The 51,191-nt window shown below is 35.1% G+C and carries 44 protein-coding genes, 6 tRNA genes, 1 rRNA gene and 1 other annotated feature (1 of these 52 only partly in view); of the genes, 14 read left to right on the top strand and 37 right to left on the bottom strand.

Going from position 1 to position 51,191, the window contains the following annotated elements:
- Both ABNX05_RS09365 and ABNX05_RS09370 read left to right on the top strand, forming a co-directional pair.
- Positions 1–327, top strand: partial view of an ABC transporter ATP-binding protein gene (locus tag ABNX05_RS09365; RefSeq protein WP_349659469.1) — the end only. The gene continues 450 nt to the left of window position 1, outside the view; the window shows 327 of its 777 coding nt (coding positions 451–777); its start codon lies beyond the left edge, outside the window; it ends in the stop codon at positions 325–327.
- Between the two features lie 2 nt (positions 328–329).
- A complete protein-coding gene (locus tag ABNX05_RS09370; RefSeq protein ID WP_349659470.1) occupies positions 330–1,958 on the top strand; it encodes a hypothetical protein in 1,629 nt (542 codons plus the stop codon).
- Between the two features lie 120 nt (positions 1,959–2,078).
- Here ABNX05_RS09370 and ABNX05_RS09375 read toward each other — a convergent pair whose 3' ends face one another.
- The 5 genes from ABNX05_RS09375 to ABNX05_RS09395 all read right to left on the bottom strand — a co-directional run bounded on the left by ABNX05_RS09375 (position 2,079) and on the right by ABNX05_RS09395 (position 5,512).
- Positions 2,079–2,348: a hypothetical protein gene (locus ABNX05_RS09375; protein WP_349659471.1), complete on the bottom strand. Its 270-nt coding sequence runs from the start codon at positions 2,346–2,348 to the stop codon at positions 2,079–2,081.
- A gap of 120 nt (positions 2,349–2,468) precedes the next feature.
- Positions 2,469–3,083 carry an ABC-2 transporter permease gene (locus ABNX05_RS09380; RefSeq protein ID WP_349659472.1) on the bottom strand — a complete coding sequence of 205 codons (615 nt, stop codon included), beginning with the start codon at positions 3,081–3,083 and terminating at the stop codon, positions 2,469–2,471.
- Positions 3,084–3,087: 4 nt separating this feature from the next.
- Entirely contained in the window at positions 3,088–3,945 is an 858-nt protein-coding gene (locus tag ABNX05_RS09385) for an ABC transporter ATP-binding protein (protein ID WP_349659517.1), read from the bottom strand.
- Between the two features lie 281 nt (positions 3,946–4,226).
- Entirely contained in the window at positions 4,227–4,532 is a 306-nt protein-coding gene (locus tag ABNX05_RS09390; protein ID WP_349659473.1) for a monooxygenase, read from the bottom strand.
- A 59-nt stretch (positions 4,533–4,591) separates the two neighbouring features.
- Entirely contained in the window at positions 4,592–5,512 is a 921-nt protein-coding gene (locus ABNX05_RS09395; protein WP_349659518.1) for a DsbA family protein, read from the bottom strand.
- 141 nt (positions 5,513–5,653) lie between these two features.
- Here ABNX05_RS09395 and ABNX05_RS09400 point away from each other — a divergent pair, with 141 nt between their 5' ends.
- Positions 5,654–6,223, top strand: coding sequence for a TetR/AcrR family transcriptional regulator (locus tag ABNX05_RS09400; protein ID WP_349659474.1), 570 nt, complete (start codon positions 5,654–5,656; stop codon positions 6,221–6,223).
- Between the two features lie 66 nt (positions 6,224–6,289).
- Here the strand turns inward: ABNX05_RS09400 and ABNX05_RS09405 are convergent, their stop codons facing one another.
- The 3 genes from ABNX05_RS09405 to ABNX05_RS09415 form a co-directional block, all read right to left on the bottom strand.
- Positions 6,290–7,240 (bottom strand): alpha/beta hydrolase, encoded by a 951-nt coding sequence (locus ABNX05_RS09405; protein ID WP_349659475.1) that lies wholly within the window; start codon positions 7,238–7,240, stop codon positions 6,290–6,292.
- Positions 7,241–7,323: 83 nt separating this feature from the next.
- Positions 7,324–7,827 carry a GNAT family N-acetyltransferase gene (locus ABNX05_RS09410; protein ID WP_349659476.1) on the bottom strand — a complete coding sequence of 168 codons (504 nt, stop codon included), beginning with the start codon at positions 7,825–7,827 and terminating at the stop codon, positions 7,324–7,326.
- 40 nt (positions 7,828–7,867) lie between these two features.
- Complete coding sequence (locus tag ABNX05_RS09415) at positions 7,868–8,443, bottom strand: GNAT family N-acetyltransferase (RefSeq protein WP_349659477.1); 576 nt, start codon at positions 8,441–8,443, stop codon at positions 7,868–7,870.
- 526 nt (positions 8,444–8,969) lie between these two features.
- On the opposite strand from ABNX05_RS09415, the gene ABNX05_RS09420 reads away from it, so the two are divergent.
- Positions 8,970–10,634, top strand: coding sequence for a methyl-accepting chemotaxis protein (locus ABNX05_RS09420; RefSeq protein WP_349659478.1), 1,665 nt, complete (start codon positions 8,970–8,972; stop codon positions 10,632–10,634).
- 49 nt (positions 10,635–10,683) lie between these two features.
- On the opposite strand, the gene ABNX05_RS09425 is transcribed toward ABNX05_RS09420, so the two are convergent.
- Complete coding sequence (locus tag ABNX05_RS09425) at positions 10,684–12,456, bottom strand: oleate hydratase (RefSeq protein WP_349659479.1); 1,773 nt, start codon at positions 12,454–12,456, stop codon at positions 10,684–10,686.
- 722 nt (positions 12,457–13,178) lie between these two features.
- Here ABNX05_RS09425 and ABNX05_RS09430 point away from each other — a divergent pair.
- From ABNX05_RS09430 to ABNX05_RS09445, 4 genes are all read left to right on the top strand, one after another.
- A complete protein-coding gene (locus ABNX05_RS09430; protein WP_349659480.1) occupies positions 13,179–14,234 on the top strand; it encodes a FecCD family ABC transporter permease in 1,056 nt (351 codons plus the stop codon).
- Positions 14,231–15,247: a FecCD family ABC transporter permease gene (locus ABNX05_RS09435; RefSeq protein WP_349659481.1), complete on the top strand. Its 1,017-nt coding sequence runs from the start codon at positions 14,231–14,233 to the stop codon at positions 15,245–15,247. The genes ABNX05_RS09430 and ABNX05_RS09435 overlap by 4 nt, the downstream gene beginning before the upstream one ends.
- Positions 15,248–15,262: 15 nt before the next feature.
- A complete protein-coding gene (locus ABNX05_RS09440; RefSeq protein ID WP_349659482.1) occupies positions 15,263–16,075 on the top strand; it encodes an ABC transporter ATP-binding protein in 813 nt (270 codons plus the stop codon).
- Between the two features lie 139 nt (positions 16,076–16,214).
- Positions 16,215–17,156, top strand: coding sequence for an ABC transporter substrate-binding protein (locus ABNX05_RS09445; RefSeq protein ID WP_349659483.1), 942 nt, complete (start codon positions 16,215–16,217; stop codon positions 17,154–17,156).
- Between the two features lie 115 nt (positions 17,157–17,271).
- Here ABNX05_RS09445 and ABNX05_RS09450 read toward each other — a convergent pair whose 3' ends face one another.
- Entirely contained in the window at positions 17,272–17,586 is a 315-nt protein-coding gene (locus ABNX05_RS09450) for a tyrosine--tRNA ligase (RefSeq protein WP_349659484.1), read from the bottom strand.
- A 231-nt stretch (positions 17,587–17,817) separates the two neighbouring features.
- Positions 17,818–18,059: a binding site (T-box leader), on the bottom strand.
- Positions 18,060–18,210: 151 nt separating this feature from the next.
- Entirely contained in the window at positions 18,211–18,837 is a 627-nt protein-coding gene (locus tag ABNX05_RS09455; RefSeq protein ID WP_349659485.1) for a nitroreductase family protein, read from the bottom strand.
- A gap of 123 nt (positions 18,838–18,960) precedes the next feature.
- Between ABNX05_RS09455 and ABNX05_RS09460 the strand changes: the two genes are divergently transcribed.
- Positions 18,961–19,338 carry a winged helix-turn-helix transcriptional regulator gene (locus tag ABNX05_RS09460; RefSeq protein WP_349659486.1) on the top strand — a complete coding sequence of 126 codons (378 nt, stop codon included), beginning with the start codon at positions 18,961–18,963 and terminating at the stop codon, positions 19,336–19,338.
- Between the two features lie 74 nt (positions 19,339–19,412).
- On the opposite strand, the gene ABNX05_RS09465 is transcribed toward ABNX05_RS09460, so the two are convergent.
- The 7 genes from ABNX05_RS09465 to ABNX05_RS09495 form a co-directional block, all read right to left on the bottom strand.
- Positions 19,413–20,852 carry an MDR family MFS transporter gene (locus ABNX05_RS09465; protein WP_349659487.1) on the bottom strand — a complete coding sequence of 480 codons (1,440 nt, stop codon included), beginning with the start codon at positions 20,850–20,852 and terminating at the stop codon, positions 19,413–19,415.
- Positions 20,853–21,477: 625 nt separating this feature from the next.
- Positions 21,478–23,091 (bottom strand): DUF4179 domain-containing protein, encoded by a 1,614-nt coding sequence (locus ABNX05_RS09470; RefSeq protein WP_349659488.1) that lies wholly within the window; start codon positions 23,089–23,091, stop codon positions 21,478–21,480.
- Positions 23,078–23,611 carry an RNA polymerase sigma factor gene (locus ABNX05_RS09475; RefSeq protein ID WP_349659489.1) on the bottom strand — a complete coding sequence of 178 codons (534 nt, stop codon included), beginning with the start codon at positions 23,609–23,611 and terminating at the stop codon, positions 23,078–23,080. The genes ABNX05_RS09470 and ABNX05_RS09475 overlap by 14 nt, the downstream gene beginning before the upstream one ends.
- An 802-nt stretch (positions 23,612–24,413) precedes the next feature.
- Complete coding sequence (locus ABNX05_RS09480; protein WP_349659490.1) at positions 24,414–24,650, bottom strand: small acid-soluble spore protein Tlp; 237 nt, start codon at positions 24,648–24,650, stop codon at positions 24,414–24,416.
- Between the two features lie 407 nt (positions 24,651–25,057).
- The gene (locus tag ABNX05_RS09485; RefSeq protein WP_349659491.1) at positions 25,058–26,419 is read right to left on the bottom strand and encodes a TraB/GumN family protein; all 1,362 of its coding nucleotides are present in this window, start codon (positions 26,417–26,419) and stop codon (positions 25,058–25,060) included.
- Positions 26,420–26,671: 252 nt separating this feature from the next.
- Entirely contained in the window at positions 26,672–26,920 is a 249-nt protein-coding gene (locus ABNX05_RS09490) for a LapA family protein (RefSeq protein ID WP_349659492.1), read from the bottom strand.
- Between the two features lie 1,124 nt (positions 26,921–28,044).
- Complete coding sequence (locus ABNX05_RS09495; RefSeq protein WP_349659493.1) at positions 28,045–29,037, bottom strand: S66 family peptidase; 993 nt, start codon at positions 29,035–29,037, stop codon at positions 28,045–28,047.
- A 207-nt stretch (positions 29,038–29,244) separates the two neighbouring features.
- Between ABNX05_RS09495 and ABNX05_RS09500 the strand changes: the two genes are divergently transcribed.
- Positions 29,245–30,096, top strand: coding sequence for a helix-turn-helix domain-containing protein (locus ABNX05_RS09500; protein WP_349659494.1), 852 nt, complete (start codon positions 29,245–29,247; stop codon positions 30,094–30,096).
- A gap of 23 nt (positions 30,097–30,119) precedes the next feature.
- On the opposite strand, the gene ABNX05_RS09505 is transcribed toward ABNX05_RS09500, so the two are convergent.
- The 4 genes from ABNX05_RS09505 to ABNX05_RS09520 all read right to left on the bottom strand — a co-directional run bounded on the left by ABNX05_RS09505 (position 30,120) and on the right by ABNX05_RS09520 (position 35,854).
- A complete protein-coding gene (locus ABNX05_RS09505; RefSeq protein WP_349659495.1) occupies positions 30,120–31,826 on the bottom strand; it encodes a carbamoyltransferase family protein in 1,707 nt (568 codons plus the stop codon).
- A 23-nt stretch (positions 31,827–31,849) separates the two neighbouring features.
- Positions 31,850–33,079, bottom strand: a complete 1,230-nt coding sequence (locus tag ABNX05_RS09510; protein WP_349659496.1) for an MFS transporter — start codon at positions 33,077–33,079, stop codon at positions 31,850–31,852.
- A gap of 217 nt (positions 33,080–33,296) precedes the next feature.
- Positions 33,297–34,028 (bottom strand): carboxy-S-adenosyl-L-methionine synthase CmoA, encoded by a 732-nt coding sequence (gene cmoA / locus ABNX05_RS09515; protein WP_349659497.1) that lies wholly within the window; start codon positions 34,026–34,028, stop codon positions 33,297–33,299.
- Between the two features lie 5 nt (positions 34,029–34,033).
- Positions 34,034–35,854: a ThiF family adenylyltransferase gene (locus ABNX05_RS09520; RefSeq protein WP_349659498.1), complete on the bottom strand. Its 1,821-nt coding sequence runs from the start codon at positions 35,852–35,854 to the stop codon at positions 34,034–34,036.
- 1,030 nt (positions 35,855–36,884) lie between these two features.
- Here ABNX05_RS09520 and ABNX05_RS09525 point away from each other — a divergent pair.
- Positions 36,885–37,280, top strand: coding sequence for an HAD hydrolase family protein (locus ABNX05_RS09525; protein ID WP_349659499.1), 396 nt, complete (start codon positions 36,885–36,887; stop codon positions 37,278–37,280).
- Between the two features lie 626 nt (positions 37,281–37,906).
- Here the strand turns inward: ABNX05_RS09525 and glmS are convergent.
- The gene (gene glmS / locus ABNX05_RS09530) at positions 37,907–39,709 is read right to left on the bottom strand and encodes a glutamine--fructose-6-phosphate transaminase (isomerizing) (RefSeq protein ID WP_349659500.1); all 1,803 of its coding nucleotides are present in this window, start codon (positions 39,707–39,709) and stop codon (positions 37,907–37,909) included.
- Positions 39,710–40,450: 741 nt separating this feature from the next.
- On the opposite strand from glmS, the gene ABNX05_RS09535 reads away from it, so the two are divergent.
- Positions 40,451–40,792, top strand: a complete 342-nt coding sequence (locus ABNX05_RS09535; protein ID WP_197143166.1) for a PadR family transcriptional regulator — start codon at positions 40,451–40,453, stop codon at positions 40,790–40,792.
- Positions 40,782–41,354 (top strand): hypothetical protein, encoded by a 573-nt coding sequence (locus ABNX05_RS09540; protein ID WP_349659501.1) that lies wholly within the window; start codon positions 40,782–40,784, stop codon positions 41,352–41,354. Before ABNX05_RS09535 ends, ABNX05_RS09540 begins: the two co-directional genes overlap by 11 nt.
- Positions 41,355–41,412: 58 nt before the next feature.
- Here the strand turns inward: ABNX05_RS09540 and ABNX05_RS09545 are convergent, their stop codons facing one another.
- The 13 genes from ABNX05_RS09545 to ABNX05_RS09605 all read right to left on the bottom strand — a co-directional run bounded on the left by ABNX05_RS09545 (position 41,413) and on the right by ABNX05_RS09605 (position 49,141).
- Positions 41,413–41,934: a type 1 glutamine amidotransferase domain-containing protein gene (locus tag ABNX05_RS09545; protein WP_349659502.1), complete on the bottom strand. Its 522-nt coding sequence runs from the start codon at positions 41,932–41,934 to the stop codon at positions 41,413–41,415.
- Between the two features lie 304 nt (positions 41,935–42,238).
- Complete coding sequence (glmM, locus tag ABNX05_RS09550) at positions 42,239–43,591, bottom strand: phosphoglucosamine mutase (protein WP_349659503.1); 1,353 nt, start codon at positions 43,589–43,591, stop codon at positions 42,239–42,241.
- A gap of 299 nt (positions 43,592–43,890) precedes the next feature.
- Positions 43,891–45,000, bottom strand: coding sequence for a CdaR family protein (locus ABNX05_RS09555; protein ID WP_349659504.1), 1,110 nt, complete (start codon positions 44,998–45,000; stop codon positions 43,891–43,893).
- Positions 44,993–45,829 (bottom strand): diadenylate cyclase CdaA, encoded by an 837-nt coding sequence (gene cdaA / locus ABNX05_RS09560; RefSeq protein ID WP_197143161.1) that lies wholly within the window; start codon positions 45,827–45,829, stop codon positions 44,993–44,995. The genes ABNX05_RS09555 and cdaA overlap by 8 nt, the downstream gene beginning before the upstream one ends.
- Before the next feature lie 149 nt (positions 45,830–45,978).
- Complete coding sequence (locus tag ABNX05_RS09565; protein WP_349659505.1) at positions 45,979–46,605, bottom strand: zf-HC2 domain-containing protein; 627 nt, start codon at positions 46,603–46,605, stop codon at positions 45,979–45,981.
- A gap of 13 nt (positions 46,606–46,618) precedes the next feature.
- The gene (gene sigW / locus ABNX05_RS09570; protein ID WP_197143159.1) at positions 46,619–47,182 is read right to left on the bottom strand and encodes an RNA polymerase sigma factor SigW; all 564 of its coding nucleotides are present in this window, start codon (positions 47,180–47,182) and stop codon (positions 46,619–46,621) included.
- Between the two features lie 133 nt (positions 47,183–47,315).
- Complete coding sequence (gene rocF / locus ABNX05_RS09575) at positions 47,316–48,221, bottom strand: arginase (protein ID WP_349659506.1); 906 nt, start codon at positions 48,219–48,221, stop codon at positions 47,316–47,318.
- A gap of 218 nt (positions 48,222–48,439) precedes the next feature.
- Positions 48,440–48,512: transfer RNA gene (locus tag ABNX05_RS09580), tRNA-Lys, on the bottom strand.
- A 12-nt stretch (positions 48,513–48,524) separates the two neighbouring features.
- Positions 48,525–48,599: transfer RNA gene (locus tag ABNX05_RS09585), tRNA-Gln, on the bottom strand.
- Positions 48,600–48,617: 18 nt separating this feature from the next.
- Positions 48,618–48,701, bottom strand: a tRNA-Tyr gene (locus tag ABNX05_RS09590).
- Between the two features lie 14 nt (positions 48,702–48,715).
- Positions 48,716–48,791 (bottom strand) — tRNA-Val (locus tag ABNX05_RS09595).
- 73 nt (positions 48,792–48,864) lie between these two features.
- Positions 48,865–48,939 (bottom strand) — tRNA-Glu (locus tag ABNX05_RS09600).
- Positions 48,940–49,064: 125 nt separating this feature from the next.
- Positions 49,065–49,141, bottom strand: a tRNA-Asn gene (locus ABNX05_RS09605).
- Positions 49,142–49,410: 269 nt separating this feature from the next.
- Between ABNX05_RS09605 and mbcS the strand changes: the two genes are divergently transcribed.
- The gene (gene mbcS / locus ABNX05_RS09610; RefSeq protein ID WP_349659507.1) at positions 49,411–50,988 is read left to right on the top strand and encodes an acyl-CoA synthetase MbcS; all 1,578 of its coding nucleotides are present in this window, start codon (positions 49,411–49,413) and stop codon (positions 50,986–50,988) included.
- Positions 50,989–51,114: 126 nt separating this feature from the next.
- On the opposite strand, the gene rrf is transcribed toward mbcS, so the two are convergent.
- A 5S ribosomal RNA gene (rrf, locus tag ABNX05_RS26370) occupies positions 51,115–51,191 on the bottom strand; the annotation flags it as partial.

Genomic DNA, 51,191 nt, shown 5'->3' on the forward strand with positions numbered 1-51,191 from the left:
ATACATAACCCCGACTTGTTATTTTTAGATGAGCCAATCAATGGATTAGATGCGAATAGTGTGATGATTTTCAAAGAAATTTTGACTCAATTAGCTGCCCAAGGAAAAACAATATTTTATTCCTCTCATATCATGGATGTTGTCGAAAAAATCAGTAGTCGTATCATCCTGTTGAATGATGGGAAAATTGCTGCCGACGGGACATTTGCCCAACTACAGGCAGACAATACTGAAGGAACTCTGGAAAGAATTTTCAACCAATTGACAGGCTTCCATGATCATCAGGAAATTGGCGAGAAATTCGTTTCTATTGTACAAGAGGTATGATCATGAAAGATTTCAAAATCCTACAATTGCTTGATAAAATTCAATTTATCTTTGTGAAAATGGGCGTCGATTACGACATCATGCGCAAGATCCTCCATATTAAACTAACAATGGATGAGCGCAAAGTACCGACAATATTTAACCAAGCATCAAATAAAAACAAAGAAGATCAAAAATACGGCTACATCAAATCTTTATGGATTTATGTTTTATTTGGGCTTATGTTAATTCCTTTTATGGGATTTGGTCAAAACTATCTTTTCCAGATGAGTATTACTTATGCCATGATTATTTTTATCATCATGACAACATTGATTTCTGATTTTTCTTCCGTACTTTTGGATGTACGGGACAGAAGCATTCTCTCGACCAAGCCTATCTCTGCTAGAACGATCAATGCAGCCAAGTTTATGCATATTTTCATCTACTTGACGTATTTAACGATTGCTTTTACTGCCATCTCCCTAGTCGTTGGCCTATTCAGCCAAGGAATTGTATTCTTTATTTTAACGTTGCTCTTACTAGTTTTAATTAATATTTTTATTGTCGTATTAACTGCTGTTTTATATATTGCTATTTTAAGATTCTTTGATGGTGAAAAGCTGAAAGATATCATCAATTATGTACAAATCGGCTTATCCTTAATGCTGATGATTGGCTATCAAGTTCTTATTAGATCCTTTGAATTCGTCAATTTTGATATGGTCGTAACATTTCATTGGTGGAGTGTTTTTCTCATTCCTATGTGGTTTGCCGCTCCTTATGAGTTACTGCTAAACGATGACATCTCTTTATTTACGGTGATATTTAGTATTTTAGCTGTCGTCATGCCAATCATCTCGATATGGCTTTACCTAAAGCTAATTCCAACCTTTGAACGTAATCTACAAAAACTATTAAACACAAGCAAATCGAAAAAAGAAAAGAACAATCGACTTAAGTCGCTTTTGTTAACAATCATTTGTAGAACGCATGAAGAAAGAGCTTTTTACCGCTTCGCCTCCCTTATGATGAAGCAGGAGCGAGAGTTTAAGCTGAAAGTATATCCATCTTTAGGATTTTCGTTTGTCATTCCATTTATTTTCATGTTTTCTTTTTCAAGGAACGAAGCTATTGATTATTCCGTTAGCATGGGCTATTTAAATATTTATTTCAGCATGCTAATTATTCCGACAGCTGTGCTTTTGCTTAGGCATTCAGGCAAATATAAAGCAGCTTGGATCTATAAAGTCTTTCCAATGAAAGATTATACAAACTTAAAAAAAGGTAGCTTAAAAGCTTTTTTGATAAAGTTGTATATTCCATTGTATATTGTTCTGAGCATCATTTTCTGCTTCATTTATGGTACGAGAATTATCCCTGATTTACTGACGGTTTTAGTAGCAAGCTGCATGTACACAGTCATTTGTTACCTCGGAATGGGAAGCAAGATTCCTTTCACAAAGCCTTATAATGAAGTTGGCGATGCCCAGAGTTGGAAAACTCTTTTGTTGTTAATTCCATTAGGTATGCTGGCGGGGCTACACTATTTAATAGCTAGTCAGATTTCCTTTGGGTCAATTATTTATCTAATTGTGCTTGTTATTTTGAATTTTATTATATGGAAACTAGTTTTTAAACGAACACCGTAATATTTAGTGACCTTAAAAATCCAGCAAGCTATACTAACCATCCCTTTGCTTAGTGGATGCCCCTCCTAGCTAAATTTAATTAACTATCATGTATAAATAACTTGGTCTAATCGGATCAAGTTATTTTTCATTAGCTTTTTTAACTTTCTCACTAGCTACAACAACAATTAAATGTAATACAGAGATAATTACAGCAATACTCGCACCGATATTATAAGCTTCTAAATTGTATAAATTTATAAATGTAATGCCTACATTATCTAAAGTGCTAAATAGATTGTCAGTTCCCCTTAAACCAGCCTCAATTTTATCCAATAACCCAAAAACAATAAAAATTCCAAGTAAAGTCACTAATGTAGAAATAAGAGCTTTTACAATCGATTTGCCCATAATTACCCTCCTCCTATAAAAACATTTCATTAGATGTGTTTGCAGAGCTACACTTATTTAATAGCTAACCAATTAGGGTGAAGCTGTTTTTTTGTTGGAGCTTATAAGTAAAAAATCGCTTTAAAAAGCTTTTCTCTCATATATACGGATAGATAGTAGCCATGACCCAATATACAATATAGCAATTGTAAGGATAGCTACGAGATACATTTGCGTTTCTTGTAAAGCTAGGAACTTTCGTGTCAATTCCCTTAATGTTTCATTTAAATTAGGGACTAAAAACTTAATCGTTGCTAGATAGATGCCAAATAAAGCACCTGCAGCAAACACTAAATATTGCCTTTTAAATTTATAAAACACTGGGAGCATGAATGAAATAGCGACCATAACAAGCCCCATAATAAATAATATAGCTTTCCACGAAAACGGCGTTTCTTTTCCATTTAACAGGAAACTCCCTCCGTAAGTAAGCATTATAAATAGTGATGTAAATATTAATACACCTATATACCTCGAAGAAACAATTTCCTTTCTCGTATATGGAAGCGAATTGAGCAGAATATTAGCGTTATCTTTTTCATCATAAGACAAAGCCATATTAATAAATGATAGACTACATACAACTACAATAGGAATTGGAGAAACATCTATCAGTAAGTAAATCATTATAGAAGCAATGTAAATTAAAAATACTTTCTTTTGTATTAAAATATCCTTAAATATAAGGTTAAACATACAGTTACCATCCTTTCTTCGTATAATACATAATATCTTCAAGCGTTGGTTTTTCCACAATGACAGAATCCCCAAATATATTTGCCACACGATTTTTATCAGCTGTTAATGCTTCAAAGCCTGCATTCGTTTTTCGGATCGAAATAAACTCTTGTTCCGTTTCTTTATCCAATAAATCTAACTTCCCTTTTACAATGGCATATTCCTCTTCAATTTTATAAAACTCTTTCGTAAAAATATGTTCTCCTTTATGAATAAAGGTAATATAATCCGCAATACGATCTAAATCTGTTGTAATATGTGTCGAAAAGAAAATTGTTTTTTCCCCATCCTGCATTAACTCATGTAAAATGTTTAGTAACTCTCTACGAAATATCGGATCGAGCCCCGCAGTCGGCTCATCCATAATAATTAGTTCTGCATGATGAGCTAGAGCAATAGCTAACGAAGCTTTCATCTTCATTCCCTTCGAAAAAGTCTTCATATTTTTATTTAATGGTAGTTCGAATTTTTCAACATAATATTGAAAAGTGTTATCATCCCAGTTTTTATAGGCCGGTTTAATAATCTTTTTCATATCCTTTAACGTAACATTTTCATAAAAGACATTTTCATCATAGACAAACCCAATACGTTCTTTTATTTCTTTTTCATGTCCCTTATATTTCATACCAAATAATGAAACAGTACCACTATCTTGTTGTAATAAGTTCATAATCAACTTGATCGTTGTTGATTTACCTGCACCATTTCCCCCAATAAATCCAGTTACATAGCCCTTTTTGACGTTAATAGAAAAATCCTTTACCTGAAATCCATTAAAGGCTTTATGAATATTCTGTAATTCAATGACATTTTCCATCATTCATCCTCCGTATACAATAATGTAAGCATTTCCTTGAGTGTCCGTTTCTTTCGAACGAACCTTTCCAGCAGATAGAATACATCCGTATTTCTTAAGTTCCCTAAAACAATGTATATACACTTTATATACAATATATACACACTAGACTAATTTTGCAAGTAATAAATTATTTTAAGCTCAAAAAAGAACATGAGACTGTTAAATTACAATCCCATGTTTTCAATTCTGAGTTATTTAGTTGATAAAGCTGCCACTGATGACCTTAATTAGCTAGGAACCTATTTAATTGGAGCATTATTAATTGTTGATAATACTTCATTCACTTCGAAGATTTTCCCACGAATATTGGTAATACCAAAACTTGTTAATCGTTCTGAATGCATGGCTAAATATTTTTCAGCATCTGTTTTGGTTTCAAATAAATAGATCCCGCCAGATTCTTTATCCGTGGCATTCTCAGTCCAAATCTTCCAAATCATACCCGGCTCTTCGTTAATACTTTTTGCTAAATCAACGAATGCTGTAGACATTTCTTCGCCGAATGGGCCGTCCATTGTAAAATCAACCTGTAATAAATATTTCATGATTAAAACTCCCTTCTTGATTTTTTTATAACAATTAGTTTTATACAAAAATGACTTTTTTATTTATTTACAAAATAAGTTTCACCAAGTAATTCTTTCGCATCATAATCAGTTGGTGAAAGCTCGTTCTCCACAAATTTGTGAATGTTCTTTTGCTCAATATCATACATAACTTCAATCTCTTTCGAAAAAAGGAGCTTTTCTTTCTCAAGTAAGCTAAAAAGTGCTGGTTGTGATTTTGGTTGTAGTTCATCTAAATGAAGAACTTGTTTTAGCCCAGCAATATAGGATTCTAACGTTCGGCTACCGACAATTTTCACACCTTTATTTTCTTCGTTCAACATGATAATCGTTGGAAATCCTCTAACGCCTAGTTTTGAAGCTAGTTCAAAATCTTCATTTAATAATTGCTGTCCAATCGAAAGTTCAGCTTCTTTTACAACTTTTTCTCCATTAAGTCCAAGGTTATTCACGATTTCAATTAATACCGATTTCTCTGCAATATTTTGATTAAATACGAATACAGCTTCTCTTGCACGGCGCAAAAACACATTTGCTAAATCCCCACCTTGCTTTTGAATCACTTTAAAGACTCTAGAAGGAGGATAAGATGATTGAATGGGATTTTCAAACCAAAGCGTACCATCAATCGGCATACGACTATGATCGCCAACCTCTCGCCAGTGTCCAGCCACATCTGATGGACTTGATATACCATTAGATACATCAGCAAAACCATTCCATTTTTCTAGCAAACCACCCATTAAAGTATGGAAATTGACATAATGACCATACTGCTCTACAAAACGACGAAGAACTGGCTCTAAAGCCCAACAATGCGAGCATATTGGATCTGTCACATAATATAAATCAATCGATTTCCTTTTTTGATTGAAATCAACCACCTGCATTTCATCATCTTCCGAAACACCACATACACCAGTTTCTAAATCGCAAATTAAATTATTATTATTCGTCATCATATTCACCACTTTCATTTTAATTGCTTTATAATCGTATTTTAGTAAATAATGAAAATCATCAGTACCAATAGTTCTTTCAATTTGTCGTATATACAACACATTGAAGAAATTGTTTAAAAAGTAGGAGTGATACACAAAATGACTCAATCAAAGACTGACCCTCGTTTTCTTCGTACTCGCAAATTAATTATGGATTCTTTTATTGAACTTTCAGGTCAAAAAGAGTTTAAGGATATTACTGTGAAAGATATTACGACAGAGGCTATGATTAATCGCGCAACATTCTATTATCACTTTCAGGATATATATGATCTATTGGAAAAAGTATTATCAGAAGTATTATTAGTTGATTTAAATAATAGTATTTTCGAAAAAAGTAATCTTAATGAAGAATCAATTATTCGTATTTTTACAGCCATAACAAACTTTCAAAAATCTTTATCTAATCGTTGCCATAGAGGATACGAAGATACCATTTCCCGTATTATTAGGGAGCATCTTGAAATCGTATTTTACAAGATGTTATTAAAACAACATAATATGAAAGAGGATGCGGCACTAAAAACTACCGCTGTCATACTAAGCTGGGGAATTTACGGTGCTTCTGTGGAATGGAGAAAAAATAGTATGGATACATCCCCGGAGGATTTTATTAAATTGTCAATTCCTTATATATTATCTGGGATTACTTTAGATTTTAAAAACTAGGAGTTTCCATATCACATAAAAGCAGAGCATGTTTTGAAAGGATTGTTCAAAACATGCTCTGCAGATTTAACGATTTAAACTCTCTATATATTTTTCTGATTCGTCCGCTATTCGCTTAAATTCAATATCATGAATATAGTGTGAGCAAGCCAATTTTATTAATGTGCCGTCTTTATGCTTATTGATGAACTCCTTTTGAAATTCATTCCACTCATCTTCATTCCAACCTGTCCCTTGACCGTTTGATGAGAATAAAAGCATAGGAACATTTGGGATCCCAGCCGCTCCTACCTTTTCAGCATTTCCTTTAATACGCTGAACTTCATTTACCATATTTTTAGTTGCCGTTCTGCGGTAAAAAATCACTTTATACAATTCCTTTTCCTCATCCGTTAAAGTCCCATATTTTATAGCATCACTTTCAGACAGACCCGAAATCCATCTAGTAAAACCAATATTTGCAGCAAAGGCACTTAAATGAACTAGAGGCATATTTATATCATATTCTTTATATGCAGCAGGAACGGCCATATCCAATCCTATAATTGCCTTTACTTCATTCGGATAGACCTGTGCCCAATACAATGCTTCAATACCGGACATAGAATGAGGAAATAAAATATACGGTCCTTTAACGCCTGATTTTAATAGAGCTTCTCTTGTTTCTTGTAATATAGTATCCATATCACGGTCAGTATCTGAAATGTCACTAAATCCATAGCCTGCCTTTTCAACGACAACAATTTTATATTTATCGCTTAACAATGAATATAGTGATTTAAAATCTAAAACAGGTGAGCTAGTGCCTCCTCCAGACATAAATACAAGCGTATCTTCTCCATCTCCTTCTATGTACACATGCATCTTATGACCATTCACTTCTACCATTTTCCCTGTTGGCGTAAATAATTGATCTTCCTTTGATAATTGTTTTTGATGACTAATATAACTTGTCGCAATGATCACCAAAAGTATCACTGTAATGATTGAAAAAAGTATTAAGATTCGTTTAAACACTGTCTTTCAGCCACCCCTCACAAAATTTTCACTATTCATCAAAAACAAATTAATAATTTCCGCCAACAACATTTGTATAGCTTTTAGAGTTCCAACAAGTAATCGATAAACCGTTCCTTTTGGCCATTCATTTCGAACTCATCACCACTTATACACACTTGTTTAAAACCGTTTTTTTCAAGAACCTTTTGAGATGCAATATTATTTGTTGTTGTTTTTGCTTTAATCTTTTTAACACTTATTTCTGTTTCTAAAAGTAGTTTTAAGGCTTTTGCCCCTATCCCCTTCCCGCCATATTCTTCACCTACTCTATAACCAACCTCTGCTATATTGTTCGCTGTATCAATATCTACTAAATTAATTCTTCCGACAATATTGCCTGAGTTATCCTTTATTAAGTAGAATTTCGATTTCTCTTCTTCTTGTTCAGCTAAAAGTTCTCTATGTTTTATTTTAAACGCTTCAAACCTATAATAATCTTCTCCACGACTAGGTACCATTTGTTCAAAAAATAGTCTATTATCCGTTTCAAACTGAAATAATTCTTCTGCATCACGTTCTTTTAAGCTATTAATTGATATTTCCAAGATAACTCCCCCCCTTAGTTCTTAAAAACTACCATATAACTTATATATTCTTCTTCGAAAACTCTGTATTCAACAAACTATAAATCAACATATCTTTGCATTCTCCCGTAACACTATGGCATTCAAACTGTCTTAAGCAGCCTTCTTCTTTAAAGTTGAATTTCGACAATAACTTCTTTGATGCTATATTTTCTTCCGTGACAATAGCCTGTATTCTGACTAAACCTAACTGATTAAATCCTATTGATAATACTTCTTTAACAGCTTCAGACATAATACCACGATGCCAATATTCTTCAGATAATTCATAGCCCATTTCAGCTCGTTTGCCTGCAAATTCACTCAAAAAAATGGTGCCAATAACTTCATCCGTTTCTTTGTTAGCAATAGCAAAACGAATAATCCAACCTTTATCATAACCTTCGTTCCAAAAATGAATTACTTCATAACTTCTTTCTAAAGTCTCTGGTCCGTTCCAATCAAGATAACGATATACATTTTCATTTGAATAATAATTGAATAACGCAGGAGCATCCTCCAACTTCAACTTTCTTAATTTTATGCGTTCAGTTTGTACTGTTGGAAAAGATGTTCCTAATAATTCGGTAAAGTTCATTTTTTTCTCCCCTTTGTTTGAATGAATATCAAAATAAACTAAAGATGAAAGTTCAAAAGAAGCTGATTAAATTATAACCCACCTAGATTGACTGTAAAAACCTCATATATATTTCCTAAAAGAAAATAAGCCAATGTGGTCAAAAACCACACTGGCTAATTCTACTCTATTCTATTCTTCTTCTTTTCTCTTTTAGTACAATTCTTTAAATACTCTTTGAAGACAAATAATATTTTTTACCTAAAGTAACCGTGTCCGATTCCGCGACAGCCGCCGGAGGCTTTAGGCCAACATGATGTATATTTTATTACTCTAACTGTTCACTCTCCAAAATAGGTATTTTCGATCTGTTCAAAGCTTCATAAAATTGTCGAAAATTTAAAGGACTTTTATACCTCACTTTGTTACAAACTAAGTAGCAAGTCTCTCAATCTATTATTGACATTCCTGTTTTATTACATAATACTATACTTAAAATTTGAGTTTTTTTAGGTATAAAGTTCTTAAAACTCAGAGGGGGAACTATATGAAAAACAAAAGCATTAAGCGACGATTATTGTTTTTTACATTAGGTTTGTTGTTATTGTCATCTGTCATTAATTCCGTATTAGGTGTATGGATTGTTGGCAAAAACAGTAAAGAAGTTTTAATTGAGAAAGCTAATGAACAGGTCTATGAAATCGCCAAGCAAGCTGAAACTATATTAAATTCCGAGAGTGACCCCATCCAGTCTTTACAGGATTTTGTGGAGTTAAAAGCAAAGCAAGAGAATGTGACTTATGCTATCGTCATTGATTCCAATGTAAAAGCAGTGGCGCATAGTGATAAAGAGAAATTAGGAAAAACTTATGAGGATGCATACACAATCGATGGTGCTAAACAAGGAAAAAAACAATTTACTAGATGGTATGCCGAAGTTCAAGGTATATGGACATATGACATCATGGAGCCTATCTATAAAGATGGCGAGCTTTATGGAGTAATTGATATCGGGGTGCCTGAAAGCGGTATTCAATCCATTACAAACTCTGTACTAAGCTATCAGATTATTACAGGCATAGCGAGTTTTATCATTATAGGTGCTTTAATGTGGTGGATTATCGGTCGCATTGTTACCTCCATTAAGAACCTTGAAAATATCATTCATCAAACTACTAGCCTAGACTTTACCGAAAATCAAGAATTGGAGAAGCTATTACATCATCAAGATGAAATTGGTCTTATGGCAAAAGGCATCTCTGGCATGCGCTCTGCATTAAAGGATGTTACCGTCAATATACATAAAACTAGCTCCGAGCTATCAGATTCTTCAAAGATTCTTATTCAAATAGCTGAAGATACGGTACGTACGACTGATGAAATTAGTTCAGCCATTAATGAGATGGCAAAAGCTACAGAGGAACAGGCTCATGATACAGAAAAAAGTGCAGAACAATTAAATCAACTATCCGGAAATATTGATCGTGTTATTGAGCACACAGAGAAGATTGCTTCCATGACAGAGGATATTGATCATTTAAGTAATGAAGGTGTAGAAACTGTTAACCAACTCTCTGTTTGGTCAGAGAAAAATCGTGAATCTTCACAACAGGTAAGTAACATCGTTCAAGAAGTAGATAAAACTTCATCTGATATATCAAGTATCGTTAATACAATCACAGATATCGCAACTCAAACTAATTTATTAGCTCTAAACGCATCCATAGAGTCAGCTCGCGTTGGTGAAGCAGGTAAAGGTTTCGCAGTTGTTGCTGATGAAATTCGAAAGTTATCGGAACAGACATCTAATGCTACTGAAGATATTAAGAATAAAATCTCTGCAATTCAGGATATTTCTAAAAGTGCTGTACAGGAAATTAATACGAGCCTTAGCATTGTCGAACAAAATGCAAAAGCTACAAAGGATACTAGTGAGATCTTTAATACAATAAAGACAGCTCTAGATCAAACGAATGAAGTGGCACAAGAGGTGAAACATTTATCTCATGAGATGGATGAACGCAAGGAGCAAATCATTAGTGCCGTACAAAGCATATCTGCTTCTGCCGTAGAAACCTCTGCTGGAACAGAACAAGTTTCCGCTTCCGCAAATGAACAGCTTAAAAGCATCGAGACCGTTTCAGAAAAAGCTAAAGATCTAAATGCTATTGCTGATGCTTTAAGAGATGAAATGAAAAAATTCACTATTTAATGTAAAAAAAGCTGATTCATAATTGAATCAGCTTTTTTAGCATATATTTTTATATCAATTTACTGTCTTTAAGTAAATCATAGATAATCGTGTCTTTTACTTTATGAATACCAAATTTACCTATTTGTTTTAACATAAACGGCGCATCTACATCTGTTAACTTTTTACCATCTAGTAAGCGAGCAGTTGAAGCTAACAAAGTACGAATATCATAAGTAGATCCAAATACTTCTGGAACGCCTCGATCAATATCTAACAATTGATAAACAGCTTCCATTGCTGTTCTTACTGAATATTCAGTTGTGAATACTGTGTCTCTTTCTGTTTCACTAAAGTTACCAATGAAGGCTAAGTTAGTAGATCCTTTAGGGACAACTAAAGGACGATCTCCCATTGCTCTAGGCATGAAGTAAGATGTTATATAAGGCATATAACACGGAATTGTATTACAAGAATTTTGTGCTAAATCCGGTATTTCGTCTACAGGTACACCCATATGATACAACCACTCTTGCGCTATCTCACTTCCAGAACATTCAGTGATACTCTTTTTAATAAAATCACCAGGTTTATTAGATAGTAAACCATAAATCCAAACTACTAATTGATCTTTTGGTTGATCTTTAAAATGAGGTTGTCGGTTTAATGTATAGCTTAGCATCCAATTAGAATCTGTAGCTGTTACAATACCACCAGTTACTACCTTGCCTGCATATGGATCTCTTTTACTTATCTTTTCAATATATGGAGCAACTTTAGCATCCAATGTAGTTAGTGTTGCTGAAACAAACCAACTTTCTTCTGGAAGATCATCACAGAATTTTTCTGGTCTACCAAACTCAGAATCTTGAGAAGCGATGTTTTTCCAAAGTGACCAGCTTCCGCCTAAATCAGTGCTTATAGGAGCTGGCGTATTATTGTCACCATAAGTTGTACTCTCCGTAATACTGCCATTTGTAACAAACACTAATTCATTCTCTGTTAACTCAATATTCTTTTTCACACCATTTTGTTTTAACACTAAAGTATGAGCTACTTTTTTGTCTCCCACTTTATCAACTAAAACATTCTCTACAACAGTATTAAATTGGAAATCAACATTATGGCTTTCTAAATACTTAATCATAGGCAGTACTAACGATTCGTACTGGTTATATTTTGTAAATTTTAAAGCAGATAAATCAGGTAGACCCCCAACGTGGTGAATGAAACGCATAATATAACGACGCATTTCCATTGCTGAATGCCATTTTTCAAACGCAAACATCGTTGACCAATATAGCCAGAAGTTTGATTCAAAGAACTCTTCAGAGAAAACATCTGTAATTTTTACATCCTCTAACTTCTCTTCAGGAGTAAAGAATAATTTAATCATTTCTTCAGAAGATTTATCAGATAATGTAAACTTGCCATCATCCTCAAGTCTTTGCCCTCTATTTTCAATCAATCTACATTTAGAATAGTTAGGATCCTCTTTGTTTAACCAATAAAATTCATCTAAAACAGAAGCGTTTTCTACTTCTAAAGATGGGATTGAACGGAATAAATCCCATAAGCACTCAAAATGATCTTCCATTTCCCGACCACCACGGATAATAAAACCTCTTGTCGGATTTAGAATACCATCAAGGCTACCTCCTGAGATATCTAGCTCTTCGAGAATATGAATATTCTTTCCCTTCATTTGACCATCACGAATTAAAAAACATGCGGCTGACAGTGAAGCTAGCCCCGAACCAACAAGATACGCTGACTTCTCATCAACACCATCAGGTTTTTTAGGACGTGCGAAAGCCTCATAATTACCATTACTGTAATACATAATACCGCCTCCATAAACTATTATCGTGATATAGCATACCACCAATTCGCATGATAATGGTAAAATGAGAGAGAAATTAACAAAAAATTCAATTTTGATGTTAAACATTACATATACATATACCCTATTATTTGACATAACAATTCATTGCATTTTTATAAATTGTGTATCAATGTCTTTTAAATAAAGGATTTTATGCAACATCTAAAATTAGATTGTCATTGTAGCGGTTCAACTTTAAGGAAATTGGATTTATTGAATGATCTCCTTCTATACTACTAAGCATAAGACTGTCCTAAGTAGTTAAAGTACATAACCTTTCAATTGCTGCCTCTTATAATTACTATAGTAAGAAAACAAAAAAATAGTAATTCAACTTTTTAATTCAATCCGTTTTATTCAAATTTGTAAAATCTACCTTTTATAAAACTATTTAAACTTCTATGCGAATTTATTATTCTTAGAATAATTTTATAGCCTCCACTCTTTTTGATAAACCACTTAATGTAAGCGCTGTAAACGAATTTTTAAACGTATAAAAATAAACAAAATTAATATATTTTAAAAAATAATGTTTGACACCTAAAAGGACGGTATGTAGAATAGAACGAGTGATTATGAGAATCATTATCAATTAAGATGAAAACTATATTTTTTTTATTACTGATTGAGAATAAATCTCATTCAAAAGAATATATGTTGTTAGTTAGGATGGTTAACGAATGGAAGCAAGCGTAAGGAGCATAGACCAACAAGAAAAGAATACGAAAAAGATTAAGAGCAGACCGCTTATTGCTTCTATTATTTTAATAGCAGGTACGATTTTATTAGCTTTAAGTATGAGCACGTCCATTTCATTTGGAGCAGCAGATATTAGCTTAAAGACTGTTTGGCAAGCTGTTTTTCAGTTTGATGATTCAAATACACATCATAATGTCATTTGGGAGCTTCGCATTCCAAGAGCAATTGGAGGAGTGGTCGCTGGTGCGTTTCTAGCGGTATCTGGAGCAATTATGCAAGGTATGACACGTAACCCTCTTGCCTCACCTTCTTTAATGGGGATTACAGATGGTGCGGTATTTGGAATTGCCATTACATATGCATTTTTCCCTAATTCCCCATACATAATGTTTGTTATTGCTTCATTTATTGGTGCTGCATTTGGTGCAAGTATTGTATATGGTGTGGGTTCGTTCTCACCAGGAGGGCTAACACCTGTTAAATTAGCGTTAGCTGGTGCAGCTATTAGTGCACTGCTTGGGGCCATTTCTTCTAGTATCGCACTTTATTTCAATCTTGCTCAAGAAGTAAGTATGTGGAATGCAGGAGGCGTTTCAGGTGTGAAATGGGTAAGTATTGAAATGCTCCTACCAATTGGACTACTTTGTCTTGTTATTGCAATTTTATTGTCAAGATACATTACTATTTTAAGTTTCGGTGAAGAAATTGCAATTGGACTTGGGCAAAATACAACCTTCATTAAATTTATTGGTACTGTACTTGTGCTTGTTTTAACGGGATCAGCTGTATCTATGGCAGGCTCTGTCGGATTTGTTGGGCTTGTTATCCCACATATGACGCGTTTTCTTGTCGGATCCGATTATAGATGGGTCATTCCATGTTCAGCAGTACTAGGTGGGTTATTAATAGAATGTGCAGATATGTTATCGAGGGTGATCAACCCTCCATTTGAAACGCCAATTGGTGCAATTACTGCTTTAATTGGTGTTCCATTCTTCCTTTATTTAGCTCGTAATGAAGGGAGAGGAAAAATATGAGGCAACGTATCTTAACAACAAAGAATATTTCAGTTTTAGCTATTTTAGCTGGCCTAATTGTATCGGTATTTTTAATTAGCTTAAATACAGGAACATTTAAAATACCACCAATAGATGTATTGAAATCGTTAATTGGGTTAGGGGCTGAAGATCAATCTGTCATTTTATTCGAGTTTCGTATGCCTCGAATGGTTATCGCGATTTTAGTTGGTTCAGCGCTAGCGATATCAGGGGCTATCATGCAAGGTTTATCTCGAAATCCACTTGCTGACCCAGGCATCATCGGTATAAATGCTGGTGCCGGATTAACAGTTGTAGTTTTCGTCTATTTTTTCTTCGGGAAAGTTGGAACCGGTACGCTACTATCTGTATTCATTCTTCCGTTATTTGCGTTAGTTGGTGCATTATTAGCAGCGGTTATTATTTATACGCTAGCTTGGAAGAACGGTGTTTCATCCACTCGTTTAATTCTTGTCGGTATTGCAGTGGCAGCAGGATTCGGTGCTGTTAGTTTAATCTTCTCGATGAAAATGACCTCAAATGATTTTCGTTTTGCAACTATTTGGTTGGCAGGGAGTTTATGGGGAACGGATTGGAAATTTGTATTAAGTGCACTTCCTTGGATGCTCATATTTATACCATTTGCATTTTGCAAGGCACATGTATTGAATGTCATGAATTTAGGAGATGCAGCAGCGGTTGGCCTTGGTCTAAATGTAGAGAAAGAAAGACGTAAGTTATTATTTATCGCTGTTTGCTTGGCCGGTGCATCGGTAGCTGTTGCTGGTGGAATTGGATTTATCGGATTAATGGCACCCCATTTGGCAAGACGCCTTGTTGGGGGGAAACATCAAATTATGTTACCGACAGCAGCATTAATCGGCACGCTTCTATTACTATTTGCAGATTTAATTTCAAGAAGTGTACTAACAACCTCAGAAATACCAGTCGGTTTTGTTATTTCTATTATTGGTGCACCCTATTTTATTTATTTACTTATGAAGACAAAATAAAAGGAGTCTTTTTTAATGGTAACTTTAGCAGTTGATTCGATATCCGTTGGCTATAATGAAGGATTAATTATAGATGGACTATCAGTGGAGATCCCCGAAGGAAAGATTACAACGATTATTGGACCAAATGGATGTGGGAAATCTACAATGTTAAAAGCAGCTTCTCGCATTTTAAAGGCAAAACGCGGGTCTGTTTATCTTGATGGAAAAGCAATTGAGAAACAGTCAACGAAAGAAATTGCAAAGAAAATGGCAATTTTACCGCAGACTGCAGAAGTGCCGACAGGTCTTACTGTGTTTGAGCTTGTTTCATATGGTCGTTTTCCACACCAAAATGGATTTGGAACGCTGAAGGAAGAAGATTATCGCTATATTCACTGGGCACTTGAAGTGACAGGGATGACAGAATTTGCAAACCGTTCAGCAGAAGCTTTATCAGGTGGCCAACGCCAACGAGTTTGGATTGCGATGGCGCTTGCCCAAGGAACGGACTTACTTGTTTTAGATGAGCCGACAACTTACTTAGATATGGCTCACCAGTTAGAAATATTAAAGTTATTGAAAAAATTAAATCAGGAAGAAGGCCGTACAATCGTTATGGTCATTCATGATTTAAACCATGCTTCTCGTTTTTCTGATCATATGGTTGCTTTAAAAGCTGGTAAACTGATGCATCAAGGAACTCCAGATGAAGTAATGACAAGTGAAACACTTCGAAATGTGTTTGAAATTGAAGCACTAATCGTTTCATGTCCTGTAAACAGTAAGCCTATTTGTTTAACTTACGATTTAACGTTAGTTAATAATATAGAGCTAGAAAAAGCATAATAGGAAATCCCTCTTTCTCTCTTAAATAGATAGAGAGGAAGCATTCTAATGGGTGCTGAGCTCCTCACTTAGCCTGAGAGGCTGAACACCCATTAGAATGAAATGGGTCGCAGACAAATTATCCGGGAGGAACAAAAATATGAAGAAATTTAAACTATCGTTACTAGCAATGGTATTAGTTGTTACATCTATACTATTTGCAGCTTGTTCTTCAGATAAGAAAGAAGAAGAAAAGACCGACGCAAAAGCAGAAGAGCGTACGGTAGAACACGCTAAAGGGGAAATTAAAATCCCTGCTAATCCAAAGAAAATTGCTGACCTTAGTGGTTCAACAGAAGAATTATTAATCTTTGGCATGAAACCAATCATTACTGCAAATACGTCTCAAGAAGAGATTGATCCACATATTGCAGATCAATTAAAAGATGTAAAACCAGTCGGCTCAGCATGGGGTGACAAAATTAATATCGAAGCAGTGGCTGCTGCAAAACCAGATTTAATTCTTATCAATGATCGTCAAGAAAAAATCTATGATCAACTATCTAAAATTGCACCGACTGTTATGTTAAAAACTCCATTAGATCAATGGCGTCCGAAGTTCGAGGAGTTAGGCAAAATCTTCGATAAAGAAAAAGAGACAGAAGAATGGTTCAAACAGTATGACGAAAAAGCAAGCAAGTTACACGACAAAATCGTTGCTAAAACTGGTGATGCAAAATTCATGAAAATGGCTGCATATCCAAATGCATTCCGTGTATACGGTGACTATGGTTACGGTAGCGTACTCTTTAAAGATTTAAAATTACCAGCAGTTCCAGGTACACCAATGGATGAAGCATTAGTACAAGTACAAAAAGAAGCTTTAATTGACTACAATCCAGATTACCTATTCGTATTTACAACAGGTGACGGTTCTGAACGCTTGAAAGAATTCCAAGAAGAAACAATTTGGAAAAACATGAACGCCGTTAAGAACAACCACGTATTTATTATTAAAAATGATGCAGTCAATAAAGGATACTTCCCTCTTGGTAAAGAAATGATTTTAGATGAAATTGCTGAATTTGTTTTAGGGAAATAATAAAAATGAGAATCACCTTCGTAATATAGAAGGTGATTTTTTTAATAACAACTTTGCTTAAGGATAATGAAATAGTCGTTTAGTTATCGATTGTCGAATAGTTCAACTTAGTCCCTTATTTTATAAATCGTATTAATCTTTTCTTCCCAATTTGCAAAATCTCATCATTCATTAATATTATGTCAGTATCATCTTTTTCAAGTTTTTCCCCATTTAAAGAAACACCCTTTTGTTTCATTAATCGCATAAATTCACTTTTACTTTTAATATATCCTTCAGCAATCAATGCTGGAATAATATCTAGTACCGATTCTTTCCCTATCTCAATTAACAGTGTGGGGATGTTAGTAGGCATAACCTCTCCTTCATTAACGATCCTCCCTTCACCATTTTCAATCATCTCTAATTGTTCTTCCAGTTTTAAAAACATACAATACAACTCCTTCAATATTGAATTAATATTGCAAGTTCTATAAGAGTAAAAATCAATTTCGCCTTGGCGTAATTGTAGCTGACACTTTGCTTTCGCTACAGATAAATTCTTAGATTGGATCCCTCTATATAGGCGTTAGGACACCTACTGAAAAGGAATCACATCGCATTCATCTAACCACCCGCTTCTGCTGAATGAAGATAAAAAAAACGCCCTTTAGGAATATACCTAAAGGACGTGTTATGAACGTGTTACCACCTTAATTTAAGAGCTACTCACATAACTCTTCTCCATAGGTACGGCTAAATGCGATACCTTTGCATTGATTACGGATGCAAACCCGTCGTAGCCTACTAAAGTTCGGTACGCAGCTCCAAGATGAATTCATTTTAACTTTCCTTGCGCCTCTCATCGACCGGCTACTTTCTGTAAGTTCCATTAAAACTACTAGTTCTCTTCAACACTTTTACTCTTATACTCCAAATTGTTAACAACAATTTTTCGTTATGCAAACCTTGATAATTATTATAGTGTTTTTATTTGAATTGTCAATAAATTAAATTGATATTATTTTTGCAAGCTTTTAATTCACATAGTCCCTCAGCAATGACCATAAGAACACTAAATTATGTTGTTTCTATACATTACCTTACTAACATTATGCCTTACGGTCTTATGGCCAGCTTTAGTACCTTTACCAATGGCTATAAGCATAACATCTAAATACCTTTCAGAAATATTTAAGATATCTTTTAATTCCTTAGAATCATAGCCTGACATAGTAATAGTGTCAAAACCAGCTTCATTTGCTAACAAAATTAATGACATTGACGCAAGACTTACATCTCTAGTTAACTCTAGTTTTAAATCTTCTTTTGATTTATTTTCATAATAATTTATTGCCGCATTCGCTAAATAATCTCTTAGCGATTCATCAAAATAGCCCGCTTGAAAGCCTTCTTCATGTATCTTAATAATATTATCTTTGTCAAATGCCTGATAATCACCCAACATAACAATTAAAGTTGAAGCTTCTGTCACTTGTTGTTGATTAAAAGCTATAGGCATTAATAAATTTCTTAAATCTGGATCATCAATAATTAAGTATCGAGTAGCTTGAATATTATTTCCATTAGGTGACTTACTTGCACTTTCAACTAATGACGTTAGAATTTCTGAACTTATGTTATAGCTTGAATCATAATGTCTAACTGAACGTCTTTTTTCCAAAATATTTTTTACACTCATTGTATCAACTCCGAAATTTTTATTTATTGCACCTTTAATTATAGTAAGCAATAATAAATAAGAAAATAACGCACAAAAATGTGGTATAGCCACTTTTAAGTGCCTATTTAGGGGTGAAAGCACATGGTTAACTATAATACTGGAATCAACATTTTTATGAATATCGCAGGTGGAAAATGGAAATGTTTAATACTCTTTTTCTTGAGCCAAAGATCAGTAAGGACAAAAGAGTTTTATAATTTATTACCTGGAATTACACAAAAAGTCTTAACGGATCAATTGAAACAGTTAGAAAGAGATGGACTTGTACGAAGAGAAATTTTTAAAGAGGTACCACCAAAAGTAGAATACAGCTTAACGGATTTAGGAAGATCATTTATACCAGTATTAAATACAATGTGTGCATGGGGTAATCAGTATGCAACTATTAACGGTATAGATAAAGAACAACAAATCAATTGTGATCAAACTTCACCTAACGGTTCCCACTCTATGAAGTAAGTAAACAAAATCGAATACAATATGAAGTTACTAGAATATACATATAAAAAAAGAGGACAAGCTGTCCTCTTTTTTTATTGCTCTCTAGTTTGTGTGGTTGGCTTTAATAACAACCAAACAATTACTAAAGTTCCTAGTGCTAATATAAAAGTACCCATATAAATAAAATGTACACTTGAAGCTAATGCTTCTTGCGATTCGGTTACTACGTTTGTTGTAGTTCCTTCATGTCCACCAGAAGTTACAAGATCAAGGTTTTTAATACCACGTGCATGAATCATCGTGTTGAACATTGCTCCGAAAACTGCAGCTCCTAATGTTTGACTAAACGTATTGATAAATGTATTTAAGCCAATTGCCGTCCCGCGCGTATGATTTGGAACAGCTGCTTGAATTGTTACCATATAGATAGGTGTAATGAGTCCCATCCCTAAGCCGAATAGTCCAACTGCAACATAAATTAGGAATGCTGGTGAATCTGTCGACAATGTAAATAATGAAAAGGCAGCAACCGAAAGAACGCTAGCTCCAAGTAGAATGATTTGTTTCGTATTTAGACTACCAACTAATTTACCTGAAAGAATAGTGCCAAATGTCCACATTACAGGTAGTGGCATTAAAATGAGTCCAGCGTCTGTCGCATTTTTTCCTAATACACCTTGGCTCCAAATCGGAAGATACATTGTAATACTAATAATCATTGCACCCGAAATAAGTGTAAGTATATTAATAATAGATAATGTACGGTTAGAGAAAAGTGCTAGCGGAATTAATGGTTCCGGAGATTTTTTCTCAATGAATAAGAAAATAATGAATGAAACAGCTGCAAAAATTAAGAGACCAACAATTGTCATGTCCCCCCAGTTTTGCTGACTGCTACCTGTTAATAACGCGTATAGTAGAGCGACTGTACTTAAAGAGAAGACTGTTGCACCAAGATAGTCGATATGATGCTTAGCAGGCTTAATAGATTCTTTATAATAGATGACAATCATTATGCAGGCGATAATTCCAAATGGCACATTTAAGAAAAAGATATAGCGCCAAGAAAGGGAATCGACTAAAAATCCGCCAACTAATGGTCCGATCACACCAGAGATACCCCAAACAGCACTAATCCACCCCTGTGCTTTGGCACGGTCTTTCACTTCGCTATATAAGTCACCAATGATTGTCATTGTTATTGGCATAATAGCGCCTGCACCTAGACCTTGAAGGGCACGAAAGACGACGAGCTGTTCCATCGATGTAACGATACCGCAAAGTGCAGAGCCAACTAAAAATATTGTAGCTCCGATTAGTAAAACTTTTTTGCGACCGAATAAATCAGCCAGTTTCCCGTAGATTGGAGTCGAAACAGCTGTGGCAAGCATATAAATTGCATAAACCCAACTAACAAGTTCGACACCTGACAAATCATTCGTTATACGGGGGATTGCTGTACTAATAATTGTTCCTTCTACAGCAGAAAGAAATGTCATTAACATTAATGATAAAATAACTTTTTTTCTCATATTTTTCCTTTTCACTTCCATCTGGTTAAATAACCCAATATATAGCTCAGTTTTTTTATTATAAACTATGTATCTTCTAAAACGTCAAACTTAATATCTCCATCATTGAAACGAATATCAATAAAGCAATTATCGTCAGACCCCATCATTTTCTCCCTCATCAACATTATGTACTTCAACTAATCTGCCCCGGTTAGCACAGAAGGCGATCACTCTAATTGAACAATCGGCCTCGTTAATAAAAAAGAAAAGTTACTTATTACCCTTATTGATAATTGCTCATTCTATAATTCACAAGACAACCATCAATTTTAACACAAATATCCATAAAAAAACCACCTCAAAGAAAAGTTAAAGAGGTGATTGATGTGTATAGATAATAAAGTTGTAAATTGAGAAACTAGAATAAAGAAGCGTTATAGTTAATCTCATTTAAAAGAGATTTTCATTTTAATTAAAAGGCCCAACTTCTCTGCAAATTAATTATAGAGAAGTTGGGTTTTTACGTTACTTCATTTAGTTATATGAATAGGACTATCTATAGTAGGGGTTAGATTTTCAATTAAAAATATATCTCTTCAAGTTCTGAAATTCCCGCTGGGCATTCTGATCTTCATAATGCAGGTCATTTTCCAGACTTAAGTGGAATACGAAGCTCTTCGTTTGGCTTATTGATTCCATAACTATAAATGTAAATATCTAGCTCTTTCTTGTCGAAATTTTCATAAACGTGCATAGTTTTATTACTTTCATCATAAGATTCCGGTTCCCCTAAGATCTGTTCTTTACCGTCCAAATAATAAGTTCGATCGACCCCATCAAATGTCGGGTCTGAGCTCAAGGTTTCCACATAGAGGTTATTGTCCTTCAAATAATAAGTCCATGAGATTGGATACCCCGCAATGCTAGACGTTGTAGTTTGATGTTTTTCTGATATGTCAGTCAAATGGATTGGTTTGTCGTTCTCGTCTCCGTAAAAACCATCGATACGGTGCTTCGCAACGAGGGTTATAGGCTGATTAGCCAGAGAAGCTACATCTAGCCCTTTCACTTCAAAGCGTAAATCTTGTCCTATACCCATAGTAGAATACCCCCCTTTTAACAGAGTTCCACCTACATCTAGCTGATACTCTCCAAAAGGAAGAGTGTAGTAGTCATCTTGAGTAATTTTCAAACGAACTTGGGTTGGTGTAACCTTCATTTCTTGGATTTTCGTGTTAGGAACATTGCCCATAGGGATATCTAGCACTTGCTTAAATGACGCATTCTCCAACTGTTTTTTGGAAAGGTTCATATTTACGTTCCAAGTACTTTCTTTTGTTTCTAGTATGTGATCATAAGAAAGCTGGAATTTAGTCCCTTCTTTACGTAAGGTTTCAGACTTAAATATTTGATTCAAGATTGCTCCTCCGCCTTGATATGAAGACCTTTCCGCTTTTTCAACAGATTTATTTGTATCATTGATTACCTCGAAGTTTGTCCATCTGTTCTCCAGTTCAGGATCCGTAAGCGTAACGGTTGATTTCAGGAGAACTTTACCTTCAGCCTGTTCAAAAGACTGTAAGGTCACGCTACCCACCCCATCCTTTTGAATTGGGAACACTTGCGTAGCAGAGTCATTAGGATTATAGCTGATGGATTGCTTCTTATTGTCGATGAATTGGATATTCTCCATTATAAACTCAACATCGGTCGTCTGCCCTTCGGCAACCCAGTCCGTTTCAAAATATCCCTGGTATTCACCTAGCTCCTCATTCCACTTACCCCTATAATTTCCTTCAACAAAGTTACCCTTCGAATCTTTTAGTCCGATAAGTTTAAAATCTATATCCGTTACATCCTGGGATGTTTCAGGTTTCAAGCTATACAGCAATACGGTTCTGTTCTCATCTATAAACGCCGTATGTACGGTTAACGTAACACCATCCTTTGTAACGGATTGCTCAATCGTTTGACCTAAGCCCTGCTCTAATGCGGACTGAATACCTTCCCTATGCGAAAGCATGCTGGACCAGTCATAATTCAGAGCTGCATAAACTGGTGTAGCCATCAAAGCTACAGATAGCCCCGCCACCAATGCAAAGCGCTTTCGCTTTCGAGGACGGAGCACAACTGGTTCACCCCCAGCAACCTTTAGCTCGTCCTGCTGAATACTGCTCCACATCTGATCAAAGTCAGGGTAATCCACGTTATTTGATGCCTTCATTTGGTTTTTAACCTTGTTTTCAATGCGTTCCAAATTGGTTCTCTCCCTTCAACCATAAGTTGTTTTTTTGTTCAAGCTTTTTGCGCATGATTTTCAATGCCTTATGGAGTCTCGACTTCACTGTACCCACAGGAATCTGCAGGGTTTCAGCGATCTCTACCATGGATAGCTCACCGATATAGCGGAGGGTAACAACTGCCATCAATTTGTCTGGTAGTTGCTTCAGTAGTTCCTCCCATTCTTCCTGAGCTGTTTTTTCTAATACAACGGTGTCTACGGATTTAATTGAAAATGTGGCCTGCTCATGAAGCCATTGAACCTGACCCTGTTTATCCCGCTGAGTCTGATTCCGTTTTAGCAAGTTTAAGCAATGGTTCATTGCGATGCGCATGATCCAGGCACGCGTATGCTCAACGTTTTGCCAATCCTGACGAAAAACGGTGATAAATACGTCATGGCAGAGATCTTCCGCATCTTGTGCGTTTCGCAGCATGTAATAACATGTGCGGTATACATCCTTGTTATAAGAATCGAATAATTCACGTTCTGTCAATCCAAGGCACTCCTTTCTATGCGTTATACTTTATAAACAAATGACTATTGGAAAAGGTTCATCTTTTTTAGTAATATTATTCTTTAATTATACTTAATTACTTTTCCATACTTTATTATTCATTACTATGACAGCTACAACAGAAGAGAAAGCTTTTATCCTGTAGAAACCCCATCTTGTCCGTTCAGCAGCATGTAATAACATGTACGGTATTCATCCTTGTTATAAGAATCGTAGTTCACGCTCTGTCCATCCAAGGCACTCCTTTCATTGCGTTATACTTTATAAACAAATGACCCGTGGGAAAGGTTCATCTTTATTAGTAATAGTATTCTTTAATTATATTTAATTACTTTTTCACTACTAAGGTAGCTACAAGAGAAGGTTTCTCCTAAAGAAACCCCGCATTTTGAAACAATGTCAAAGCGTGGAGTTCAAATTTTAGCTATTTTAAATATGATAAATCCGATGTTAGCCTACATATATGTATTTTTTCTGACATACTAATCCACTAAATATTTTTAGCTACATAAAAATCTAATGTGGTAATCTTCTTCCGAAAAGTCCCCAGAGCCCATTCCTTGTATAAGCTCTTTAAATACGTAAATCCACAATTGAAGAAGTCATCCAATTTGTGTTGAAATCCATGTTCTAAAAAGGGATATAATAAGTCATTTACAACCTCATAATAAAAGCAGACGGTGATATAGAGGTCCATTATAGAACTTCTAAACCATCTGCTTTTATTAGGAAGTACTTTCAAGTTGGAGAAAAGGTAGTTCTTCTTTCTAAGTTTCCAATTCTACACTTCTCCTTTTTTACGTGCTGCCATTTCATCTTGCATTTCTTCTTTTAATGCTTCAATTGACTTTTGACGTCGCTTATTTTTTTCTTTAATCATTTCACTTTGCATAGGGTCTGCAAATTCCAAACTAATCTCCGCTTCATGGAGTTTTTCTTCAGTGTTCTTAACGATATCACGAATTCGTTCCACGTTATTGGATCTATCATCTGGTTTTGAGTGTCTAGAATTAGCCATGGTAACCTCCTAAAATTTTCACAATCAATATGCCTCGGCATAATTGTTGCCGACGCTTCGCTTTCGCATAGATAAACAATGCGTCCAGAGTCGGCTCTGTGTTAGCATAAAGAACGTCTTTCCGATTCCGTTACATCCGCCGGAAGCTTTAACTTCTTGCAGCAAGTATTTGGACATCCATTGCAAGAAGTTAAAATTAGTTTGTATTTTTTTTATGTTTATATGTACACTAATTTTTACTAAGAAAAGTGCTTTCACCCTTTTAGCACGACAAGCACTGGAGAAAGGCTGACAGTTTCTTGCTATGTGAGGAGACAAAAAGCCCTTAAGGAAATAGATTCCTTAAAGGCTTTTTAACTAAATTAAGGTACAACTTACCCTTAATCCCCATGCTCTTTGGTTTTTCTTTATTGATAAAATGGCTTCACTTTATACCCGTCTTTCTCCAAATGATAGCGAATGCTTTTCTCACCTAAAAAGTGACCTGAACCAACAACAACAAAATACGTACCTTTTTTCTCTTCAAGTACATTCATAATTTTCTTTGCCATTTGTTCATCTCGTACACCAAATAGCATTTCATTGTACTCTGACGTCCCGCCTTCCATCGATTGGAAGCTTTTTGCGAATTCTTCAACGTTACCCTGCTTCCAGCTTGTAAACCACTCTTGGAGAACTTTAGATTGATTTTCTTCAGATGGATTGATTATGCTATCCAACACAGCGACTAAAGACTGCTCCTGTGCTTCTGGTGATAACGCGTCAAACATATCAACTTGTGCTTTCATACCCTCTAATTCAATTACTGGCTTTTTCTGCAGATCTGCATTTAATAAAAAGTACATATCAATACCGTGCATCGCCATTTCTTGTGGCGTCATACCAAATGAATTATCTGTTGACAGCATTGCTAAGGTGCTTGACAGCGTCCAAGGCTTTTGCAATGTCAGTTGTTCCATCGGGAGATTATATAGCTTTGCAACTTTTTCAAGTTTCGCATATGTTTCTGGCGCAACAGCATCTTTCAGTGTTGTGCCATCTGAATACATTGCCTTTTTTGCATAATAATCAAGCCCTTTCGTATCCAGAATATTTGCCTCTACTAATAGCGCATCCGCTTTATCGAACGCCTTCACTAGTTTTTGATCGAATGGATATAAGTCAGGTGTACCTAGGTGAATGGAGCCTAGTAAATACACAGTCGTATCCTCATCCTCTACTACCCAGGCTACCCCCTTCGCTCCTTGCTCTGCAAGTTCATAGGTAATCTTAATCAATCGAGAAGCTAGTAGAACAGCCTGTTGCGTCGTTGCCTTTTGCTCTAAGTGCAGTTCGTTTGAATAACCTTGTAATATGTTATGATCTTTCATAAATTTAATGGCATCCGTGCCGACAGGTAAATCATAGCGTGCGACGATATTATACAAGCGATTCACAATATCACCGCGTGTGTTATCGTTCTTCACGTTCACTGGCTTATACTTTTTATTTTCCGCTAAGCCCAGTGAGGCAATTTTCTTTTCTGTTAATGCCAGCAGTTCATTTACCTTGTCCACAGAAATTTCTTTATGGAAGTCTTTATCATACCATGTAGTTGGGTAAATTCCGTATTTTTCACCTTCGACTAAGGTTTCAATAACCGGATTACTTATCGATGGTGATAGTGGCGGTGACTGCTCCTTCGCATGGATCACTGGCACCACCGTTGTTAGCATCAATGAAGCGCCAAGCAACGCAGCACTCGTGCGTTTCAGTATTTTTTTCATCATATTATCTTCTCTCCCTTTGTATTTATTATTATTCTATGAATATATTACCATATAATTGTTAACTATTTTATGTTAAATATGAGAATAATTATAATTTTGTATTAATCTATTTTCTAACCTCAAATACAAAAAACCGTCCTGATTTTTAGGACGGGATTAAAATAAAGTTTTTTAATTTTTGATGTAAAATAATATAATCGTTTAATTCTAAGTGTTGTTTTACAATAGGGCTCTTAGTGAATAGCTCAACATTTAAGAACGTTGATCCATTTCACCACCTGCCTTTTTCAAAGCTCTTTGAAGTTGATAAATTTTCATCATACTAATTAATCCAACTAACAGGGCTCCCAATAAGACTGACCCAATAATAACGAGGATCAATGGCCACTCAGCTTTACCAAATAAATAATTTACCGTTACCTTGTCAACATTTATAACTGAAAATACCGCGATAATTAAGACTACAAATATTGCTAATATTAAGTTCCACTGCTTTTTCATATGCCACCTCTTTCATTGCTATCTACATTCTATAATTACTATTATAAAATTTGGAATAGCTTGGGACAATCACTATTTCACGGTAGGGGTATAGCCTTAACAACTCTGTCTTTATTACCATGAAACATCCAAAATAAAAAACATCCGCTCACTTCTTATTACAAGCGAACGGATGCGAATTGCACGGATATTTAAATAATTACTTTAAATGACTTTATTTTATGCTAACAAGAAGAAGCTGTGAGTTATATTTAATACTGTCATTATCTTTTAATTATTTTAAGCCAATTTATAAGAACAAGGTGGCATTTTTTATAATAACAACTGTCATAATTCTTCAATTCTATAATTCATACTGTCATAAACTGTTTCGTATAATAGTTCTTTGCTTTTGTCATTTGATAACGGGAAGTAGTGAAGTATAGTATTTTTGGTTAATTTATGTCTCTATCATCAACGAGATCCAGTCTGTCCAAAGATCTTGTTTTAAATGTTTGTATTGGAGTTTTTAACTTCCTCCAAGTTAGCTAATATACAAGCGATTCCTTTTATACACTCCTTGAGAACTTGTTGTCTTTTCAGTAACTCCTAAAAACTCACTTAAAAGAGAGTAATCAACACTACCATATTGTTTTTAAATATGAATTATGGCTTTTTCTAAATTTTTATCACAAGGTAATGTTTAATAATTTGAATTTGCTGTGTAAGGTGAGAAGCATTTTGACGAAGCCCTTCATTTTGCTCATCTAGTTGTTTAATTAACGACATGGATTGCACCTTATAAATCAGCTTTATGGATGTTTCTTGGGTTTAAATCATTTAGAGCACCACCTGCAACACTATTATAAATGAAAAAAAGCGAGGTATTCGACGTTTGAATCGCCAAATACCTCTTTAAATGAAGCTATATAGACTTTTTCAGTGCTTTCGTGCTATTCCCTTGGTAGCTACCTAAAATATTTCGTCTAACTTTTGAGCTCACTACAATTCGTCTACCTTAAGAAATAATCTCTACGTTGTTAATTCATAGTAATCAAGAAATTAATTACACATTATTGTTAACTATTTACCACTAATACAATTTATCCTCCAATATGATTAGATGGATTAAAAAATACTTATCATTATACTATCCAGTTTTCTACTAGTTCTACTGTTTTATTAGCTGCGTCAAGACTTACTTTCTTTCCAATTGGCATCGGAATCATTGGGTGGGTATGACAACTATCAAACTCAGCTAATATAGGAATAGAGGGATTATCTATTATCTCCGTTAAAATTTCATATGGTTTTTTTCCTGTACCCATGTCATCAAAACGTTCATATTTACCTACTAAGATTCCCGAAACTAAATTAAATACACCATGATTTTTTAACATTGCAAAATTTTTTTCAACTGTTTCTGCGTTTTTTATACTATCTTCAATTAATAAAATATCTCCTTTTTTAAATTTAGGCATAAATGGAGAACCAATGCTACCATATATTGCATTTAGATTTCCTCCAATTAAGCGCCCCTCCGCAATTCCAGAATTGACTGTAATCCATTCATTATTTTTCAACTTCTTTTCATGAGTTTTCTCTAACCAATTAACAGAATCTTCTGTCCAAAGAGACGGTATTTCAATAGAGTACGGAAGTTTTTGTTTTCTTATAAAAAACTGTTCAAAATAACGATATGTTTCGTGTACAAGTGGTTCAAATTCACCAAAGCTCGGTATGAATGCAGGGCCATAATATGTCGGAATACCAGTTTTTGCATAAATAGCAAGTAGAATCACTGTAACGTCAGAATATCCAACAATAAGCTTTGGATTTAGTTGAAATGCCTCATAATCAATATAAGGTAACATACTATTTGAGTTTGTTCCTCCAATTGTAGACATAATCATTTTAATATCTGGATTACGTATTAATCGGTTTAACTCTTCTGCTCTTTCCTTTGGTGATCCTGAACGGTACCCATCTTGTTTTCCTGTTAATTGACCTTCGATAATTTGAAACCCTTTTTCCGTTAAAAATTGCTTTGCTCTATTAAAACGAGGTGCTGCGGTTACAGTTGCAGGAGACGAAGGTGAAAAAATACCAATGTGATCGCCGATTCGTAAACGTTGCATTCCAATCAACACCTCCTATTTCTATGTATTGAATCAAATCAATTGAGCTCATTTATTAACCCTTCCTTAAATTGATTCTATCATTCTATCCAATGATAATAATTATCCCTAACTTTTCCATTAAATACACCCCTTGCATAATTTTTATTATAGTATATAATAATTTACATTTCCAGTTAAAAAACATATAAAAGAGAGTGATAAAGTATGAATTATGGTCAAAATTTTAAAAATATCCGTATAAGTAAAGGATATTCTCTTAAAGAAGTTGCTGAAGGTATTATTAGTAGTTCTTTTTTATCTAAATTTGAAAGAGGTGAATCTGATATCTCTCTATCAAATTTTATCCTTTTACTGAATAAACTTAATATCTCTATTGAAGAGTACATCCTCATTTCAAGAGACTATCAACCTAGTGAGTTTGAAATCTTTTTACATACAATAAGACATGCATACGAACAAAATAACATTCCTTTTTTAATCGACATTTATAAGGAAGAAGAAAAAAAGTGGAAAAGTCACTTATCTAGTAGTTATAAATGTAATTACATTATGACTAAAGCACTTATACGAGACTTAAATAGAAATTTTGAGATTACTAATTCTGAAAGAAATTTTATTAGTGACTATTTATTAAAGAATGATCATTGGGGATATTATGAAATCATTCTTTTCGGTAATGCAATGTGTATTTTAAAATATCAAACTGTTATTATTTTAGCCAAAGAAATAATTTCTAAATCTAAACTTAATATCAAAATCCCCAAAATTAAAACAGAATTCATTCGTATCCTGTTAAACGTTGTTATTTATACTATTGAAACTGGTCATTTAGATGATGCAAAGTGGTTTCTTAATTATATTGACGAAATTCCTAATAATACCTATTTGTATTTCGAGAAAACAAAACATTTATTCTTAAAAGGGCTTTATCAAATCGAGAAAAATCAGCTAAACGAAGGAATAAAAAATGCAGAAAAAGCTATTGAAGTTATAGGTATTTTAGAAGATGCAAATATACAAAATAATCATAAGCTGTTTCTCAAGAAATTCATCTAGTTTAGTCATTATAAGCTTTACTACTATATCTTTCTCAATACAAAGTTTTCAATGACTAGGTAATCCAGCTCACTTTTATTGAAGCATGCAATAGCATCATAAGGCGTTTCTACAATTGGCTTTCCATCCAAATTAAAAGATGTATTGATGACTAAATAGATACCTGTTAATTTTCCAAAGTGTTGAATTAATCGATAATACATAGGATTATCTTGCTTATTAACAGTTTGTAACCTAGCAGTCCCATCAACATGAACCACCCCACTGATGTTTTTAACTTGCTCTTTTTTTACATCTGCAGTAAACATCATTGATGGACTCTCTATTGAAAAGTTTTCAAAGTAATCTTGTGTTTTTTCAATTAGTACACTGGGTGCAAAAGGACGAAACGCTTCCCGTTTTTTTATTTCTAAATTCAACCGATTAACTACAAGTTTATCGCGAGGATCTCCCAGAATACTTCGATTACCTAAAGCTCTTGGACCAAATTCACTTGCTCCTTGGAACCAAGCTATTACATTTCCCTCTGCAATGAGTTTAGCTGCGATTTTACAAGGATCTTCAACCTCACTAAAATGAAGATTGGAAAACTCCTTCAGTATTGTTTGGATTTCATTAGCTGTCACAGTATATTTCTTCCCTGAATATAGAGGCACTTCAAATTTCACTTGATTAAAGTTTGCTTTCTCTCTTCGAGAATTCACTATCGCATATATTGCATTCCCAATACACAATCCCTGATCTTGGGGTGCATTCGGAATATATACATTTTTTACTCTTTCAATATTTAATAAAGCTGAATTGGTTGGGCAATTTAAGGCAACTCCCCCACCTACACATACATACTCCAGATTATATTGTTCTATTAGTTTTTCTACTTTTACAGTAGTCCACTTTTCAAGTTGTTTTTGAACATATTGCGCTAAATCTGCATGCATTTGTCTTAAAGGATCTGTTTTTTTTCTAGGTTCTGGAATCGTTACACCTAATTTTTTAAATAAAGTCTTCATATCTTTTTCAGTGCTACCTGTATCGGGAATAATACAATGAATACTTCCATCATAATCTTTTATATAAGCATCCCCTAAGCTTAATAAGTTATCGCTACCAAATGATGCTAAACCCATTGTTTTTCCAGCATTATGGTAATTACCCATACCAAGATATCGCGTGAATTTATTGTAAAGTTTTCCAAACCCTAATCCCTGTGGATACTCAAAGTCTCGATCAATTAATTCAATTTCTCCATTTCTAGCTAAATAATACGAATTTCTTTCACATGAATTTTCAAACATATGTGGTGACTTCTTTTCACCAATAATTTGCCCTTCATTATCATTAACTACAATCAAAGCTTCTTTAAAACCGCTAGAATAAAAAGCAGCATAAGCATGAGACAAATGATGACTTGGGACAATAATTAATTTTTGATGAGATTGAATAGACAGTTCAGTCTGTATATATTCGATAAGAAACTTAGGAACATTTAATGATACTCCGTAAAAACTAACTGCAAATTGATCAACATCTTGCAAGCTCTTTCCACTAGCCTCTAATACATATTCTAAAGATTTTTTAAATCCCCCATCATATTTTTTATATGTTAAGCGTTCTTCTGTAATCGCAAATAATAATTTATCATCTTCAAAAAGGCAAACTCCTCCACCATCAACAGGTCTTATTTCGTTGTTTTCATCAACAATACATGCGTTTAACCCAACAGTAATCATTAAAACTCCACCTTATATTTAAATTAATTTTTTTTCAAAAACACTTCTTCTATATTTATACTTTTAGAATTTAATTTACTAAATTTAAATAACATGGTTGCTGCTATGCAAATACCAACCAGAGTCACAAAAATAGATTTATGAATGCCCGAAGATGCCATACCTACAATAATTGTAATGCTTATAGGCGTCGCAATTTGTTCCATCAATTGGAAAATCGAATTCACACGAGCTAGATACTCCTGTGGACAGTATGATTGAATAATTGAATTTCTACTAATTGAATAAATGATTGACCCTAAACTAATCATGAAAAGAGATATTGGAATGAACCACCAACCAGGAAGAAGTAGTAAAGTTAAGCCTGCTAACATACATAAAAATCCTATATAAATTAAATTTCCCAAATTCTCCTTTTTCATTTTACTAATGACTAATGTTCCGAGAAAGAGTCCTGTACCAGAAGTGGCTACTACAAATCCTATATTAGAATCCTCAAATAAATAGACTTCTTTCAAATAAAAAATAACTAAGGTAGAGACAGGGGCTACAGAAAAAATTAGTAAAAAGGAAGATACCAAAAAGATTCTTAAAGTTCTAGTGGCCATAGCGATCTTTAAACCTTCCACCAAATCTTTAGTAAAAGCTTTCTTTTGACCAATTACTTTTTCCTTATCTGGAATTCGAACTAAATATAAAAAGAAAATCATCATAATAAAAGATAAGGCATTTAATATAATCAAACTCATTGGGGAAAATATAGTTAACAACCCACCTCCAATTATTGGCCCTGTAATCATCGAAGATGTCCATACAGTAGCGAAACCAGCATTTGCCTCTAATTTTTGTGTGGGATATAGTAAGGGGATAATTGAAAATTGGGCAGATCTTGCAAACAAGTTTGCAGTATTTACTAGAAATCCAATTACCAATACCAACATAGAACTCAGTAATGTTAAATATTCCAAAATTGGAATTAAACTAACTAATATAAACTGTATTGCATAAGAAGTAAATAAAATCGTTCGAGGGTTTAATCGATCTACCCAAGTGCCGATTAAAGGACCCATTATTATTTTAGGAAGTTGTGTAAAAATAACAGAAGCACCCATCAGGGATAAAGAATTCGTTCTATGATAAATCAACAATGGTAACGCTAAATCAAAAAAAGCGTTTCCCAATGAATTAAATAAGGTTCCGCATGCATATGTTGTAAATTTAGAATTTTTCCAAATCGACTTGCTATTGCCCATATTTTTACTCCTATACTCAATCTAGTAATAGTAATAAAGGGAGGGTTTCCCTCCCTTTATGTAAGACAAATTAGAAAATCAAAATAAATTTCTAATTGTCTACCCAATCAACGGGTTATCTTTATTAGTTACAAAATACACAAGAGCGACCTTCGATATTAGTAACTTTACGGATTTTCAACATACTATCACCTCCTTTCAATGAGATTTTGTAATTTCATAACTTAATGGCAATAATAACTCCAAAATTTAAATACTTACTAATTGTTGATACTTTTGAAAAACCGACTTTTTTTAACAAGTTTTTATTCTCTATCTCAGTAAATGGGATTAATACATTCTCTAATTCTTCTCTCTTTCTTGAAATCTCCAACTTGGAATAATTTTTTTGTTGTTTATAATCGTAATATAAATCTATATAATTTCGTGTGAATAAAGAATCCTCTTCTAGTAATTTTTCATACAGAATAACGAATCCATTTTGTTGCAAACTATTGTATAATTTTTTTAATAAATCTTCTCTTTCCATAGGTCGTATAAACTGTAATGTAAGATTTAAAATAAAACATCCTGGATCTATAAAAGAATTAATAGTTGTTAAATCTTCCTGTATAAAATGAATTGTTTGAGGACTTTTAGCCATTTCTTTAACTTTTTCATTTGCCTTGAATAACATCGATTCAGAATTATCTATTCCATAAAACTTTGTATTGGTTTTATTTAGCAGGTTGTTCAATAGAATTAACGTTGTTCCCGTGGCACAACCTAAATCATAAATATTCGTATCTTTCACCAAATGTTTAACAATATATTGAACAATTAAATTTTGAAATTCCTTATATAAAGGCACACTACGATTAACCATATCATCAAAAACTAAGCTAACACTTTCATTAAACGAAAAATCTTCTACTTTAGTTTTTTTAAAATAAATCGTATCTAAATCCATAGCATTTACTCCTTTTTTAATACAAATGTTTGAAAATAAGGAATATGACTGCATTTTTCAAATAAGATCGGATGTGTTTCAGCGACAATATTTGGAGGTTGGGGCTCAAATAATCCCACTACTTTAAATCCAGCTTGGACAAATGTTTGGAAATATGTTTCTGTAGTTCGATGATAACTTTCTATAGATGAAATTACCGTCTCGCCATCTTTGTTTTCTCTTGATTTTGTAATTTTCCCTTCTGCAAAATAATTCTGCAATGAAAAATCTTCATAATTCCATCGTCCATTATAATACTCCTTCTTCCAAACACCTCCGTCTTTAATAGGATGTGGGATTGTAACTATTAAAGTTCCATTCTCAGTTAATAATCCTTTAAATTTCGAAAGTCTTGTGCCTATGTCTTCGATATAGTCTAAAACGTTATTACAAATAACATAATTGAACTTATCCTCAATGTTTAAATTGACAATATCTCCATGTAATGTTTTAATCCCTTTTAACTCTAATGTATTGACTTTATTGTTTACTACTTCAAGCATCTCTTCAGAAATATCATTGGCAATTATAGTTGCTCCCTTTTGTGCAAAATGAATAGCTTGTTCTCCAGTTGCACAGCCAATATCCAATATTTTTGTATTAGGTAATACTTTAATCAATCTATCCATCATCGAATCAAGTAATATGCTGTTAAATGAATCATTTTCTCGTTCGTTTACATAAACATCTGTCAGCGAACTTTCTTGAAAACTAGCGTGCAAATTTTCTGTATGGTGAGTGAAATGCCCACACTTTTTGCAATTTTCATTTTTAGTAAATACTTCTTCATAAATTTTATAGTTCTGTGAATTGATAAGAAGGCGAGTTCCTTCCGTCTTTCTTTCGACTCCAATCAAATATCTAATTACTTCATTTGCTTGTACCGCAGCAACCATTGAGTTTAAAGGTCCATAACTTGGCGCTTGAAAACTTTCATTTAAATTACTTGGCAATTCCTGACCATTATCCAAAAATTTATATAGATCTCCATCATTCTTATAACATTCATAGCAGGCAGTTTTTCCTGGAATGACCATAGGTCCAATAGCTCCAAATGAATCAATATATCCTGCATTACTATATGCAAAACCATGCTTCATTGCAGCTGAATTAATCCATTCGTGAATTTCTGCTGGAGAATCAGCAGACAGAATAATAATGTCACACTCATTAAAATATTTATCAAATATTTCTACATCGGAAATAGACTCTAATATTGGAACAAGTTCAATTTCTGAATTAATTAGTGCTAATTGCTTAGCAGCTTGTTCAACTTTGAAATTGTTAACATGCTCTTCATGATATAAAAACTGTCGAGTTAAATTACTTAATTCAATAGTATCTCCATCCGAGAATATCAGTTTACCAATACCGGCTCCTGCCAAATTCATTGCTATATTAGTGCCGATACCTCCCATCCCAACTAATCCTACAGTTTTATTCGCCAAAATTTCCTGTGCATTAATAGGAGTATCAATTAAATCAAAATAAAGAGAATGTCTAGAATAACGATTATCCGAATCAAACTTTTTATTTGAAATAATTTTATTTTCAATTAATTCTTCTACTAGATTACGAGCTTCTATTTCGGATAAACTAGAGTTACTTGTAATGAATTTAAAGCTGTCTTCTAACGTTCTTGGTTTAGAAAAGTACTTTAAAATATTCCCAAGGTAATCGGGAGCTTCTTCAATTACTTGCGCTTTTGGAGGCATAGTACCAATTAATATTCTGTCTTTCACTTGATATATAGTATTATGCTTTTGGACGTTGTAGTGAGTTGTCATGATTAATCTCCTTACTCCATGTATTTCATATTCACTTGAATTTATACAAATTATATTAAAGATTTATACATTTTATATAAAAGTTTCATATATTTTCTGAATTTTATTTTTTTAGATTAAAATGGAATATATTACTTGTTTTTTTATTTATATGGTTTCAAAAAGATAATTTCTCAAATTTATAACTATAATATTTATTTTGAAACACAATGGTGATTTTCAAGTATAGGACCTAACCATCTCACTTAAAATGATAATCGAGACGGTGACATCATCGCTCATGTTACCGTTATTAATAGCCATCAATTGAATATTGTGGTTGAACAGGTAGATGGCTCAGTCGAGATACACGTGTGTGACGGCAGTCTGGATATCAACCTCGTTGTGAAAGATTCGTCTATTACGCAGTCAGGAAACGGAGAAGTTAAAATTAGTGAATAAAGAATAGCATCGGGAGAGTCCAGAAGAATGAAAAAGATTCCTTCCCAAGTAGATTACGGAGAAATAATTTGGGAAGGTGACAAACTTTCTACAAATAACATTTAGTAAAAGACCGACTTTAATAAAAGTGCAGTAAAATTAGTCATTAGGAAATTTTATCCTCAAGCTTTTCACAAAATTACTTTATCAATTTTTTTGTCTAAAATACTTCTTGTTAGCAACCCAACACTTTAATAACTGATAAAGTTACAATATTAATTATAATTATTGCTTTAATATTCAACTATATATGTTATGTATCTATTTTAAAAAAACAGTCGAAAAAATACAAACCCTGATACAGCTACGACTATACTGTACCAAGGTTTATTTTTGATGCCACACCATCTTATATATACATATGGTAAATAAAATTATTGTGAATTATATTTACACTGTCATAAACTGTATCACTTTAAAATTCTTTATAGTTTGATCCCGAGAATTCTGTAGGTTATTCCACATTATATAAAATAGCTTGTATTATGGAGGTAAGTATCTTGAAAAAGATATTCGGAATATCGATAAAATCAATTCAACGAACATACCGTTGGAACAATTACTACCAGTCTGCAAATTAGTTTTATTCCAACCAAATGAGGAAGTATTAAAAGTGCTTGAATCATTTCCAGTCACAGTTACACACTATAAAACCGAGCATGCCATCGACATTAGCCCTCTAGGTATTAATAAAGTCAGAGGACTACATATGTTGAATATTCAACAGTTTATTGCTTTTGGGAACGATAGTAACGACCAGTGCTTGTTTGAACATGCGATATATAGCGTATGCGTCGGGAATAATAACGTGAAACATTATGCGAAAGAAAACATTGAACGAGCAGATGTAGCAGGAAAAATTCGAGCATTAATGGGAAAGTATCGTGTAGGTGAAGGAGATACATCTAAGCTTGTTAAATATAATAAGGCATTCAATAAGATTTAAATTTTTGTAGATACAATTAGATTAATTTAATTGACTAACGAAAACTTCATTATTTTAATCAATCTTCAAAAGCTACAATAGCAAAGAAGCTATGTTTTTTAAGAAAGATTAAAACAACTTTAAAGAGGTTAGGACATAACTAGTCAAAAAATTAAAGCGCGAGAACTCAACTTTTAAAATTGTTGATTTCTCGCGCTTTTCTGATGTGAAATTTTGTCCCAGCCTCATATATTTTCATATGTAAATTTAAAAATTTTATTTTCACTTTACAATATCTAACTTCAGTTATTTAAATATATTATCAACTATAAGGGTACAACTTAGCTGTGTGGTACCCAACTTTGTTGTCATTCAACATAAATTAAACAACTTTATTATCTCTTAACATTAAAAACTGATAAAGTGACAATATTAATTATAATTTTCGCTGTAATTATCAACTATATATTTTATGTATTTATTCATAAAAAACATTCTAAGAAAAAACACAAACCCTGATACAGCAATGACTACACTGTACCAAGGTTTGTTTTCGATGTCACAATATCTTATATAATTATGACAAATATGATTATAAATTGTGACAACATTAGTTATAACTCACAGAAGCCTATAGCTACATAAAATTACTCAACCGTCACTGATTTAGCCAAGTTACGTGGTTTATCTACATCACAGCGGCGGTGTAGTGCTGCGTAATAGCTAATTAACTGTAATGGCACTACAGATACAAGTGGTGTTAAGTATTCATGAACTTGAGGGATTACTAAACGGTCCCCGTCTTCGTCTACTCCAGCCATGGCAATAATGCATGGATATGCACCACGTGCAGCTACCTCTTTAACATTACCACGGATATTTAATGATACTGCTTCTTGTGTGACAAGGGCAAACACTGGTGTACCTTCTTCGATTAAGGCAATTGTTCCGTGTTTTAGCTCACCACCTGCGAAGCCTTCTGCTTGAATGTAAGAGATTTCTTTTAGCTTCAAGGCACCCTCAAGGCTTACATAGAAGTCGATGTTACGACCGATGAAGAATGCGTTGCGTGCGATTTTTAAGTAGTCCTCTGCGATATCCTCTAATACATCTTTTGAATCGATAATTGTTTGGATACCATTTGCTGCAATCGCAAGTTCTTGTTTTAAATCGAATTCTAAGCCTTTGCCATTAGCTTTCGCCGTTACATATGCTGTTACAGCAAGTACAGCCACTTGTGCTACATATGCTTTTGTAGAAGCTACTGCAATTTCTGGGCCTGCATGTAATAAAAGCGTATGATCCGCCTCACGTGATAGTGTAGAGCCAGGTACATTTGTAATTGTTAATGTTGGATAACCAAGCTCTTTAATTTTCACAAGTACTTGGCGGCTATCTGCTGTTTCACCTGATTGTGTAATAAAAATAAACAATGGTTTTTCTGAAAGTAATGGCATATTGTAGCCAAATTCACTTGAAATATGAACTTCCACTGGAATACCAGCCATTTTTTCGAAATATTGCTTACCAATTAGACCTGCATGATAGCTTGTGCCGGCTGCAATAATATATAGACGGTCTGCTGCTCGTAATGCTTCTAAAATATTTGCGTCAATTGTTAAATCGCCATTCTCGCCTTCGTATGCTTGAATGATTTTACGAATAACTGTTGGCTGCTCATCCATTTCTTTTAACATATAGTGAGGGTACGTACCTTTTTCAATATCGCTCATATCAAGCTCTGCTGTGTATGGTGCACGCTCTACTAATGTACCGTCTAATTTTGTAATTTCAACGCTAGCTTTGTGTACGATTACGACCTCTTTATCATGTAGCTCCACATATTGGTCTGTTACCTGTAGCATCGCCATTGCATCTGAAGCTACTACATTGAAGCCTTCACCAATACCTACTAAAAGTGGTGATTTATTTTTCGCAACGAAAATTGTATCAGCCGCTTCTGCGTCTAAAAGAGCTAATGCGTATGAGCCGTGTAATAAAGATAAAGTTTTACGGAACGCCTCAGTCGTGCTTAAACCTTCTTTTACAAATAGCTCTACTAATTGCACGATGACTTCTGTATCTGTATCAGATTTCATCGGGATACCTTTTAAATATGTTTTTTGTAATAAATGATAGTTTTCAATAACTCCGTTGTGTACTAAAGTAAAACGTCCTGATGCACTTTGATGAGGATGTGCATTTAGACGGTTTGGCACACCGTGAGTTGCCCAACGTGTATGACCTATACCAACTTTTGCAGCAACGTCCTCGTCTACTGCATCTCGTAAATCAGCAATACGTCCTTTTTCTTTGAAGACTGTTACTCCATCTTCATTACGTACTGCAATACCTGCTGAGTCATAACCACGGTACTCTAGTTTCTCTAAACCTTTTAATAAGATTTCCTTTGCATCTGTTTCACCAATATATCCTACAATTCCACACATAAATTTCTTGTCCTCCGATATCGTCAATTTGACGCAATGACAAATTAGACCTCAACCTATCGAATTTTTTATGAATGGAAAAGCTATGCCGATTTTACGTAAAATAAGCATACTCATACAAACACAAACTTAACACTCATTCAGCCATCTGAATAGTAACCATTCGATACGTGAGATTTTCTATTTATCTATTGCTTTAACTATACCTTCTCCATTTTCTGTACATTCAATCACTCAAATGCTTTCAAAATGAAAAGTGACAATCGGGTATGTCGATCGGGAGGCATCCGCCGAATTTTCGATAAACCTCCACCTCGTCTGCTGAAGTTAGCTTCGTCCAATTTCTTCAGCTCAGGCGCTATAATTGTTTTTCCGATTTTGCGCGTTCTTCCCTCCTATGCGCTCTCGTTAAATGATAAGGTCGGACCTCATATTCAACTTCTCCATCATACTCAATCATATGCTATACGTCAAATTTTCGTTATAAAAAACACCTATTTATCCTACTTTTTAGTGACAAAGTGTAGACAAACAATCTGCTATAAAGCATTAATTTAAAATTCCTATTAAATATATGATGTTTTTTCCATGCCCTCTTGCTGGCCTAAACACAAAGCCGATTCTGGACATAATTATGCCGAGGCATAATTAATTTCGTTTGACAAAACCACTACTTAGCAATACTATATACAGTACTTAGCAACACTTAGTACAGGTGAAGCTTAGCCTGGGGGTGAGATCATGGATAATCTGAGTGAAATGCTCAAAGGAGTTTTGGAAGGTATTGTATTAGAAATCATCAGTCGTGGTGAAATCTATGGTTATGAGATTGTCAAACATCTCACGCAAATGGGGTTTGAGGGCATAGCCGAAGGAACTGTTTATTCGTTACTAATGCGTTTGGAAAGAAACCGTCTTGTCAATATTGTCAAAAAGCCATCTGAAATGGGTCCACCAAGGAAATTTTATACGCTTAATGAGCAAGGGCAAGAAAAATTAATGTCCTTCTGGGCTAAATGGGATTTTTTAAGTAGTCGTATTGAAATTTTAAGAAATAATGGAGGAAACAATCATGAGCTTTAGTCGTGAAATTCAAGAGAGAATTAATCGTTTTGCAAAAGAACAATCTCAGAACTATTTGCAAGACGCTGAAATGACCTATATGGAAAAGCTACGCAAAAAAAGTGGGCAAACTAAACGTAAAATCGACAAGCAACTATCCAAGTTTAAAGGACGTTCCGATCAAGGTCGAGAAGCACAAGACGACATGATGCTATATATGAGCGATTATATGAATGATTTAATGTCACAAGGTTTAACGGAGCAAGAAGCCTTTCATAAGGCAAGCGAGGAATTGAAATTCGCCAGTAACTCTGAGCAATCTGAGGATTTAAATGAACGTTTCCAACAGTATTACGAAGATCGTGACCCAGCAGATTATGAGGCGATCGGGTTGTTTTATGGTGGTTTTCTATTTTTAGGATTGGGTATCGGCGGTTTAATCGGCTTTCTAACTGGCGGTGGCTATGAAGCTTTCTTGGACCGGGGCTGGATTAATACTGCAATCGGCGCTGGCGTTGGCATTATCATTGGTATCGGACTTGGACAAATTACCAATGCTATTATCGCGTTAAAAAAGAAGTAGGACTGTCCTAATTAAATTTAACATACAAGGCACAAGCATTCACTTGTGCCTTGCATGCTTAGCCTTCTTCACTCTCTAATAATTTCACAATTTCTCGATTAAACGCTGGTAGATCCTCCGGTGTGCGACTTGTGACTAATTGTTTTTGGCAAACAAACACTTCCTCGTCATGAAATATTGCACCTGCATTTTCTAAGTCTACTCGAATGGATTTGTAACCAGTTGCGTCACGACCATTTAATGTTTTTGCTGTAATGAGTAATTGTGGTCCATGACAAATAGCAAAGGTTGGCTTCATTTCGTCCATAAACTCCTTTACAAATGCCACAACACGATCATCTACACGTAATATATCAGGAGAAAACCCACCTGGGATGAACAATGCATCAAATTCAGAAGCCGTTACCTCATCGATGTCTCTATCAATTTTTACTTTCTCTCCGTGCTTACCTTCTACCTCAATGCCCGCTGTCGTATCAATCGTTATTAGTTCATGACCTGCCGCTTCTAATGCTCCTTTAGGACTCGTAAATTCGGCGTCCTCGAACATATTAGTAATTACCGTAGCAATTTTAGCCATTGCAATACAACACTCCTTGTCATTGTGACTCTGTACTACTGTTCCCATTCTCTTTGAAAACATTCATTTCATCGGAAGGCTTTCAATACTTGAAACACAAAATCGTTCTATCCGTCACATTTCTGAGCCTAATAAAAAAACCCGACCTCCTTTGAAAGGAAATCGAGTTGTTGATAAATTTGGCCTTGGCGTAATTCCGTCTGGATTTTAATTGTGCCTGCACAATTAAAAATCCGTGACATCCGCCGGAGGCTTTAGCTTCATTCAGTTGGTGTTTATCACCTACTGAATGAAGCTAAACTATTTATTCCGTTAAGCCCATTTCAGTACGTACAACATCTGCTATACGCTCTACGTAACGCTCGCAGTCTTCTTCTGTCGCAGCTTCTACCATTACTCGTACAAGTGGCTCAGTACCAGAAGGACGCACTAGCACGCGACCGTTACCAGCCATATCTGCTTCTACCTCAGCGATTACTGCAGCAACTTTTGCATTTTCCGTCACAGCATGCTTGTCTGTTACACGTACGTTGACTAAACGCTGTGGAAAAATTTTCATTTCAGAAGCAAGCTCTGACAGTTTTTTACCTGTAGATTTCATAATGTTAACAAGCTGAATACCCGTTAATAAGCCATCACCAGTTGTATTATAGTCTAGGAAAACAATATGACCCGATTGCTCGCCACCTAAATTATAATCATTAGCGCGCATTTCTTCTACGACATAACGATCACCTACAGCTGTTTGTACACTGTGCATATCGTTATCTTCAACAGCTTTGTAGAAGCCCATATTACTCATAACCGTTGACACGATTGTTTGTTTTTTCAAGCGACCAACTGTATTTAAATGCTTACCAATGATGAACATAATTTGATCACCATCAACAATTTTACCGTTTTCATCTACTGCGATTAAACGGTCACCATCGCCATCGAATGCTAAACCAACGTCAGCACTTTTTTCTGTGACAAATTTAGCTAATACTTCTGGATGTGTTGAACCGACACCTTCATTAATATTTAAGCCTGTTGGTGAGGCACCCATTGTTGAGATATCCGCTTCTAAATCTGCGAATAGGTGTGTAGCTAGTGAAGACGTAGCACCATGTGCACAATCTAATGCTACATGGATGCCCTCAAATTCTTCAGTCACTGTTTGCTTTAAATATTGAATATATTTTTGTCCACCCTCGAAGTAGTCACTTACTGAACCTAAATCTGCCCCGATTGGACGTGGTAATGTATCTTCTTGTGCATCTAATATTGCTTCGATTTCAGCCTCTTGCGCATCTGTTAGTTTAAAGCCATCAGGACCGAAAAATTTAATACCATTATCAGCAACTGGGTTATGTGAAGCTGAAATCATAACGCCTGCATTTGCGCTCATAATTCGAGTAAGGTAAGCCACACCTGGTGTTGAAATAACACCAAGACGCATTACCTCCACGCCGATTGATAAAAGACCAGCTACAAGTGCACCTTCAAGCATTTCACCTGAAATACGTGTGTCACGACCGATTAAAACCTTTGGACGGTCCGTTGCATCCTTCGTTAAAACGTAGCCACCTACGCGGCCAAGCTTAAATGCAAACTCCGGTGTTAATTCACTATTCGCGACGCCACGGACGCCATCTGTTCCAAAATATTTACCCATTTTGATTATTCTCTCCTTCAATGCAAGACGGTGGTTACGCTTGTCTACACTGACAACTAGATCACTCGTCTGCTTACTTTTGGAAAAGTCTATTTTCGTTCATTTTCTGGTAACTATTCATTTTACCCCTACGCCCATTTATTCGGACTTGTAAATCAGCGAAGATAAATTGAGCATAAGGTATTTTGATTTTAGCCCGAGCAACCTTTTTCGTTAATGTTTCAAAACCGAAAATGACACCCTACCGATAGAGAACGAAATCTCTACTGAATCAAAATAAAATTATAGTCAGTTATTGTTTAAGAATCAACATCTTCTGTTTTTTCTGTTGGTGGCGTGTTGTCCTCAGAAGGAGTGTCCGGTTCCTCCTTATTAGGTGGAGGAGTAGGTGTAGGTGTAGGCGGTGGATTAGGTGTAGGCGCAGGAGGGTTAGTAGTTGTTGTTGTCGTAGTTGTTGTTTTCTCCTGCTCTACCTTCGTAACGTCCGCTTTCACTTTAATCCTTGATTCAGATATTTTTGTCACACCTTCTGGTAATTTCACATCAAATTCATAAGTTTTTGATTCTGTAATTTTCGATAAGTCAACCTCTATGGGTATGACAGTTAAACTATCTAGGATAGCTTTTCTACCGTATACCCTCACCATTGTAGGGCTAAATGTTAATTGGTTAACGGAAATACCATTTGCCACTTCCCCTATTTCCTTAAGCACTACAGGCAACTCCCTACTGTATGCTCCAATATCTACTTGTACCTTCACTGTTTCTGGTTCAATCGTAACGTCTAGCTTATTTAAATCACGATCTAGTACTTGAACTGCCGCTACCTGTGAGAACGATTCTTTCAAGCCTTGTTCACCCGTTACAGTAGCTTTTACATAGCTAATTCTTTCAATTGCACTTTTGGCACCTGTTACATACACTGTAGCTGGATTAGCAGTCATGCCATTTAAAATATACCCTTCTTCAAGTAAACGATTACTCATCTCAGGGTCAACTCGAAACTCCTGTGTTACTTTTTCCTCAATGTTAACCTTAACAGTCTCAGGGTCAAATGTAACTTGCAACTTATCAGAAATGTTTTCGTATTGTAGGTTAACATTATGTTCGCCTATAAGTAATTTACTCAAATCCACAAATACAGAAAAATCCTTCGTTGCCTTTGTTTTCATTACAAGTGGCATTGGACCTTTTATCGTAACATCCACCGTCTTAGGTATACCTGTAACAATAAGGTTCTTATCATCATAAAAAACATCTACAGGTACTTCTCGAATTACCTCTGTTTGCTCACTCGATATTGTTTTACTTTTAGGAGATAATTCGGTACGAACGGAGAAAAATAACAAAAAGGCTAGAAATAGTGCGACGATTCGTAACACCCAAGGGCTATCCATCATTTTATCCATTCTTTTTCCCCCTCCAAGTTAACTTAGAGGCTGCATTTGACTCCTGTGCTAATCCGAACCACATTTTACGTAACAGTCCTTCGAATTCCTCTAAAGAAAGATTTCGATGTAGATTACCATTCATTGTAAGACTAATGGCACCAGTTTCTTCTGATACGACAATAGTAATGGCATCTGTCACTTCACTTAAGCCAAGTGCAGCTCGGTGGCGTGTCCCAAGCTCTTTAGAGATAAATGGACTCTCAGAAAGTGGTAAATAACAAGCTGCTGCCGATATTTTATCTTTCTGCATAATCACTGCTCCATCATGAAGCGGTGTATTAGGTATAAAAATGTTAATAAGTAACTCCGATGAAATTTCGGAATTTAGTCCTATGCCCGTTTCGATATATTCATTAAGACCAGTTTCTTTTTCAATAGAAATTAACGCCCCTATACGACGTTTGGCCATATAACTAACAGATTTCTTCATCGCCTCAATAAGCCTAGTTTGTTCTTCCTCAACTTGATTAATTGAACGTTGGAATAGTTTCCCTCTACCAATTTGTTCAAGACCGCGTCTTATTTCAGGTTGGAAAATGATAATAACCGCCAAGAAACCGAAATCGATAACTTGTTGTAACATCCACCCTAACGTTTCTAACCCCAAAAATTCTGTAGCAAGGCGCGCAATAATAATTACGAATATTCCTTTTAATAATTGGACAGCCTTCGTACCTTTAATGAGGGTTAAAATTTTATAAATAACGTACCATACGAGTAGTACATCTAATAAGTTAATAACAATATTCACAGGTGTTAAATTAGCGAAATGTTCGATAATTTGCACGTGGCATCCCCCACTTTTCATTGCGAATCCATACACATTTAAGTATAGCACATTCTTAACAAATGTAACTTTTTTCAAATAAAAAGTCTACTCAAAAGAGTAGACCTTTCAGCCTCTCACGTGCACTATTTATTAGGACGTATAGAGTGTTATTTAGTTGCTTGGTTCTCCTCGAATGTTACAGCAGACTTTACTGAATTTTTAATCGTATACCAAAGCCATTCAAATACTTCGTCAATTTCTTCTATTTTTCCTGAAACAACTGCCGAAGATGCCATATACTGTCCATTAATAACGGTAACATTGCCATCCACTTCACCTTCAACAATTAAATCACCATTTTTAACAACTATGTCGCCTTTTACAACTTCTCCCTCCGGTACAATAACCGTTTGACCTTCAACAACAAGGTTTGGTTGTTTAGTCACAGAGAAATGTTGGTCATCCATGAAATTACCTAGTAAAGTTGCACTCATGAATAAACAAAAAACTGCTGCTGCCACAAAGAATGGATGCCGGCGAATCCATTTTTGCATGCCTACACGACTTTTTGGTTTCGGTAAACGAGCCATGACGGCTTCTTCAAAATGCGGAGGTGCTGTAATGTGGGAAGCACTCTTCACAAAGGCGATTGTTTCACTTAATTCCTGCATCAATTGTTTACAATCATTGCATGTATGCAAATGGCGTTTCAACTCTTGCTCATGCTCACGACTAATGTCACCATCTAAATAATCATGGATATAGTCTATAATATGCTCTGGACAAGTATTCATGACGCTCCCCCTCCTACAGATTGTTTAATTGCTTACGTAATGCTTCACGTCCGCGGTGAATCCTCGTTTTCACCGTTCCAAGAGGCATATCTAAAATCTCGCTAATTTCCTGTAATGATAATTCTTCAATATATTTCAATACTATAACTGAACGGTATTTATCCGGCAAACGTCCAATCTCATATTGAATGCGGTCTTGCAGTTCCATTTGCTCGATCTGTTCCTCTGGTAGCTGGTCATCTGCTGCGATCTGCGAATACATATCAAGCCCTTCTGTACCAGCTACTTCCGCATCTAAATAATAATCCGGCTTTTTCTTCCGGATTCGGTCTATACAAAGGTTTGTCGCTATGCGATAAAGCCACGTCGAAAATTTTCTTTTCTGATCAAAAGTATGCAAATTCATATAAGCACGAACAAACGCTTCTTGTGTAATATCTTCAGATTCTTGCTTGTTCCCTAACATCCTATAGCATACTTGGTACAGTTTGTGCTGATAGAGACTCACAATATCTGCAAATGCGTTTTGATCACCTTTAAGCACTTGTTTTATTCTCTTGTTTACTAACGCATCCATTGTGTTGATTTCTCCACCTTTACAACTGTCTTATACTATACGACCCATCGATAAGAAAAGTTTCATTTTATTATTAATTATAGCAAAAGATTTTTATACATTGTGGCAATAGGCAATTTTTTGTCAAATATCTTTAAACTAAGGTTTCACCAAATAAGGAACCCATCAATGCTACTGCAACATCAGCTGTTCTGTTCTTTTCATCTAATATCGGATTAACTTCAACAAATTCAGCAGATGTTAGCATACCTGATTCCTGAAGCATTTCCATCGCCAAATGGCTTTCTCGATACGTAATCCCACCAGGTACAGGCGTCCCAACCCCAGGAGTATAAAGTGGATCTAACCCATCTAAATCAAGTGATAAATGCAAGCCATCTATATCACGCGCTCTTAAATAGGCAAGTGCATCTTCCATTACACGCGTCATTCCAAGACGATCTACCTCATGCATTGTATACACCTTGATTCCTTGCTGACTAATTAATTCACGTTCTCCCGGATCTACGGAACGTGCTCCAATAATAATGACGTTTTCAGGTTTAATTTTTGGTACATTATTACGAATTTTCACTAAGCGTTCATGACCAAGCCCAATGCTAACAGCTAACGGCATGCCATGTATATTACCAGAAGGTGTCGTTTCAGGCGTGTTAAGGTCCGCATGCGCATCAAACCAAATAACACCTAAATTTTTAAAATGCTCACCAAGCCCAGCTAGTGTACCTATAGCAATGCTATGATCGCCACCAAGTACAAGTGGAAACTCCTTTTGTTCCAATGCCTTACTCACACTATTAGCCAAAGATGTACTCACATCGATAACTTCCTCTAAATTTAATAGCTGTTTATCAACAATTGTACCTTCTTTTTTTTGACTAACACGTATATCCCCTTGATCATGTACTTCATGCCCAACTGCCTCTAAGCGCTCTACAACACCTGCGTAACGGATGGCACTCGGACCCATGTCTACCCCTCTACGAGTTTGCCCATAATCTGTCGGCACTCCAATAATAGAAATATTTAGTTTATTCATTTTTTCATACCCCCTTTAACTTGTAAGTCTATTGTATAGCCTAGATCCTACATGGCTCAACCTAACAATTATATGAATATTTATACAATTAATTATACTTCGGCACCTGGATCTGTAAGGAGTTAAAAAGAGCATAAAAAAATCTCCTGCTGTTTTCAGCAAGAGATTAGTATCTGTAGTTAATGTTACACTTTTGAATATGTTTTATTCTATAAAAGTGAGCCATGAAGGACTCGAACCTTCGACCCTCTGATTAAAAGTCAGATGCTCTACCAACTGAGCTAATGGCTCAAAGAATATAAATGGCTGGGGTACTAGGATTCGAACCTAGGCATGACGGAATCAAAATCCGTTGCCTTACCGCTTGGCTATACCCCAATCATATATATAAAAAACTGGTGGAGGGGGACGGATTCGAACCGCCGAACCCTAAGGAGCGGATTTACAGTCCGCCGCGTTTAGCCACTTCGCTACCCCTCCGAAATAACACATTATGGTGGAGGATGACGGGCTCGAACCGCCGACCCTCTGCTTGTAAGGCAGATGCTCTCCCAGCTGAGCTAATCCTCCATAGAATCAGGTGTTTATTTCTTCACAGTTATTTTTCTTTTTAAGCCTTCGCATTACTACAAAGCTTTAAAAATGGTGACCCCTACGGGATTCGAACCCGTGTTACCGCCGTGAAAGGGCGGTGTCTTAACCACTTGACCAAGGGGCCATTTCAGATGTCTCGAACAAGACAAGAATTATAATAACATTTTTTTACGTTCGATGCAATACTTTTTTATTTTTTTTTTTAATTTTTTATATGTATAACATCATCATTATAAATGGGCAAAAAAATGGCTCCGAAGGCAGGACTCGAACCTGCGACAACCTGATTAACAGTCAGGTGCTACTACCAACTGAGCTACTTCGGAACAATACTATTCAATTCGGTTTTTAAAAACCTCTCAAGTACATTTATTATTATATCAAGCATTATAAATTATGCAATACTTATTGTAAAAATTTTTATATTTTTTGTCGAAGCATTCCTGTGCATTAACTAAAAACCTAATAGTTCTCTATTAGATCTAATATTTCTATTTTATGTATAGAATATTCTTGCTGTATATTATTGTAATTGATAAAATAAAGGTAGTTTTAAGAATTTTCTATTAAATTGATTTGGGGGAGGAATGTTCACATGGTAACAAACGATTTAATTGCACCAGAATTCTATAATATTACAGAGGAATTGGAGAAATTTTCTCAAGATAGTGATCGTCAAGCAATAAGATGGCTAAATACTCAACAGGAGCGACGAACGGTTTCCTATGTTGAACTTGTTCAAAAAATGAATCAATACGCGAATGTCTTAACGAAGAAGGGGCTTCAAAAAGGCGATCGCGTATTAGTTATTATTCCACGTCTGCCTGAAGCTTATTTTGTCTTTCTTGGATGTCTAAAGGCTGGAATTGTTCCTATTTCATGCTCAGAAATGTTACGTGCAAGTGATTTAGAGTATCGTATGGAGCACTCTTCTGCAAAGGCAGTAATTGCCTATGAAGTGTTTACTAGTGAAGTAGATCGTATTACTTCTTCAGTAGAAGCTTTAAATAATAAATTGGTTATAGGTTCTGCTACAGGTGATTGGACGTCTTTAAATGAATTGGCTAGTACACAGCCAGATACATTTAAAGCAGCTGCGACGAAAAGAGATGATATGGCATTTCTTTCTTATACATCAGGCACGACTGGTAAACCAAAAGGAGCTGTTCATTCACACGGTTGGGGACATGCGCATATTAGAACAGCTGCTTCTCAATGGCTTGGTGTACGTGAAGGTGATCTAGTTTGGGCTACAGCAGCTCCAGGGTGGCAAAAATGGATTTGGAGTCCATTTTTATCGACTATTATGCTGGGCGCTACTGCATTTGTATACCATGGAGGATTTGATGCAAAAACATACCTTCAACTGCTTCAAGATGAGAATGTCAATGTATTATGCTGTACGCCAACAGAATATCGCATTTTGGCGAAGCTTGATAATTTAATAGACTATAATTTATCTTCACTACGTAGCGCTGTTTCTGCTGGTGAACCGTTAAATCGACCAGTCATCGAAACATTTATGAACAACTTTGGTCTTAAAGTGCGCGATGGCTATGGCCAAACGGAAAATACTTTATTAATCGGCACGCTCGAAAATTCTGAATTACGTCCTGGTTCAATGGGTGTTCCTACTCCAGGCAATATTGTTCGTATCATTGATCATGAGGGTAACGAGGCACCAATTGGCGAAGTTGGAGATATTGCGGTACATAAATCATCTCCTGCTCTATTTAAAGAGTACTATCGTGAGCCTGAACGTACACAAGCAGCCTTCCGTGGAGATTGGTATATTACTGGTGACCAAGCTAAATGCGATGAAGACGGCTACTTCTGGTTTGAAGGCCGAGGAGATGACATCATTATTTCATCAGGCTATACAATTGGACCATTTGAGGTAGAGGATGCTTTAAATAAACATGAAGCTGTACAAGAATGTGCTGTAGTCGCAGCACCAGATGAAATTAGAGGACATATTGTTAAAGCCTTTGTCATCTTACGAGAAGGCTTCAAAGATCGTGATGAGGCCGAGTTAACAAAAGAACTACAGGAGCATGTTAAAGCATTAACAGCACCTTATAAATATCCTCGAAGCATTGTCTTTATCGATGAGCTACCAAAAACAACTTCTGGGAAGATTCGTCGTATAGAGCTACGAGCTGCAACTGTATAAAATAAAGAAAGGAGACATTTTAACCAAGTAATTGGTGAAATGTCTCCTTTATATATTGCTTTTATTTAATATTCTTCTGGATATAAAAAAAAGCCACTACTGAGATTATCAGCAGCGACTTTTTGCGCCTAGCGACGTCCTACTCTCACAGGGGGAAGCCCCCAACTACCATCGGCGCTAAAGAGCTTAACTTCCGTGTTCGG

This window comes from Lysinibacillus zambalensis (genome assembly GCF_040183165.1).
Lineage (GTDB): Bacteria > Bacillota > Bacilli > Bacillales_A > Planococcaceae > Lysinibacillus > Lysinibacillus zambalensis.

What these genes read in the sequence shown, in the direction of transcription:
- ABNX05_RS09370 (WP_349659470.1), top strand. Translation starts at nt 330, where the DNA reads ATGAAAGATTTCAAAATCCTACAATTGCTTGATAAAATTCAATTTATC.
- ABNX05_RS09375 (WP_349659471.1), bottom strand. Translation starts at nt 2,348, where the DNA reads ATGGGCAAATCGATTGTAAAAGCTCTTATTTCTACATTAGTGACTTTA.
- ABNX05_RS09380 (WP_349659472.1), bottom strand. Translation starts at nt 3,083, where the DNA reads ATGTTTAACCTTATATTTAAGGATATTTTAATACAAAAGAAAGTATTT.
- ABNX05_RS09385 (WP_349659517.1), bottom strand. Translation starts at nt 3,945, where the DNA reads ATGGAAAATGTCATTGAATTACAGAATATTCATAAAGCCTTTAATGGA.
- ABNX05_RS09390 (WP_349659473.1), bottom strand. Translation starts at nt 4,532, where the DNA reads ATGAAATATTTATTACAGGTTGATTTTACAATGGACGGCCCATTCGGC.
- ABNX05_RS09395 (WP_349659518.1), bottom strand. Translation starts at nt 5,512, where the DNA reads ATGACGAATAATAATAATTTAATTTGCGATTTAGAAACTGGTGTATGT.
- ABNX05_RS09400 (WP_349659474.1), top strand. Translation starts at nt 5,654, where the DNA reads ATGACTCAATCAAAGACTGACCCTCGTTTTCTTCGTACTCGCAAATTA.
- ABNX05_RS09415 (WP_349659477.1), bottom strand. Translation starts at nt 8,443, where the DNA reads ATGAACTTTACCGAATTATTAGGAACATCTTTTCCAACAGTACAAACT.
- ABNX05_RS09420 (WP_349659478.1), top strand. Translation starts at nt 8,970, where the DNA reads ATGAAAAACAAAAGCATTAAGCGACGATTATTGTTTTTTACATTAGGT.
- ABNX05_RS09425 (WP_349659479.1), bottom strand. Translation starts at nt 12,456, where the DNA reads ATGTATTACAGTAATGGTAATTATGAGGCTTTCGCACGTCCTAAAAAA.
- ABNX05_RS09430 (WP_349659480.1), top strand. Translation starts at nt 13,179, where the DNA reads ATGGAAGCAAGCGTAAGGAGCATAGACCAACAAGAAAAGAATACGAAA.
- ABNX05_RS09435 (WP_349659481.1), top strand. Translation starts at nt 14,231, where the DNA reads ATGAGGCAACGTATCTTAACAACAAAGAATATTTCAGTTTTAGCTATT.
- ABNX05_RS09440 (WP_349659482.1), top strand. Translation starts at nt 15,263, where the DNA reads ATGGTAACTTTAGCAGTTGATTCGATATCCGTTGGCTATAATGAAGGA.
- ABNX05_RS09445 (WP_349659483.1), top strand. Translation starts at nt 16,215, where the DNA reads ATGAAGAAATTTAAACTATCGTTACTAGCAATGGTATTAGTTGTTACA.
- ABNX05_RS09450 (WP_349659484.1), bottom strand. Translation starts at nt 17,586, where the DNA reads ATGTTTTTAAAACTGGAAGAACAATTAGAGATGATTGAAAATGGTGAA.
- ABNX05_RS09455 (WP_349659485.1), bottom strand. Translation starts at nt 18,837, where the DNA reads ATGAGTGTAAAAAATATTTTGGAAAAAAGACGTTCAGTTAGACATTAT.
- ABNX05_RS09460 (WP_349659486.1), top strand. Translation starts at nt 18,961, where the DNA reads ATGGTTAACTATAATACTGGAATCAACATTTTTATGAATATCGCAGGT.
- ABNX05_RS09465 (WP_349659487.1), bottom strand. Translation starts at nt 20,852, where the DNA reads ATGAGAAAAAAAGTTATTTTATCATTAATGTTAATGACATTTCTTTCT.
- ABNX05_RS09480 (WP_349659490.1), bottom strand. Translation starts at nt 24,650, where the DNA reads ATGGCTAATTCTAGACACTCAAAACCAGATGATAGATCCAATAACGTG.
- ABNX05_RS09485 (WP_349659491.1), bottom strand. Translation starts at nt 26,419, where the DNA reads ATGATGAAAAAAATACTGAAACGCACGAGTGCTGCGTTGCTTGGCGCT.
- ABNX05_RS09490 (WP_349659492.1), bottom strand. Translation starts at nt 26,920, where the DNA reads ATGAAAAAGCAGTGGAACTTAATATTAGCAATATTTGTAGTCTTAATT.
- ABNX05_RS09495 (WP_349659493.1), bottom strand. Translation starts at nt 29,037, where the DNA reads ATGCAACGTTTACGAATCGGCGATCACATTGGTATTTTTTCACCTTCG.
- ABNX05_RS09500 (WP_349659494.1), top strand. Translation starts at nt 29,245, where the DNA reads ATGAATTATGGTCAAAATTTTAAAAATATCCGTATAAGTAAAGGATAT.
- ABNX05_RS09505 (WP_349659495.1), bottom strand. Translation starts at nt 31,826, where the DNA reads ATGATTACTGTTGGGTTAAACGCATGTATTGTTGATGAAAACAACGAA.
- ABNX05_RS09510 (WP_349659496.1), bottom strand. Translation starts at nt 33,079, where the DNA reads ATGGGCAATAGCAAGTCGATTTGGAAAAATTCTAAATTTACAACATAT.
- cmoA (WP_349659497.1), bottom strand. Translation starts at nt 34,028, where the DNA reads ATGGATTTAGATACGATTTATTTTAAAAAAACTAAAGTAGAAGATTTT.
- ABNX05_RS09520 (WP_349659498.1), bottom strand. Translation starts at nt 35,854, where the DNA reads ATGACAACTCACTACAACGTCCAAAAGCATAATACTATATATCAAGTG.
- glmS (WP_349659500.1), bottom strand. Translation starts at nt 39,709, where the DNA reads ATGTGTGGAATTGTAGGATATATTGGTGAAACAGATGCAAAGGAAATC.
- ABNX05_RS09535 (WP_197143166.1), top strand. Translation starts at nt 40,451, where the DNA reads ATGGATAATCTGAGTGAAATGCTCAAAGGAGTTTTGGAAGGTATTGTA.
- ABNX05_RS09540 (WP_349659501.1), top strand. Translation starts at nt 40,782, where the DNA reads ATGAGCTTTAGTCGTGAAATTCAAGAGAGAATTAATCGTTTTGCAAAA.
- ABNX05_RS09545 (WP_349659502.1), bottom strand. Translation starts at nt 41,934, where the DNA reads ATGGCTAAAATTGCTACGGTAATTACTAATATGTTCGAGGACGCCGAA.
- glmM (WP_349659503.1), bottom strand. Translation starts at nt 43,591, where the DNA reads ATGGGTAAATATTTTGGAACAGATGGCGTCCGTGGCGTCGCGAATAGT.
- ABNX05_RS09555 (WP_349659504.1), bottom strand. Translation starts at nt 45,000, where the DNA reads ATGGATAAAATGATGGATAGCCCTTGGGTGTTACGAATCGTCGCACTA.
- ABNX05_RS09565 (WP_349659505.1), bottom strand. Translation starts at nt 46,605, where the DNA reads ATGAATACTTGTCCAGAGCATATTATAGACTATATCCATGATTATTTA.
- sigW (WP_197143159.1), bottom strand. Translation starts at nt 47,182, where the DNA reads ATGGATGCGTTAGTAAACAAGAGAATAAAACAAGTGCTTAAAGGTGAT.
- rocF (WP_349659506.1), bottom strand. Translation starts at nt 48,221, where the DNA reads ATGAATAAACTAAATATTTCTATTATTGGAGTGCCGACAGATTATGGG.
- mbcS (WP_349659507.1), top strand. Translation starts at nt 49,411, where the DNA reads ATGGTAACAAACGATTTAATTGCACCAGAATTCTATAATATTACAGAG.